Source organism: Pseudomonas sp. GW821-FHT03A09, from assembly GCF_059421065.1.
Genome location: NZ_JBWKUX010000005.1, coordinates 56,289 through 111,822, shown reverse-complemented (window position 1 = coordinate 111,822; position 55,534 = coordinate 56,289). Strand labels below are relative to the sequence as shown.

The following is a 55,534-nucleotide window of genomic DNA, read 5'->3' as shown; positions in this document are numbered from 1 at the left end:
GCGCGTGCACGGCCTGCGCCTGAGCCAGGAAGAGGAATATTACGGCGCCGACCTGTCGATCCATAAAATCGGCGCGGTCAGTCAGGATTGATCTGTGGCTTTGCCTGCGGACAGCTGGGCAAGAAGCGTGAGAATCGCTGAGTCAGTTATAGGCCATGGCGATCTGGGGCCGTTTTTTGTGGTGGTGGGCTTCAGGCAGTCAGCGGGCTTAGAATGATCGCCTGTTTTCTGATCAGGTCCTTTCGTCATGCTTCCTGAATGCCAGTTGTTCGGCACCCTGGGTTGTCATCTTTGTGAGATTGCCGAAGCCGAAATCATACCGCTCGTCGAGCACGGATTGCTGGTGGAGCTGGTGGATATCACCGACCCCGACGACCTGACCGAAGCCTACGGCCTGCGAATTCCGGTGCTTCGCCGGGTGGATACGGGGATGGAACTGGATTGGCCTTTTGACACACAACAGGTGGTGGCCTTCCTTCGTTGAGTGTTATCCGATGGCGGGTTTCTAAATATTACGTTACTGTATGTTTGTACAGCGATTGAATAGAGGGAACGCCCGTGGTGAATGTTGAACAACTGAAAAGCAGCGTCAATCGCATGTCCGCCGATGTCGTGCGCGACGCGGTGAACGAGCTGCGCCTCGACGGCCTGGTCACGGAAGGCAAGACGCCGTTTAACAAAGTGCATTTCAACACCTGCTTTGCGGAGATCGAGGCGTTGTTCCAGCGCGCCGGTTATCACAAGCAATTGGATGTGGTGGGATATCAGGGCTTGTTGTACGCGCTGTACGACCCCGGCCGCTGGGAAGCGGTGGATGTGCTGCGCTGGCTCAAGGAGTTTACCGAGGCGGCGAGTGCCTCGCCCATCCTGAGAGCGCAATTGGCCAAAGCCTGAGATCAACCCTAGGCTCAGTCCCGCTCCTTGCGGGATAATGCCGGCTTGTTCTTCCGGGTTTCGAGCATCTTCATGAGCACTTCGGGTTTTTCCGCCTCCCAGCACCAAGCCAGCACCTTGTATCTGCCTCCTGGCCCTTGGGCCACGGTGCTGGATTGCCTGTGCGACCACTTTGCGGCCATCAGCCGTGAACACTGGTTGGACCGCATCGCACGCGGTCGGGTGCTGGATGTGAATGGCAGCCCGATCAGCCAGAGCCTGGCTTACAAGGAAGGCCTGTGCATCTACTACTTCCGTGAAGTGCCCAATGAGAAGGTGATTCCCGTACAGGAAACCATCCTGTATGCCGATGAGCACCTGGTGGTAGCGGACAAACCCCATTTCCTGCCGGTGACCCCGGCCGGTGAGTACGTCGAACACACCCTGTTGCGCCGCCTGATTCGTCGTCTGGACAATCCCTCGCTGGTGCCCCTGCATCGTATTGACCGGCACACGGCGGGGCTGGTGCTGTTCTCGGCCAACCCGCAAAGCCGCTCCGCTTACCAGCAGCTGTTTCCCACGCGGCGCATCGATAAATTCTACGAAGCCATTGCCCCGGCGTTGCCGAACCTGACCTTCCCCCTGGTGCATAAAAGCCGCCTGGTGGACGGCGAACCGTTCTTCCGGATGCAGGAGGGACCTGGTGCCAGCAACACCGAAACGGCCGTGGAAGTGCGGGAAAAACATGGCGATCTATGGCGTTACGGTCTGTTCCCCGTGACCGGGAAAAAGCACCAGCTGCGCGTGCACATGACTGCGCTCGGCGCGAGTATCTGCAATGACCCGTTCTATCCCGACGTGATCAAGGATGCCGAGGACGACTACGCCAAGCCCCTGAAGCTGCTGGCCCAGGGCGTGCGTTTTATTGACCCGGTTACTGCTGAACCACGGGATTTTCGCAGCCGGATCACCCTCGACTGGTAACCCGCAGAAACGACAAGGCCCGCACGAGGCGGGCCTTGGCAGACAAGCGTTAAGACTTACAGCTCTTTAACGGTGCGAACCTGATCCTTGTTGATCCGGGTTTCCTTACCATCGAGCTGTTTGAATTCGTAGAAGCCCGACGCTTTGTCGAAAGTCGGGGTGTCGACGGCCTGGATTTCGCGACCGTCATTCAGGGTGATCACTGTTGGCGACGCGCAACCGGCAAGGGTAGCGAGGCCCAGTGCAAGCATGAGAGCGGCGATGGTCCGTTGAGTCATGAGATTGTCTCCGAGAGAATACTTTTGAATAGCTGACCTTGTGACGCGCAGGGCGTCGCCAAAGTTCCTGGTGCGCTGATCATTCTGACACGCCAGTTCTCGTGTGCAACAGCTCGGGTGTATTAAGGTTGGCCAGGCGGGGGTCATTGGCCGGGCATTCCAGGGCGATGCCACCCAGTTGCAGCATAATGCTGCGCGGACTTCGCTCACCGGCATCCCAGGCGCATTCCACTTGGCTTTTGAGGGCGGTGGGAATGATGCAGAGCAAGGGCTCCCAGAACTCGCCTTGTCGGACCATGACTGGCACCAATGGATTGCGACTCGAAAGCTCACGCAGATCAGCCAGCAGTCGTGCATCGATGTTCGGGACATCGCACGGCAGTATCAGCAGGTGCTGATGACGTGCGGCGACCAAGCCCGCACGTATACCCGCGAGCGGGCCGGGGAAGTCCGGGCTGTCGTCGCTCACCAGTTGGTCGGCGTAGGGAGCGTACAGCTCATGATTGCGGTTGCACGAGATGATCAGGTCATCCGTCAGCGGCCGAGTCAGTCGCTGCAAGTGTGCAATCAACGGTTGGCCGCGCCATTGCAGCAAGCCTTTGTCCTGGCCGCCCATGCGCTGGCCGCGGCCACCGGCCAACAACAGGATCGAACAGGGCAGGGGCGAATAATCAAGGGGCATGGTGGTTCCGCTGCGACAGGTAAATAAGGCCCTGTGATATAACATCGGGCTGTTCCTTCGACAACCGGACCGAGCCATGAAAGCCAAGGCTGATGCGCCCTTCGTACCCCTGAACATCGCTGTATTGACCGTCAGCGACACTCGCACCCTGGACACCGACACCTCGGGCCAGGTCTTCGTCGACCGCCTGACCGCCGCCGGCCACTCTCTGGCCGAGCGCGTGTTGCTCAAGGACGACCTCTACAAAATCCGCGCCCAAGTCGCCCACTGGATCGCCGAAGACGTGGTGCAAGTGGTGTTGATCACTGGCGGCACCGGTTTCACTGGCCGCGACAGCACCCCGGAAGCGGTGAGCTGCCTGCTGGACAAGCAGGTCGACGGTTTCGGCGAGCTGTTCCGCCAGATCTCCGTGGCCGATATCGGCACGTCCACCGTGCAATCCCGCGCCTTGGCCGGCTTGGCCAATGGCACGCTGGTGTGCTGCCTGCCGGGCTCCACAAACGCCGTGCGCACGGGGTGGGACGGTATCCTCGCCGAGCAGTTGGACAACCGTCACCGCCCGTGCAACTTCGTGCCTCACCTGAAGCAGGCCGAACCTTGTGAATCCCGTGGATAAGCCCGGCAAGACCGGCGCGCTGATGCCGGTGGAAGAGGCGCTGCAACGACTGCTGGACATGGCAGAAGCCACGCCGATCCGCGAGCAGGAAGTGCTACCCCTGGCGGACATCGATGGCCGCGTGCTGGCGCAAGACCTGATTTCTACCCTCGACTTGCCGCCTTGGCCTAACAGCGCCATGGACGGCTATGCCCTGCGGCTGTCGGACTGGACCGGTGCGCCATTGCCGGTCAGCCAGCGCATCTTCGCCGGCCAGGCGCCGCAGCCCCTGGCCGCTGGCACTTGTGCGCGAATCTTTACCGGTGCACCGGTGCCCGAAGGCGCGGACTGCGTAGAAATGCAGGAAAACGCCGTGGTCCATGGCGACGAGCGCGTAAGCTTTACCGAGCCATTGCAGATTAACCAGAACATCCGCCCCCGAGGCCAGGAAACCACGGTCGGCGAGTGTGTGCTGGCTGCCGGCACCCGCCTGGGCCCAATCGAGCTGGGCCTGGCTGCCTCCCTGGGGCGTGACCGCTTGAGCGTGGTGCGCCGTGTACGGGTGGCCGTGTTGTCCACTGGCGACGAGCTGATCGAACCCGGCCTGCCGCTGGGCCCGGGCCAGATCTACAACAGCAATCGCCGTGTGTTGTGCAGTTGGCTTGTGCGCATGGGCTGCGAAGTGGTCGATGCCGGGATTCTGCCGGATGATCTGGAAAAAACCCGCACACGTTTGGCGGGGCTGGGCGATGTCGACTTGATCCTGTCCACTGGCGGTGTGTCGGTGGGCGAGGCGGACTTCCTCGGTATCGCCCTGCGCGAAGAGGGCGAACTGGCCCTGTGGAAGCTGGCGATCAAGCCGGGCAAGCCGCTGACCTTCGGGCATTTTCGCGGTGTGCCGGTGATCGGCTTGCCCGGTAACCCGGCTTCCACCTTAGTGACGTTTGCCTTGCTGGCCCGTCCTTACCTGCTGCGCCGTCAAGGCGTGCAAGACGTGGCGCCATTACGTTTCGAGGTGCCGGTGGGGTTCGTCTGGCCGCAAGCGGGCAACCGCCGCGAGTACTTGCGCGGGCGTATCGAGCAAGGCAAGGCGATCATCTACCGCAACCAGAGCTCCGGTGTGCTGCGCAGTGCGGCGTGGGCGGAAGGGTTTGTGGAGGTGTTGGAGGGCACGACGCTGGCTATCGGCGACCGGGTCAACTTCATTCCTTTGAGTGAGGTATTTAGCTGATACACAATTCACCGATGGCGTGGACTTAGTCAAGATAAGTCCTATGAGCCAACCCAGGCTGGCAGGCTAGTTTTCCGAGTTCTGGTTACTGGAGAGCTGAAGATGACTATCCAATCTGCTACATCCATTAATGGTGTGGCGGCACCCGCTCGCACCGAGCCCGGCTTGCCCACGGCAGCGTTAATCAATTCAAGCCCGGCACGTGGGGTTTTGAATCAACTGATCGTTAGGCCGCTTTCCGAGAACAACTACCGGGAGCGGCTTGCCTGCATGATCGCCGATCCGAGTATTACCTCCTGGCAGGCGCTGACGCGTAACCCCGGGCAGTTGCAACGGCTGCAGGACAATGAACGGCTGAGGTGGTCCGATCCGACTGCGGCTGATAAAAGCATGCCGACGTTGGCTCAGGCCCTGGGCAAGAAAAATGTCTGGCTGCCCGAGGTGGAAAACCTAAATGCCAACATCCTGAAAAACCTTACGGCACAGGTGGCAGAGAAATACCTGACGCAGTTTCAGTCCATTCTTCAGGACCCGGCACCTGCATTGTCGCAAGATGTCTCGATAGTGCGCGGTGCGCCATCAGCGGGTAAAACCACCTTTCTCACTGGCCAGTTCGCGCTCAATACCGATGCGGTGAAGAATATGATCCAGCACCGTATGCCCGGCACGAGCATGCTGCAGGTGCATGACCAAGGCGCGGCATTGGTTCAGCAGTTCATGGGGTCCATGGAAAAGCACTTGGGGCAGCCATTGACGCGGGATGCGTTGTACCTGTGGCCAAGCGATTTCAACCAGAAAATCGCGGATATCGCACGCTTGAGCCAGGAGCCCAAGCTGCATTTCCACGATATCCAGGTGGACCTCGCGACCTTGTGCTGTCGGATTCTCAAGCGCGGCACCGATGAGGCGGTGATGGACTTCAATGTCCTGAGCCAGTTTTTCAGTGCGGGTCTGGAGCATCGTGGCCTGAGTATCGAGTCGGTCAAGAACAACCAGGGCAAGCTCAAGGAGTATTCACTGTCAGCCTGGGACGGTCAGCAGAATGTGCTCGTCGCCCAGCGTGCGCCGGGCACGGAGGCATTTGTGATCAAGGATCAGGCCCTGTTCGATAAGGTCACTGCGCGGGATAGCCGTTCCATAAAGGCGGAGGTCGATCGTGTTCAACACTGTCATTGACGCGCCGTTCATCGAGGCCTTCACTGCTCCACTTCCGCCAGCGCAGGCCGGCGCATTCGGTGCGGCACTGCGGCGGTACGAGGGGCAGACATTCGAGCAGGCGTTGAAGCAGCACGCCCAACGCAAGCCGGTTGCCACGTCGGTGGCCGCCCGCGTGTTGGCCGGTGTGATGCCCGGCTGATTCAGTAGTCATCCCCACGTTCAGTCACGTCGCGCTCTACCGGCGCGGCGTGCGGGTTATACCCCACTGGGAACTTGCCCTTCAGCGTCCACGCAAACGCAATGATCTCGGCAATCGTGCGATACAGCTCCTCCGGGATACTGTCCCCCAGTTCCATGCGCGCCAGCAGCTTCACCAACTCGGCATTCTCGTAGATAGGCACCTCATTTTCCCGCGCCAGCTTGAGGATGGCTTCGGCCAAGGCATCGTCGCCCTTGGCCGTGAGTGTCGGTGCCTGCTGGCCGTCGTACTTGAGGGCAATCGCCTGGCGGGGTGGGTTGGCGTTTTTCATGCGGTTTCATCCACCCAGCGTTGTTCCAATCCGGTTCGCGGCCCACGCGGCGGGGTGCCGACATGGCAATCCAGATCGCCCACATTGAGGCCGGAAGTCACCAAGCGCTCGCGCAGACTGCCCAGATGGCTTCCGATCAAGCTGGCGGTGAATGGCCGGGTCGCCCATAACTGGCTGGACAGTTTGCACTGGCTCAGTTGCGCTTGAACCTGCAACGGCCCCAGCGGTTCCATGTCGAACGCCAGTTCGACGCGCCAGAGCATCTGCTTGGGGTCTTTTTTCTCTTTGCGTTCGGGTTGGTCTTTGTCTGGCGCAGGCTCTTCACGCTGGAACTTGACCTGCAACGGCACGATGTCCTGCAAGGTGCGCATGGGGATTTCCAACTGCCAGGTGGTTTGTACGCGGCCGTCGGCGGTGGTGCCGGTCTGTTCCAGGCTCGACAGCTGATGGCTCTGCAACCGCGAAACCGCGGCGGCGGCCAAGCGCAGCAGGTTTTCCAGGTCGCCTTCGCCTTCCAGGCGCTGCATCAGCCGATCCGGCAGCGGAAAGCCGGCGGGTGTTTGCCGGGCGCCGATCTGGCCAAGGGTATTCAGCGGGTTACGCACGAAGTTGGGCAGCACCTGGGCCAGGGTATTGGCGGCGAGGATGGCGTTCAGGTTGGTGGGCGTGGGCAGGGCCGGCAGTAGGTCGGCGACCAGGCGCAGTAGCGCACCCTTCATATCCAGCGGAGGTGTTTGCGGGTTTTGCCCGGCCAGCAACTTGGCTTCAAGAAAAGCACCACTGTTCTGCACCAGTTGCGCCAGCACCTTGGGGTTGCTGACCTGGGCCAGATCGGGCAGGGCGGCGAGCAAGCGGGCGGCAGCGGCGCGCAGGTCGGCGGAGGTGTTGTCGTCAGTCGGCAGGTTTTGCAGCGCAGTGAAGACTACATCCAGTGAGCCTTGGCGGCTTTGCTGGGTCGAGAGCTGCTGTGCGACCGCCAATTGATCCTTGAGCCCGCTCAAGGGTACGAAGTTCAGGGTTTGTGCATTTTGCACCACCGCGCTGAGCAAGCTACCGACCCGCAGCGGCTGCGGGCTTTCCACCGTAAGGGTCGTGCCTGCCATGGCATTATTCAGCACGCTCACCAGCGAGCGGTAGATCGCCGGTTGCGTGGTGCCCTGGGGCAGCATCTGGGTGGTCAGCACCTTGGCTTGCAGCAGGGTGCCCTCGGGCATTTGGGTGGTGTCGATACGGGTGAGGGCGGCGACGTTGGCGCTCATGGCTTGTTGCAGGGTGATGGTCAGGTTGCCCGTTGGCGTCTGGCTCACCGCCACGTTGCTCCCCAACGGCAAAGGCTGAGCACTGCTGGCTTGGACTAAGGTCTGGCGACCGCCATCCAGGGTCAGCTTGAGCAACAGTTGAAACGTATCGCCACCTTGTTTAAGCGCGAGCACTTCGGCGTTCACGGTTTTTCCAGGGTCGATCAGCCCCGTCTGCGGCTCCAGCAGTTTGAGCAACTCACCGGCCGGGGGCAGCGGGGCAGGCCCGGGCGGCGGGGTAGGAGGCAGCGGAGGAAGGTTGATCTCACCGGTCATCGTGCGCGTCGTCTCTGGGGAAATTGCCCTCTTTAGAGTAGGGCATCACATGTATAATGCCGCCCGTCTGTAGAGAGAGCGGTAAAAACCTCACAACTAATTGATCCAGCTCTCTAAACTCGGTCGCCAAAGCCGTTATTGTGCATCTCTCTATAACGGCCGCTGCACCGCCGACTTGAACCGTAAAGGCCCGCGATCTCTTGACCAGCCCTCTTCTTGAAGCCGTAGCGCTTGCCTGTGAACGCGACCTGCGCCTGTTGTTCGAACACCTCGAACTGCGGCTGACGGGTGGCGACATGGTGCAAATCAGCGGCCCCAATGGCAGCGGCAAGACCAGTTTGCTGCGTCTGCTGGCCGGGTTGATGCAGCCGACGGCAGGAGAGATTCGGCTCAACGGCAAGCCCCTCCACGAACAACGCAACGAACTCGCGCGCAACCTCGTGTGGATCGGCCACGCTGCCGGTATCAAGGATGTGCTGACCGCTGAAGAAAATCTCAGCTGGCTCAGCGCCCTGCATCACCCTGCATCCCGCGACGCTATCTGGCAGGCTTTGGCGGCAGTTGGCCTCAAGGGTTTTGAAGACGTTCCCTGCCACACCTTGTCCGCTGGCCAGCAGCGCCGCGTGGCCCTGGCGCGTTTGTATCTGCCCGGCCCGCCGCTGTGGATTCTCGACGAACCTTTCACCGCCCTCGACAAGCAAGGCGTCGCCCAGCTCGAAGAGCATCTGGCCCGGCATTGCGAGCAGGGTGGTTTGGTCGTGCTGACGACTCACCACACCCTGGCGCGCATGCCCGCGGGTTATCGCGAGCTGGACTTGGGACGGTGGTCGGCATGAGCGTATTCGCCCTGTTGGTCGCCCGCGAAGCGCGGCTGTTATGCCGTCGCCCGGCTGAGCTGGCCAACCCGCTGGTATTCTTCGCCATCGTGATCGCCCTGTTCCCGCTGGCGGTCGGCCCTGAGACTAAACTGTTGCAAACCTTGTCTCCGGGACTGGTGTGGGTGGCCGCGCTGTTGTCCGTCCTGCTCTCGCTGGACGGGCTGTTTCGCAGTGATTTCGAAGACGGTTCCCTGGAACAGTGGGTCCTTTCGTCGCACCCCCTGCCACTTCTGGTACTGGCCAAGGTGCTGGCACACTGGGTTTTTTCCGGCTTGGCGCTAGTCTTGCTCTCGCCGCTGCTGGCGATGATGCTGGGGCTGCCTGTGGCGTGCCTGCCGGTATTGCTTTTGTCCTTGTTGCTCGGTACGCCGGTGCTCAGCCTGTTGGGGGCGGTGGGCGCAGCGTTGACCGTCGGCTTGAAGCGGGGCGGCCTGTTGTTGGCCCTGCTGATTCTGCCTTTGTATATCCCGGTGTTGATCCTGGGCAGCGGTGCTTTGCAGGCCGCGCTCATGGGCATGCCGGCGACCGGTTACCTCTTGTGGCTTGGTAGCCTGACCGCCCTGGCGGTAACCCTGACACCCTTTGCTATAGCGGCCGGCCTGAAGATCAGCGTCGGCGAATAATGAGGTCTGGCTGGGCGTTATACGTCAGCCAGTAAAGACCCTAAGCTTCTTGCCATGACAAGAAGCGCCCGTGATGGAAACAGCAATGAACTGGACCTGGTTTCACAAGCTCGGCTCGCCCAAATGGTTTTATGGCATCAGCGGCAAGCTGCTGCCGTGGTTGAGCCTCTTCGCGGTATTGCTGATCGGTATCGGCCTGGTCTGGGGCCTGGCCTTCGCGCCACCGGACTACCAGCAAGGCAACAGCTTCCGCATCATTTATATCCACGTGCCCGCCGCCATGCTGGCCCAGTCCTGCTACGTGATGCTGGCCGTGTGCGGCATTGTCGGGCTGGTGTGGAAAATGAAACTGGCCGACGTAGCCCTGCAATGCGCCGCGCCCATCGGTGCGTGGATGACTGCCGTGGCGCTGGTCACTGGCGCCATCTGGGGTAAGCCGACCTGGGGTTCGTGGTGGGTGTGGGATGCGCGACTAACGTCCATGTTGATCCTGTTGTTCCTGTACTTCGGCCTGATCGCCCTGGGCAATGCAATCAGCAACCGTGACAGCGCCGCCAAGGCCTGCGCGGTGCTGGCCATCGTCGGCGTGATCAACATTCCCATCATCAAGTACTCGGTGGAGTGGTGGAACACCCTGCACCAGGGCGCCACGTTCACCCTCACCGAAAAACCGGCGATGCCCGTGGAAATGTGGGCGCCGCTGCTGCTGATGGTGCTGGGCTTCTACTGCTTCTTCGGCGCCGTGCTGCTGATGCGCATGCGCCTCGAAGTGCTCAAGCGTGAAGCCCGCGCCAGTTGGGTCAAGGCCGAAGTGCAAAGCTGCCTGGGAGTACGTGGATGAGTTTTGCTTCTTTCAGCGAGTTTCTCGCCATGGGCCATCACGGCCTGTATGTCTGGACGGCCTATGGCATTTGCCTGGCGGTGCTGGCCCTCAACGTTGCCGCGCCGATCCTGGCCCGCAAACGTTACCTGCAACAAGAGGCGCGTCGTCTGCGCCGGGAGACCGAAAAGTGAATCCGCTGCGTAGAAAGCGTCTGTTGATCATCCTTGCCATCCTGGCCGGCGTCGGCATTGCCGTGGCCCTGGCCTTGAGCGCCCTGCAGCAGAACATCAACCTGTTCTATACCCCGACTCAAATCGCCAACGGCGAAGCTCCGCTGGACACGCGTATCCGCGCTGGCGGCATGGTGGAGAAAGGCTCGCTCAAACGCTCTGCCGACTCCCTCGACGTGACCTTTGTGGTCACCGACTTCAACAAGGCCGTGACCATTACCTACCGCGGCATCCTCCCGGACCTGTTCCGCGAAGGCCAGGGCATCGTCGCCCTGGGCAAACTCAACGCCGATGGCGTCGTGGTGGCCGATGAAGTGCTGGCCAAGCACGATGAAAAATACATGCCGCCGGAAGTGACCAAGGCCCTCAAAGACAGCGGCCAATCCGCGCCTGATACAACTGCAGCTCCAGCCAAGGAGGGCTAAGCCATGACGTCCGCACTGTTTATTCCAGAACTGGGCCAGTTGGCGATGATCCTCGCCCTGTGCTTTGCCATTGTGCAAGCTGTGGTGCCGTTGCTCGGCGCCTGGCGCGGCGATCGCCTGTGGATGAGCCTGGCGCAGCCGGCCGCCTGGGGCCAGTTTGCGTTCCTGCTGTTTGCCTTCGGCTGCCTGACCTACGCTTTCATGACCGACGACTTTTCCGTTGCCTATGTTGCAAACAACTCCAACAGCGCATTGCCCTGGTACTACAAGTTCAGTGCCGTATGGGGCGCCCACGAGGGTTCTTTGCTGCTGTGGGCGTTGATCCTCGGCGGCTGGACCTTTGCCGTGTCGGTATTCTCGCGGCAATTGCCGCAAGTCATGCTGGCTCGAGTACTGGCGGTGATGGGCATGATCAGCATCGGCTTCCTGCTGTTCCTGATCATGACCTCCAACCCGTTCAGCCGTATCCTGCCGCAGATTCCAGTGGACGGTCACGATCTCAACCCGCTGTTGCAAGACATTGGTCTGATCGTGCATCCGCCGATGCTCTACATGGGCTACGTCGGTTTCTCGGTGGCCTTCGCTTTTGCCATCGCCGCTTTGCTCGGCGGTCGTCTCGATGCCGCTTGGGCGCGCTGGTCGCGGCCATGGACCATCGTCGCCTGGGCTTTCCTGGGTATTGGCATCACCCTCGGCTCGTGGTGGGCCTACTACGAACTCGGTTGGGGCGGCTGGTGGTTCTGGGACCCGGTGGAAAACGCGTCCTTCATGCCCTGGCTGGTGGGCACGGCGTTGATTCACTCCCTGGCCGTTACCGAAAAGCGCGGCGTGTTCAAGAGCTGGACCGTGTTGTTGGCCATCGCGGCGTTCTCCCTCAGCCTGCTCGGCACGTTCCTTGTGCGCTCGGGCGTGCTGACCTCGGTTCATGCGTTCGCCTCCGATCCGGAGCGCGGCGTGTTCATCCTGATCTTCCTGCTCTTTGTGGTCGGCGGCTCGCTCACCCTGTTCGCCCTGCGCGCGCCGGTGGTCAAGAGCCAGGTCGGTTTCAACCTGTGGTCGCGGGAAACCCTGCTACTGGGCAATAACCTGGTGCTGGTGGTGGCCGCGTCGATGATCCTGCTCGGTACGCTCTACCCACTGGTGCTGGATGCCTTGAGCGGTGCCAAGTTGTCCGTTGGCCCACCCTATTTCAACGCGTTGTTCATCCCGTTGATGGGCTTGTTGATGGTGGTGATGGCGGTCGGCGTGCTGGTGCGCTGGAAGGACACGCCGGTTAAGTGGCTGGCTGGCATGTTGATGCCGGTCCTGCTGGGCAGCGTGGCCTTGGCGGTCATCGCCGGTATCGCCTACGGCGACTTCAACTGGGCGGTGCTCGCTACCTTCTTGCTTGCTGCCTGGGTGCTGTTGGCCGGCGTGCGCGATATTTTCGACAAGACCCGCCACAAAGGCCTGATCAAAGGTTTGCCGACATTGACCCGCAGCTACTGGGGCATGCAGATCGCCCACATCGGCATCGCCGTGTGCGCCCTGGGTGTGGTGCTGTCCAGCCAGAACAGTGCCGAGCGCGACCTGCGCCTGGCACCGGGCGAGTCCATGGACCTGGCCGGTTACCACTTCATTTTCGAAGGTGCCAAGCACTTCGAAGGCCCTAATTTCACCTCAGACAAAGGCACCGTGCGCGTTGTGCGCAACGGCAAGGAAGTGGCCGTGCTGCACCCGGAAAAACGCCTGTACACCGTGCAGAGTTCGATGATGACCGAAGCCGGCATCGATGCCGGTTTCACCCGCGACCTCTATGTGGCACTGGGTGAACCGCTGGGCGAAGGCGCCTGGGCGGTGCGGGTGCATGTGAAACCGTTCGTGCGCTGGATCTGGTTCGGCGGCCTGCTCACCGGGTTGGGTGGTTTGCTGGCCGCGTTGGACCGGCGTTATCGGGTCAAGGTAAAAAGCCGGGTGCGTGAAGCCCTCGGTCTGCAAGGAGCGGCGGCATGAAGCGTTGGTTGATGGTGTTGCCGCTGGCGGCATTTCTGGTGGTAGCGGTGTTCCTGTATCGCGGCTTGTACCTGGACCCCGCTGAACTGCCCTCGGCGATGATCGGCAAACAGTTCCCGGCTTTCAGCCTGCAGACGGTGCAGGGCGACAAGACCCTGACCCAGGCCGACCTGTTGGGCAAACCGGCACTGGTCAATGTGTGGGCCACCTGGTGCATCTCTTGCCGCGTCGAACACCCGGTGCTGAACAAACTGGCCGAGAAAGGCGTGGTGATCTACGGCATCAACTACAAGGACGACAACGCCGCGGCCTTGAAATGGTTGGCGGAGTTTCACAACCCGTACCAGATTGATATCCGCGATGAAGACGGCAACCTCGGCCTGAATCTCGGCGTGTACGGTGCCCCGGAAACCTTCTTCATCGACGCCAAGGGCGTGATCCGCGACAAGTACGTCGGCGTGATCGACGAAGTGGTGTGGCGCGAGCAATTGGCGGCCAAGTACCAGGCCCTGGTCGATGAGGCCAAGCCATGAAGCGTTTGTTGGCCGCCGCTGTATTGGCGTTGGGTTTGGCCGGCATCGCCCACGCCGCCATCGACACCTACGAATTCGCCAACGACGCCGAGCGCGAGCGTTTCCGCGACCTGACCAAGGAACTGCGCTGCCCCAAGTGCCAGAACCAGGACATCGCCGACTCCAACGCTCCGATCGCTGCTGACCTGCGCAAGGAAATCTTCCGCATGCTGGAAGAGGGCAAGGACAACCAGCAGATCATCGACTTCATGGTCGACCGTTACGGTGATTTCGTGCGCTACAAACCGGCCCTCACCGGCAAGACCGCACTGCTCTGGTTCGGACCTGCCGGGCTGTTGCTCATTGGCGTGGTGGTCATGGCCGTGATTGTCCGCCGTCGCCGCGCCGCGCCAACCGATGGCTCCGACGCGCTGTCCCCTGAAGAGCGCAAACGTCTCGACCAATTGCTGGACACCAAGACTGATGATTGATTTCTGGCTCGCAGCCGGCTTGCTGCTTTTGATTGCCCTGAGTTTCCTGTTGATCCCTGTACTGCGCGACCGTCGCGCCCAGCGTGAAGAGGACCGCACTGCGCTGAACGTGGCGCTCTACCAAGAACGCGTGGCCGAGCTGCAAGTGCAGCAGGACGAAGGCGTGCTCAATGCCGCCCAACTCGACACCGGCCGCGCCGAAGCCGCCCGCGAATTGCTGGCCGACACCGAAGGCGTGGAAAAACCCCGCGAATCGCGCCTCGGTAAACCACTGCCGTTACTTGCCGCTGTCTTGGTCCCCGTGTTGGGGCTCGGCCTGTACCTGCATTTTGGCGCCAGCGACAAGGTCGAACTGACCCGCGAATTCTCCCAGCCACCGGTGTCCATGCAAGACATGACCCACCGCCTGGAACGCGCCGCCGCCGCTCAGCCGGATTCGCCGGAAGGCCTGTACTTCCTGGGGCGCGCCTATATGGCCCAGGACCGCTCCGCCGATGCAGCCAAGGTCTTCGAGCGCACCGTGGCCTTGGCCGGTCGCCAGCCGGAACTGCTCGGCCAGTGGGCCCAGGCCCAGTACTTTGCCGACAACAAACAGTGGTCGCCCAAGGTACAGGCGCTGACCGACGAGGCACTCAAGCTGGACCCGAAAGAGGTCACCAGCCTCGGTTTGTTGGGTATCGCAGCGTTTGAAGGCCAGCGCTATCAGGAAGCCATCGACTACTGGAACCGCCTGCTGGCCCAACTGCCAGCGGAAGACAACTCCCGCGCCGCCCTGCAAGGCGGCATCGACCGCGCGGCCGAGAAGCTGAAAGAAAGCGGTGGCACCGTGGCGCAAAAAACCGCGCTGAAAGTGCGCGTGGACCTGGCGCCCGACGTCAAGGCCAAAGCCCGGCCGACCGATAGCGTGTTCATCTTCGCCCGTGCCGTAAGCGGCCCACCGGCGCCGCTGGCAGCCAAGCGCGTCACCGTCGCCGAACTGCCCGTCACGGTGGAACTGGGTGATGCTGACGCAATGATGCCGCAGTTGAAACTGTCCAACTTTCCCGAAGTCCAACTGGTTGCGCGCATATCCCGGGCCGGTCAGCCGACCACTGGCGAGTGGATCGGCCGCAGCCAACCCTTGGCCAGCAGCACGACTGCGCTGCAGCAGCTGACCATCGACAGTCCGGACAAGTAATTCGAGGAAACGCCCATGACCGCATTTGCACGCATCACCTTGCTCAGCCTCGTTCTCGGCTTGAGCGCCTGTGCGGTCCACCGCCCACCTCCGGCGCCCACTGGCCCGACGATTCCACCCTCTGGCCCGTCGACCCAGCCCAGCACTAAACCCTCCGGCCCGGTGATCCCAGTACCGAAACCTGTCCCGAGCAAGTCCCCGACCTTCGCGCCACCACCGGGTGCCGCCAGCCATTGGGATGGCAAGATGCAGGTGTATGTGCTGGACGACCAGCCCGACACCTTCTACCGCCAGCGCACTTACTACCGCTGGAGCAACGGCTGGAGCCGCTCGATCAGCCCGAACGGGCCGTGGGAAGAAACCGACGTGCACGGCGTGCCGCCGGGGTTGAGCAAGCAATACGCGCAATGACAAAAAGGCGACCTTCGGGTCGCCTTTTTCATGCCTGTGAAACACGCTCTTCAATCCAATGAATATCAACTGTGGGAGCCGGGCTTGCCCGCGATGGCGGTGTGTCAGGCGCCGAATCGGTTGCAGGTATATCGCCATCGCAGGCAAGCCAGCTCCCACAGGAGACCTCATCGGCTGTTAGGCCACCGGACACTCCCGATTCAGCGCCTGGTCCATCAATAACTGCGCAATTTCAATCATCTGCACCACCGCCAGCACCTCGCCGTACTCGCAACTATCCCACCGTTCCAAACACACTGAGGCGTGTTCTGAGGAACGCCAACGCGTTCTGAAAGAGTGGGTGCCATTCTTGGGTAGGCTCGCTGCTCAACGAATGCCAGAAAAACCGAAACTCATGCCCTCCATCATCATGCGCAAAATGTACCCAACCATCCGCAAGGTCCATCCTCACTTCACATTGATGAAATGCCCAGTGATGCCCAGTGTCGGCTGCCTGCCAAGTCCCCAAGTCGCCTATCACCTTGCCGGTGATTCCGGCTTCTTCACGTAACTCACGAACAGCGGCGGCAGCGCTGGTTTCACCTGGCTCCACGCTGCCTTTGACCAACTGAAAACCGGCCAGTGGGTGTTCGAAGGCCAGGACTTCCAAGGATTGTCTTGTACGAAGCACGACGGGGCATGCTTTGGTGATGATCATCGAGTGTTGTCTTCCCTGTTTTAGTCCGGCTGAGTGTATAGCCATGATCAGTGTGATCAGTCCTACAGTCACCGCCAACCTTTCATAAAACCTTCACCAAACCACCCTTGTGCCGTCACATGCAAGTCATAGGGCTGACACCTGCCGCGCCTACTGTCGTTTGAACTCAACCGCAGCCATTCCCCGGCTGTTCAAACAAGACAGAGAAGCCCATGACTCACGCTATCCATGTCGATCATTTGAACAAGACTTTTGCGAAGAAATCCGCACTGGTCGACCTCGAACTCACCATTGCTTCAGGTGAAATGGTCGCGCTGATTGGCGCTTCCGGTTCCGGCAAGTCCACGTTGTTGCGCCATCTGGCGGGCCTGGCGTGTTGCGACAAGAGCAACGGCGGCAGCGTCAAGGTGCTGGGCCGGGAGGTGCAGGCCAGTGGGCGGTTGAGTGGCAAGGTGCGGTGCTTGCGCGCGGACATCGGCTACATCTTCCAGCAGTTCAACTTGGTCAACCGCCTGAGCGTGCTCGATAACGTGTTGCTCGGTTGCCTGGGCCGCATGCCGCGCTGGCGTGGCAACCTCGGCTTGTTCAATGCCGAAGAGAAAGCCTTCGCCATGGAATCCCTGGCACGCGTTGGCCTGGCCGATCTGGCCGCGCAGCGGGCTTCGACCTTGTCCGGTGGCCAGCAGCAGCGCGTGGCGATTGCCCGTGCATTGACCCAGCGCGCCGAGGTGATCCTGGCCGATGAGCCCATCGCCTCGCTAGATCCGGAGTCAGCGCGCAAGGTCATGGAGATCCTCGCCGACATCAACCGCCGCGACGGCAAGACCGTGGTGGTGACCCTGCATCAAGTCGATTACGCCATGCGTTATTGCCCACGGGCCGTGGCGCTCAAAGGTGGGCGCATTCATTTCGACGGGCAGGGCAGTGCCATGAGCAGCCAGTTCCTCAACGATTTGTACGGTGCCGACGTCGACACCAGCCTGATGTTTTCCGACCAGACCCGCCATACCGAAGCCACACCTCGGCTGGCCTTGGCGCGCGCTTGAAACCCTACTCACGACCTACAGGAATCCTTTCCATGTTGAACCGTATCGGTCACGTCTTTCTGTCTGCGGTGTTGCTGGCCAGTGTGGCGCTGGGCAATGCCCATGCCGCCGACAAGGCTATCAACTTCGGCATCATGTCCACCGAGTCTTCGCAGAACCTCAAGAGCATCTGGCAGCCGTTCCTGGATGACATGCACAAGAAGACCGGCCTGACCATCAACGCCACCTTCGCCTCCGACTATGCCGGCCTGATCCAGGGCATGCGTTTCAACAAGGTCGACGTGGCCTGGCTGGGCAACAAGGCGGCAATGGAAGCGGTGGACCGTTCGAACGGCGAGATCTTCGCCCAGACCGCCGCCGCCAATGGCGCTGCCGGCTACTGGAGCGTGCTGATCGTGCGCAAGGACAGCCCGATCAACAGCGTCGACGACATGCTCAAGAACGCCAAGAGCCTGACTTTCGGCAACGGTGATCCGAACTCCACCTCGGGCTATCTGGTGCCGGGCTATTACGTGTTCGCCAAGAACAATGTGGATGCCGCCACCGCCTTCAAACGCACCCTCAATTCCAGCCATGAAGTGAACGCGTTGAGCGTGGCCAAGGGGCAGTTGGATGTCGCCACATTCAACACCGAAAGCTGGGACCGTCTTGAAGTCACCCAGCCGGACAAAGCGGCCATGCTCAAGGTGATCTGGAAGTCGCCGCTGATCCCCGCCGACCCGATGGTGTGGAGCAAGGCCCTGAGCGATAGCGAGAAAGCCAAGATCCGCGATTTCTTTGCCCACTACGGCGATACCGATGAAGAGAAGGCGGTGTTGAAGAACATGCAGCTGGGCAAGTTCCTCACGTCCAACGATGACCAACTGTTGCCGATCCGTCAGCTGGAGTTGTTCAAGCAGCGCACCACCATCAGTGCCGACAACAAGCTGGAAGCGGCGGACAAGGCCAAGAAGCTGGCGGATATCGACGCTGACCTGGCCAAGCTGCAACAACGCATCACCGAGCTGGACAAGAAAACTGCAGCCAACGGCTAACCCCCTGTGGGAGCTGGCAAGCCAGCTCCCACATTTTGATCGAGGACAACCATGACAACGTTGCACGCTGAAGCCGTCGGCAAACGCACCTGGCCCCAATACCTCGGCTGGGGCCTGTTCCTGGTCCTGCTGGCCTGGGCCTGGCACGGCGCGGAAATGAACCCGCTGGCGCTGTACCGCGATTCCGGAAACATGGCGACCTTCGCCGCCGACTTCTTCCCGCCGGACTTCCACGAATGGCGCTCGTACCTCAAGGAGATGATCGTCACCGTGCAAATCGCCCTTTGGGGCACGGTGTTGGCGATTGTCTGCTCAGTGCCGCTGGGCATTCTCTGCGCCGACAACATCACCCCTTGGTGGATCCACCAACCGCTACGCCGCGTGATGGACGCCTTCCGTTCCATCAACGAAATGGTCTTCGCCATGCTGTTCGTGGTCGCCGTCGGCCTCGGCCCATTTGCCGGTGTCCTCGCCCTGTGGATCAGCACCACCGGCGTGCTCGCCAAGCTGTTTGCCGAAGCCGTCGAAGCCATCGACCCAGGCCCTGTTGAAGGTGTGCGCGCCACCGGTGCCAGTGCCTTGCAGGAAGTGATCTACGGCGTGATCCCCCAAGTGATGCCGCTGTGGGTGAGCTATGCGCTGTACCGCTTCGAAGCCAACGTGCGCTCGGCCACGGTGGTCGGGATGGTCGGTGCCGGCGGTATCGGCGTGATCCTCTGGGAAAACATTCGGGCCTTCCAGTTCGTACAAACCTGCGCGGTGCTGCTGGTGATCATCGTGGTGGTGAGCTTGATCGACGTGCTGTCCCAACGCCTGCGCAAGCAGTTCATCTGACATCGGAGGGGGGCCGCGAGGCGCTTTTTTTAAGCATGCAGTTGTCTAGACAAAAAGAGCCGGTGTACCGCGAACTCGCAGACATCCTGCGCCGTGAACTGAGCAGCTACAGCGCCGGCGACTTCCTGCCTGGCGAGGTACACATGGCCGAGCGTTTTGGCGTCAACCGCCACACCTTGCGCCGCGCCATCGATGAGCTGGTGTTCGAGGGCAGCCTGTTGCGCCGCCAGGGCAAGGGCACCCAGGTGCTCGACCGCCCGTTGATCTACCCGATGGGCGCCGAGACCTCCTACAGCCAATCACTGTCGGCCCAGGGTGTCGGCGTCGAGGCGGTGTTGCTCAAGCGCCGTTACTGCTACGCCAGCCGCGATGAAGCGCTGCAACTGGGTATCGCCGAGATGGCGCCGATGATCGAACTGCAAACCCTGCGCAAGCTCGACCACCAGCCTGTCAGCCTGATCCGCCATCGTTACTGCGCCAGCCGTGCGCTGTTGCTGGCGGACTACAACGGCGGTTCTTTGCGCCAGTACCTGCGCGAGCGTGACCTGCCGCTGACCCGCACCCAAAGCCTGATCGGTGCGCGGTTGCCTAACCGTGATGAAGCCGCGCTGTTGATGATGCCCCGGCATTTGCCGGCCCTCACTGTTTTCACCCTTTCCCGCGATCGCGACGGCCAGCCGGTGGAGCTGGCGCAGTCCACCAGCCGTTCGGATCGCTTCCAGTACCAAGTGGTGACTTGAATGGAGTCCTCAATGAGCTTGTCCCCGCGTCAGCATTGGATGGGTGTGCTCGCCCGCGCCCAACTCAGTGAACTGCAACCTCATGAAGCGGCCTTGAAGGACGCTGACTACCAACTGATCCGCGCCCCGGAAATCGGCATGACCCTGGTTCGCGGTCGTATGGGCGGCAATGGTGCACCGTTCAACGTCGGCGAAATGAGCGTGACCCGCTGTGTGGTGCGCCTGGCCGATGGCCGCACCGGCTACAGCTACCTGGCCGGGCGCGACAAGGCTCACGCCGAGTTGGCGGCCCTGGCCGATGCGCATCTGCAAGGCAGCCAGCCAAGTCTCTGGCTCAACGACCTGATCACTGCGCTGGCCAATGCCCAGGCCGCACGCCGTGCAAAAAAGGAAGCGGACACCGCCGCCACCAAGGTCGAATTCTTCACCCTCGTGCGAGGAGAAAACTGATGAATGCGCAACTGTTGCAACCGGCGTTTGTCGACCCGGTCCTTGATGCCCAGCGTGGCTTTCGTGCTGCCCTTAAAGCGCTGGCTGAGCCTGGCCTGATCCAGTCTTTACCCTGCGCTCCACACCTTGATGGCCTGGCACCTGTGACGTATGCCCTGTGCCTGGCCCTGCTGGATGTGGACACACCGCTATGGCTGGCGCCGAGTTTCGATACGGCGTTGATTCGCGCCAATTTGGCGTTCCATTGCGGCTGCCCGCTGACGTCAGACCGTGCAGAAGCCGCGTTCGCGCTGCTCGCTGAACAAGATCTGCTCGACCTGGGCAGCTTCGACCATGGCAACGACCGCTATCCCGACCAGTCCTGCACCTTGCTCGTTCAGCTCACCGATTTGGAATCCGGTCGTGGCCTGAACTGTCGTGGTCCGGGTATCCAGACTCAACGCTTGGTGCACCTGCCGGTGCCGCAAGCCTTCTGGCAGGAACGCCAACGCCGCGAAGCCTTTCCCCGTGGCCTGGACGTGTTGTTCTGCGCCGACCATCACCTGATCGGCCTGCCACGCAGCACCCGCATTGCACAGGAGCACGCCTGATGTACGTAGCCGTCAAAGGTGGCGAACAGGCCATCGACAATGCCCACCGTCTGCTGGCGAAAAAGCGCCGGGGCGATACTGCGACTCCAGAGCTCAGCGTGACGCAAATCCGTCAACAACTGCCGCTGGCCGTGTCTCGCGTGATGACCGAAGGCTCGCTGTTCGACGAGGAACTCGCCGCGCTGGCGATCAAGCAAGCGGCGGGGGACCTGGTGGAAGCGATCTTCCTGTTGCGCGCCTACCGCACCACGCTGCCGCGCTTCAGCCCGAGCCTGCCGATCGACACTGCGCAGATGTCGTTGACCCGGCGCTTGTCTGCCACGTTCAAGGACGTGCCCGGCGGCCAGTTGCTCGGCCCGACTTTCGATTACACCCACCGCCTGCTGGATTTTTCGCTGCTGGCCGAAGGTGAATACCCCGGCCCGCAAACCACGCCTGATGCACGCATCGAAGCCTGCCCACGGGTGCTCGGCCTGCTCGCCAAAGAAGGCCTGATCAAGACTGAAACCGACGACAACGCCAGCGTCGCCGACATCACCCGCGACCCGCTGGAATACCCGGCCAGCCGCGCCGAGCGCCTGCAAGCCCTGGCCCGTGGCGATGAAGGTTTCCTGTTGGCGCTGGGCTACTCGACCCAACGTGGCTACGGCCGCAATCACCCGTTTGCCGGTGAGATTCGTATCGGTGACGTCGAGGTGTGGATCGACCCGCAAGAGCTGGGCTTCCCCATATGCCTGGGCAGCATCGAAGTGACCGAGTGCGAGATGGTCAACCAGTTCGTCGGCTCCGCCACCGAGCTGGCGCAGTTCACCCGAGGCTACGGGTTGGCGTTCGGGCATGCCGAGCGCAAGGCCATGGGCATGGCGCTGGTCGACCGTTCGCTGCGCGCCGGGGAATACAACGAAGAGATCGTGTCGCCGGCCCAGCGCGAAGAGTTCGTGTTGGCCCACTGCGACAACGTCGAGGCGGCCGGTTTTGTCTCGCACCTCAAACTGCCGCACTACGTGGACTTCCAGTCCGAACTGGAACTGATCCGCAAACTGCGCCAACCGGCCGAGGGCCCGAGCCATGAATGATGCCGCCTACAACTTCGCCTACCTCGACGAACAGACCAAGCGCATGATTCGCCGTGCCTTGCTCAAGGCCGTGGCGATCCCTGGCTACCAAGTGCCGTTCGGTGGTCGCGAGATGCCCTTGCCTTACGGCTGGGGCACCGGCGGCATGCAATTGACCGCCGCGATCCTCGGCGCGGAGGACGTGCTCAAGGTCATCGACCAGGGCGCCGACGACACCACCAACGCCGTGTCGATCCGGCGCTTTTTTGCACGCACCGCTGGCGTCGCCACCACCGAAGCCACGCCGGACGCCACGGTGATCCAGACCCGTCACCGTATCCCGGAAACCCCGCTGCACGCCGATCAGATCATGGTCTACCAGGTGCCGATCCCTGAGCCGCTGCGCTTTATCGAACCCTCGGAAACCGAGACCCGCACCATGCATGCCCTCAACGATTACGGGGTGATGCACGTAAAACTCTACGAAGACATCGCCACCTTCGGCCATATCGCTACCAGCTACGCCTACCCGGTGATGGTCGACGAACGCTATGTGATGGACCCGTCGCCGATCCCCAAATTCGACAACCCCAAGCTCGACATGAGTCCGGCGCTGATGCTGTTCGGTGCCGGTCGTGAGAAGCGCTTGTACGCGGTGCCGCCCTACACCCAGGTCACCAGCCTCGACTTTGAAGACCATCCCTTCGAGGTGCAGAAATGGGAGCACAACTGCGCCATCTGCGGCAGCCATGAATCGTTCCTCGATGAGCTGATTTTGGACGATGCGGGAACCCAGAGTTTTGTCTGTTCCGACACCTGGTACTGCGCGCAACGCGTCAAGGAGAACAACCAGTGAGCCTGCCTTTGCTACAAGTACGTGACCTGTCTTTGCTCTATGGCCCGGAGAAGGGTTGCCAAGGCGTCAGCTTCGACCTGTACCCCGGCGAAGTACTGGGGATTGTCGGCGAGTCCGGCTCCGGCAAGTCCACCTTGCTTTCGCTATTGAGCGGGCGTCTGCCACCGCAAGCCGGCAGCATCGGCTACCGCAGCCAGGACGGCGAATGGCTGGACTTATACAGCGCCAGCGAAGCCGAACGCCGCACCTTGTTGCGTACCGAATGGGGCTTTGTCGAACAGAACCCCCGTGATGGTCTGCGCATGGGCGTGTCGGCCGGCGCGAATATCGGCGAGCGCCTGATGGCCCAGGGTGTACGCAACTATGAGGAACTGCGCGGCGCAGGTCTGGATTGGCTGGCGCAAGTAGAGATCGACCCGCAGCGCATCGACGACCTGCCGCGCACCTTCTCCGGCGGTATGCAGCAACGCCTGCAAATCGCTCGCAACCTGGTGTCGAGCCCGCGTCTTGTGTTCATGGACGAACCCACCGGCGGTCTCGACGTGTCAGTGCAAGCGCGCCTGCTCGATCTGTTGCGCGGCCTGGTGCGTGAACTGGACCTGGCGGTGGTGATCGTCACCCATGACTTGGCCGTGGCACGCCTGTTGGCTGACCGCCTGATGGTGATGCGCCGCTCACGGGTGGTGGAAGCCGGTCTCACCGACCAGATCCTCGATGATCCACAGCACCCTTACTCTCAACTGCTGGTGTCTTCGGTACTGCAGCCATGACCAACATCTTGATCGAGGTCCGTGACCTCTCGAAAACCTTCACCTTGCATCAGCAAAATGGCGTGGTGCTCAACGTGCTGCGTGGGGTCGGGTTCAGTGTGCGGGGCGGCGAGTGCCTGGTGCTGCACGGCCAGTCTGGCGCGGGTAAAAGCACGTTGCTGCGCACGCTGTACGGCAACTACCTACCGGCGGGTGGCAGCATTCGTGTACGTCATGCCGGTGAATGGTTGGAACTGGTCGGCGCCGAACCGCGTGACATCCTTCAGGTGCGCCAGCAGACCCTCGGCTACGTCAGCCAGTTTTTGCGGGTGATTCCCCGTGTGGCGTGCCTGGATGTGGTGATGGAGCCGGCCCTGGCCCGTGGTGAGTCCAAGGCCAATGCGCAGGCGCGTGCCGAACACCTGTTGACTCGCCTCAACATCCCCCAGCGCCTGTGGCAACTGGCGCCCGGCACCTTCTCGGGTGGCGAGCAGCAGCGCGTCAATATCGCCCGCGGCTTCATGGTGGATTGGCCGGTGATGCTGCTGGATGAACCCACCGCGTCTCTGGACGACCAGAACCGTCAGGTGGTGCTGGAACTGATGAACGAAGCCAAGGCCGCTGGTGCTGCGCTGATCGGCATCTTTCACGATCGCGCTGCCCGTGAAGCAGTGGCTGATCGCCATTTCGACATGACCCCGACGCCCATCGCCCAAGAGGAATACGCCCATGCCCGCTGAACAGATCCTCAGTAATGCCCAGGTCGTCACCGCCGAGCGTATGTTCCTGGGGAGCGTGGTGCTGCGCGATGGCCACATCGTCGACATCGCTGAAGGCCGCAGCCAGTTGCCCCAGGCCCAGGACCTGGGCGGTGATTTCCTGCTGCCGGGCCTGGTGGAGTTGCACACCGACAATCTGGAAAAACACATGACCCCGCGGCCCGGCGTGGATTGGCCGTCGACTTCGGCGGTGCTCAGCCACGATGCGCAGATCATCGCGGCGGGTATCACTACAGTGTTTGACGCGGTGTCCATTGGCGATGTGAACCCCAAGGGCAACCGCATGCAAAAGCTGCCGGCGATGCTCAATGCCATCGCCGCTGCCGAGGGCGCCGGGCTGACCCGCGCCGAACACCGCCTGCACCTACGCTGCGAGCTGTGCCACCCGGACACCCTCAGTGTGTTCCGCGACCTGGTGGAAAACCCGCTGGTGCAACTGGTGTCGGTTATGGACCACTCGCCGGGTCAGCGCCAGTTTGTGCTCGAAGCGAAGTACCGTGAGTACTACATGGGCAAGTACCACCTGAACGATGAAACCATGGACGCGTTTATCGTGCTGCAAAAGGCCAACTCCCTGGCCTACAGCGACCGCTATCGCGCGGCCATCGTCGAGGATTGCCTGGGGCGCGGGCTGTCGGTGGCCAGCCATGACGATGCCACGTTGGCCCATGTACAGGAGTCGGCGCGTTATGGCATGACCATCGCCGAATTCCCCACCACCCTGGAAGCGGCGAAGGGCTGCCAGGCGCTGAACATGAAAGTGCTGATGGGCGCGCCGAACGTGGTGCGTGGCGGCTCGCACTCCGGTAATGTGGCCGCCGCCGGTCTGGCGGCCGAGGGATTGCTGGATATACTTTCCAGCGACTATTACCCGGCGAGCCTGCTGCAGGCGGCGTTTGTGTTGGCTGACCAGCAGGACGGTGGCGATTTGGCACGGGCGGTCAAGATGATCAGCCTGGCGCCGGCGCAAGCGGCGGGGCTCACTGATCGTGGTGAAATTGCCACAGGCTTGCGCGCCGACCTGGTCCAGGCCAGGAGTCGCGACGGGCTGCCGGTGGTACAACAAGTCTGGCGACAAGCGAAGAGGGTGTTTTGATGGCGGGCAGGTTGATCTATCTCATCGGACCATCGGGTTCGGGCAAGGACAGCCTGCTGGATGCCGCACGTGCGCGGTTGCTCGAGCGTGGCTGCCGTATGGTGCGCCGCGTGATTACACGCTCGGCGGAAGCGGTAGGTGAAGCGGCGCAAGGTGTAAGCCCGGAGCAGTTTGCCGTGATGCAGGCCGAGGGCGCGTTTGCCCTCAGTTGGCAGGCCAATGGGCTGTCCTATGGCATCCCCAAGGAAATCGACGATTGGCTGGCGGCGGGAGAGGACGTACTGGTCAATGGCTCCCGTGCGCACCTGGCGCAGACGCGTGAGCGCTATCCGACCTCGTTGGTGTTGTTGCTGACGGTGGATCAAGCCGTGTTGCGCGAACGCTTGATTGCGCGTGGGCGTGAGTCGTTGGCGGATATCGAGGAGCGGTTGGCCCGCAATGCACGGTTCACCGCCGAACTGATTGCCGGTAACGGCGCGGGGTTATTCGTGTTGGATAATTCCGGCCCGCTGGAGCACACCGTCGAGCGCCTGCTGTGTTGCCTGGACCACGGGCATTCGGCATGCGCCTGACGTTGTTGGGCACCGGCGACGCGCGGCAAGTCCCGGTGTACGGCTGCGAATGTGCCGCTTGCAACCTGGCGCGCAGCGACGAAAGCCAGCGCCGTCGTCCCTGCAGTGCGCTGATCGAATGTGGCGACCAACGCTGGCTGATCGACAGCGGTTTGCCCGACCTCACCGAGCGTTTCCCGCCGCGTAGCTTCAACGGTATTTTCCAGACCCACTATCACGCCGATCATGCTCAGGGTTTATTGCACCTGCGTTGGGGCCAGGGACTGGTGATTCCTGTGCATGGTCCTGCTGACCCGGAGGGGTTATCCGACCTGTACAAACACCCGGGCATCCTCGATTTCAGCCAGCCATTCGCCGAGTTCGAGACGCGCCGATTCGGTGTACTGAGCGTCACCGCGTTACCGTTACAACATTCAAAGCTGACTTTCGGTTATTTACTGGAAGGGCAAGGGCGGCGCATCGCTTACCTCACCGATACCGTCGGCCTGCCGCCTGCCACATTGGCGTGGTTGCAACGCGAGCCACTGGACGTGCTGGTGCTCGATTGCTCGATGCCGCCGCAAGCGCCGCGCAATCACAACGACCTGACCCTGGCATTGCAGAGCATCGAGGGTAGCGGCGCGCAATTGGGTGTGCTGACTCATGTGGGGCATACGTTGGATGCGTGGTTGCTGGAGCATCGGCATGAGTTGCCGCGTCATGTGACCGTGGCATGGGATGGGCGGATTATCTGACAGGCGCTGCATATTCTTGTGGGAGCAGGCAAGCCAGCTCCCACCGTTGTTCTTCATTCTCTTGCTGTCTCGACCCGCCAGTTCCTTGCTGAGGAAGGTTTAATGGGTATGTCCTGGGCGATGGGGAAAAAGCGTACTTGAGCAAAAAATGCTTTTTTTAATTTTGTTTTTCTCTTGGGAAAACAACTCGATATCGCCCAGGGTTTTGTGTTGTCGAGTGTTTAAATTGCAAAGGCATTCCTGGTTGTATCGCCTCATGTTTCGAGGCGTGCAGGTGTTGCGGTTAGAACCAAATCTACGTTGGTATCGGCTTTTTCAGCGTGCGAGTTTACCTCTGGAACGGTTGGCTAACGATCGGTTAGCCGGCTCTCTTTATTAACCCCAAAGGCGCCGCACCATGAACAATTATGACCTGCGTAGTATCCGTCCTCTCAACAACCTGCCGGTATCGGACCCCGGCCCGTTTGGTGTGGGGAGTGGTAATAAACCTTCTTACACAACGGACCAGGCAGCCAAACAGCTGACTCGGGAAAACCTGCGTTTTCATGACCGTAATGGCGATTCGAAAGTCGATGTGAATTACACAGTGGATAGCAGTTTCACCCACCAGCAGCAGCGGCGTGTCCGCCAGGCAGTGCAGTCCTGGCAGGATGTGGCCAATATCAACTTTCGCGAGCAATCAAGCGGGACCGACGGCACGCTCAACATCCGCAACAACCCACGTGGTGATCGGGGTGTTGCCACCTCTCCCAATCGTTTTACTTCCGAGACGACGGCTACGATTGGCACGCGGGGAGAGGGACGCGCGCCGGAATTAGGCAGTCATTTCTCGAACACCGCTGTGCATGAGATCGGCCACGCCATTGGCCTGCATCACCCGGGTACCTACAACGGAGGGGCTCCCAATTACCACAACAGTGCGGTCTACGCCGAGGATACAAAGGCGCGCACTGTCATGAGTTACTTTTCCGAGAAAAACCAGAAGGGTCACGACTTCAAGGGGCTGAACCCCTCCGCACCGATGATGGACGATATCGCTGCGGCGCAACGCCTTTACGGGGCCAATCATCAAACCCGCAACACCGACACCACCTATGGCTTCAACTCCAATACTGAGCGGGAGGCGATGAGCCTCAAAAGCGCTGCCGACAAACCCGTCTTCTGTATCTGGGACGGGGGCGGCGTCGACACGATGGATTTCTCCGGGTTCTCCCAGGACCAGGCCATCAACCTGAACGCCGAATCGTTTTCTGATGTGGGCGGATTGAAGGGCAATGTGTCCATTGCCAAGGGCTGTACGATTGAAAACGCGATTGGCGGCTCTGGGCGAGACAACATTTCGGGGAATGACGCGGCAAACCGGATCAAGGGCGGTGGGAAGGGCGACTCCCTGAGAGGCGGTGGCGGCGCGGACACCTTTGTCTACGACAAGGCCAGCGATTCCACGCCGACCGACCCGGACATGATCGAGGATTTCAGTAGTGGTACGGATAAGGTCGACGTGTCGGGAGCCTTGAAGGAAGCGGGTGTGCGGTCACTCGTTTTCACTGACCGGTTCACTGGGCGAGCCGGGGAGGCGGTGCTCAAGCATGACCCCAGCACAGGCCTCTCAAGCCTGGCCATTGACCTGAAGGGAACCGGTAACGCGGACCTGTTGATCAAGAGCAAGGGTGAGATCAAGCCAGCTGATGTGCTGTGGGGCGGTCAATCGCCTGAGGTTCAGCCTGCGCCAGCTCCCGCACCTACTCCTGCGCCGCCTCCGGCCCCAACACCCGCTCCCGCCCCGTTGCTGGATAAGACACAGGAACAGTCCGCCGGCTTGATTCAGATGTTTGCTATCACCCTGCTAGCATTTTTCTCGCAGTTGCTGAGCCTGCTGACATCAACATCCGGCCAAGCATCGGCGGAAAAAAAACAGTCTTGAACCGCTCCCTCAAGCAGTGGCGGCCGTGGCCTGGCGTGAAGCGCTGAGGAACCGCAGCAACGCAACCAGAGGGAACGCACTGCCTACCAGCATCACACCCAACCAGCCGCCGTGTTCATACACGCTGCTGGCAATCGCCGAACCAAACGCGCCGCCGATGAAGATACTGGTCATGTACAGCGCGTTCAGGCGGCCGCGACTGTGGGCGTCGAGGGCGTAAATCGCGCGTTGGCCGAGCACCATGTTCATCTGCACACAGAAGTCCAGGACCACACCGGTCACCGCCAGGCCGATCACGCTGTACAGCGGATGCACGAAGGCCGGCAGGAAACTCAGCGCGGCAAACAGCATGGCCAGCAACGAAGCACGGTGAGTGTGGCCAGCATCGGCCAGGCGACCGGCGATGGGCGCAGCAATAGCGCCCAGTGCGCCGACCAGCGCAAACAACGCGATCTCGCTTTGGCTCAGGCCATGATTACGCGCCAGCTCCAGTGGGGCGGCGGTCCAGAACAGGCTGAAAGTCGCAAACATGCAACCCTGGTAGAACGCCCGTTGGCGCAGTACCGGTTGCTCACGCAGCAGGGTGCCCAGGGAACGCAGCAACTGGCCATAGCTGGCGCTGTGGTCGGGCTGACGCTTGGGGATGGTCAGCAGCAAGACCACGCTGATAAATGCCATCAATGCGGCGGCGGCCATGAACATCGCGCGCCAGCCGAAGTGGTCGGCCACCACACTGGAAACCGGCCGTGCCAGCAGGATACCGAGCAGCAGGCCACCCATGATGCTGCCGACCACACGGCCACGGGACTCGGCGGGTGCCAGGTGTGCCGCCAGCGGGATCAGGATCTGCACCGACACCGAACTGAAGCCGATCAGCAACGACACCAGCAGGAACAGGTTCGGCTGCTCGGTAAAAGCAGCGCCCAACAAGCTGGCGATGGCCACGACGGTCGTGATGATCATCAGCCTGCGGTTTTCCAGCAGGTCGCCCAGTGGCACGAGGAAGAACAGGCCGAGGGCGTAGCCGATTTGCGTCAGGGACACGATCAGGCTGGCCATCGTCGGGGTCAGGCCGATGTCGGGCGCAATCAGTTCGATGATCGGTTGTGCGTAGTAGATGTTGGCCACGATGGCGCCACAGCAAAACGCGAACAGCATCACCATGCTCCGGGTCATGGTGCTTGTAGCGTGGGACGTAGCGTTCATGGTGTTCTCATAAAAGCGTAGGAAAGTGGGGCGAGCCTAAAGACAACACCGTAGCCCGGGTAGGCCGCTGGCAGTGATATCACTCATGTCCGGTATTGATGAGTGAATCGTTAACTTTCTGCGCGAAGGGTAATGATACATTCAGACACAACAGCCGAAACAGGAAATCCACTGCGATGAAGATCACGTTGAACAAGATGCTCCTGGCTTCCACCCTCGCCGCGGCCATGGCCATGGGGCTCGCCAATGCCGCCGAAGTGCCGCGTGTCGGGGTACGCGGCGCGATTACAGCAGTCGACGGTGATGCGCTGCACGTCAAGGTCAACAGCGGCGAGGAAGTCACCGTCCACCTGACCAAGGACACCCAGGTGCGCGCTGTCACCCTGGCCAAGATCGATGAGATCAAGCCCGGCAGCTACATCGGCTCCGCCGCGATGCCGAATGCCGATGGCACGCTGACGGCGCTGGAAGTGCACGTGTTCCCACCGGCCATGGCCGGCACCGGCGACGGGCACCGCGCCTTCGACTTGAAAGAAGGCAGCAGCATGACCAACGGCACCGTCGGCGACCTGGTGGTCAGCAACGGGCGCACCTTGACCGTCAAATACAAGGGCGGTGAGCAGAAGATCGTAGTGCCGGATGATGTGCCCATCGTCAACCTGGAGCCGGGGGATCGCAGTTTGCTCAAGGCCGGGGTGAAGGTGGTGTTGTTTGCAGCGAAGGGCGCGGATGGAACAATTACGGCGCAGGCCATCTCAGCCGGTAAGGATGGCGTAACCCCGCCGATGTAACGGCCAGACACAAAACCAAATGTGGGAGCAGGCTCCCACACTGGACTGCATTTCTTCAGCTAGAGCGGGTTATTGACCAGAGTAGATCTGGTCAAACACCCCACCATCATTGAAGTGGGTCTTCTGCACCGTACGCCAGTCACCAAAGGTCTTTTCCACCGACAGGAAGTCGACTTTCGGGAAGCGGTCGGTGTACTTGGCCAGCACTTTCGGGTCACGCGGACGCAGGTAGTTGTTGGCGGCGATCTCCTGGCCTTCAGGCGACCACAGGTACTTCAGGTAATCCTCGGCCGCCGCACGGGTGCCTTTCTTCTCGACCACTTTGTCGACCACCGACACCGGCGGCTCGGCTTCGGCGGAGACGCTTGGGTAGATCACTTCGAACTGATCACGGCCGAATTCACGGGCGATCATTTCCGCCTCGTTCTCGAAGGTCACCAGCACGTCGCCGATCTGGTTGGTCATGAACGTGGTGGTGGCGGCGCGGCCACCGGTATCCAGCACCGGCGCTTGTTTGAACAGTTTGCCGACAAACGCCTTGGCCTTGTTTTCATCGCCGCCGTTTTTCAGTACATAGCCCCAGGCCGACAGGTAGGTGTAGCGGCCGTTACCCGAGGTTTTCGGGTTGGGCACGATCACCTGTACGCCGTCCTTGAGCAGGTCCGGCCAATCTTTCAGGGCCTTGGGGTTGCCCTTGCGCACGATGAAGACGGTGGCGGAAGTGAACGGTGCGCTGTTGTTCGGCAGGCGGGTGACCCAGTTGTCCGGCACCAGTTTGCCGTTGTCCACCAGGGCATTGATGTCGGTGGCCATGTTCATGGTGATCACGTCAGCGGGCAGGCCGTCGATGACCGAACGCGCTTGTTTGCTGGAACCGCCGAAAGACATCTGCAGGGTCAGCTTGTCGTTCGGGTGCTCGGTTTCCCAATGCTTCTGGAACGCGGCGTTGTAGTCCTTGTAGAAATCGCGCATCACGTCGTAGGAGACGTTGAGCAGGGTGACCGGTGCGGCTTGGACGGCGCCGGCCAGGGCCAGGCCGGCGGCCAGTAGAGAGGCGCTGAGGATTTTTTTCACTGCTCATTCCTTGTTGTTCGAGAAGAAGAGGGGAAGGCCTTTTGCCAGCGACTATAGCCGGGGGGGCATAGTCGCTTAAAGATTAAAAAGAACTTTGCTTATTCCATTTTCTTAAACAGCGTACTGCCGCAACGGGAGCAAAACGCAGCGTTGGACTCGTGGGTGTTTTTCTTGCACACCGGGCAGTCGTGTTGCAGTTGCTCGCCGCGCATCGCGTTAGCCAGTTCCGCCGTAAAAATCCCGGTCGGTACGGCGATGATCGAGTAACCGGTGATCATCACCAGCGACGAAATGACTTGGCCCAGCGGCGTCTTGGGCACGATATCGCCAAAGCCCACGGTGGTCAGGGTCACGATGGCCCAGTAAATGCCCTTGGGAATACTGGTAAACCCGTGCTCCGGCCCTTCGATCACGTACATCAGGGTGCCGAACACCGTCACCAGGGTGCACACGCTGAGCAGGAACACCACGATCTTCTGCTTGCTGCCCCGCAGCGCCGACATCAGGTAATTGGCCTGCTTGAGGTAGGGGCCCAACTTGAGTACCCGGAAGATCCGCAGCATACGGATGATACGGATAATCAACAGGTATTGGGCGTCGCTGTAGTACAGCGCCAGGATGCCCGGCACGATGGCCAGCAAGTCCACCAGCCCGTAGAAACTGAAGGCATAACGCAACGGCTTGGGCGAGCAATACAGCCGCAGCCCGTACTCGATGGCAAAGATGATGGTAAAGCCCCACTCGATGTAGGCCAGCACATCGGCGTAGTTGTCGTGCACCTCTTGGATACTGTCGAGGATCACGATCACCAGGCTGGCAAGGATGATCAAGAGCAGGGTGCTGTCGAAGCGTCGTCCGGCCACGGTGTCGCTCTGGAACACCATTACATACAGTCGTTGACGCCAGTTGTTGCTGTCCATGGAAGTCGCCTGAATCGAAGATCGAGCCAGCCTAGGGGGATTCGAAGGGGCTGTCCATGCGGGTTTTCTGCAACATCCGCTGGCTGGCGCGCACCAGCCAGCAGGCGAGGATAAATGGCGCGGTCAGTGCAGGTAGGTGCAAGGCGGTGAAGCCGGGTGAAAGCACAATTGCCAACACTATGCCGAGTAACGGCAGCCAGGCCCGACGATAGATCTGGCTCAGCGCCAAGGCGGCAAGTGCGGGGTTGTAGCTGTGCAGGCCGAGCAGGGCGCTGGTGGGCTCGCCCAGTAGCACGCCGACGAACACGCCGATGCCGGCGCCGACCAACGCCCATAACGCGGCGCGACGGTTGGCCAGCAGCAGGCCCAGGGCAATCAAGGCTCCGGCCAGGGGGTGGTCCAGTAACAGGATTTGCGCGAGGCCGGTAAAAGGCGCGCTGATAACGGCCAGGGTGTCAGGTTCGCTCAGGGCAAACGTGCTTTCAGGCACCGTGCCCATCAGCAACCAGCTCAGCCCGACAAAAGGTGCCGTGTAGGCAGGCAGATCATCCGGCTGGGTGGCGTGTTTGAGCCATTGCCTCATGAGCATTGCACTCAGGCCACCGCACGCCAGAATCAACGGCGGTACCAACGCCGACCAGACGAAATGCTGGCTGATCAACACACCCAGCAGCACACCGTTGTAGCTGTACAGACCGGCCTGGCGTTCGGCCTTGGGATAACCTCGACGCTGGGCCGTGAGCAAACCCGCCACGCCGCCCAGCAACGCCCCGCCGAATAAAGCCGGGGCGCCGATCAGGATGGCCAACAGGCACAGCAGGCCGCACAGCGGCTGGCGTTGCAGGAAGATCTGGCTGAAGCCGTTAAGCAGGGCTTCGGCCCAGTCGGGGCAGGTGGGGTTGTGCATTTGGGTAAGTCAGTTAGACCGAGTTGCCCTTATCGCAGGCAAGCCCGCTCCCACACTTGACCGCGTTCAATCGTGTGGGAGCGGGCTTGCCCGCGAAGAGGCCCTTACAGACGCTAAATCAACGTCTCGATACGCAAGGAATTGGTGGAGCCAGGCTGCCCAAACGGCACCCCCGCCGTGATCACCAACGTATCCCCACGCTGCGCCATGCCCTGGGCCTGGGCAATTTCCAGCGCGGTGGAACACACCTCATCCACCTGCCGCAGCCGATCATTGACCACCGAATGCACGCCCCACGCCACGCTCAAACGCCGTGCCGTGGACAGGTTCGGCGTGAGGTTGAGAATCGGCGCCACCGGCCGCTCCCGCGCCGCGCGCAGGCTGGAGCTGCCCGACTCGCTGTAGTTCACCAGCACCGCCACCGGCAGGATGCTGCTGATGCGCCGGATCGCACAGCTGATCGCGTCAGACACCGTGGCGTCCGCCTTGGGCCGGCTGACGTCCAGTTGCGTCTGGTAATCCGGGCCGTTTTCCACTTGGCGGATGATCTTGCTCATCATCTGCACGGCTTCCAGCGGGTATTCGCCCGAGGCGGTTTCCGCCGACAGCATCACCGCATCCGCACCTTCGGCCACTGCATTGGCCACGTCGGTGACTTCGGCACGAGTTGGCGCCGGCGAAAAGCGCATGGACTCGAGCATCTGCGTGGCCACCACCACCGGCTTACCCAACTGGCGACAGGTGCTGATGATGTCTTTCTGGATTTGCGGCACGCTTTCCGCCGGCACTTCCACGCCCAGGTCGCCTCTGGCCACCATGATTGCGTCACTCAGTTCGGCGATCTCCTGCAGGCGCTGCACGGCCGACGGCTTCTCGATCTTGGCCATCAGAAACGCCTTGTCGCCGATCAATTCGCGAGCTTCGCGGATGTCTTCCGGGCGTTGCACAAAGGACAGCGCCACCCAGTCCACACCCAGTTCCAGGCCGAAGCTCAGGTCGCGACGATCCTTGGCGGTCAGCGGGCTGAGTTCGAGCAAGGCTTGCGGCACATTCACACCTTTGCGGTCGGACAACTCACCGCCATTGAGCACGGTGGTGTCGATAGCGTCGGCGTGCTTGGTGATGACCCGCAGGCGCAGCTTGCCGTCATCCAGCAGCAGGTCCATGCCCGGCTCCAACGCCGCGATGATTTCCGGGTGGGGCAGGTTGACCCGGCGTTGGTCGCCTGGGGTCGGGTCCAGGTCCAGGCGCAACGCCTGGCCGCGCACCAGTTGTACCTTGCCCTCGGCAAAACGCCCGACCCGCAGTTTCGGCCCTTGCAAGTCCATGAGAATACCCAGCGGGTAATTCAGCTGGCGCTCCACCTGGCGAATCCACTGGTAGCGCTGTGCATGATCAGAGTGATCACCGTGGCTGAAGTTGAGGCGAAAGATATTCACCCCGGCTTCCACCAACTCGCGGATGTCGTCGATACCGTCGGTGGCCGGGCCCAGGGTGGCGAGAATTTTGACCTTCTTGTCAGGCGTCATGTTTGGCAGTCTCAAGAATCAGGATGGCGCGGAAGTCATTGACGTTGGTGCGAGTCGGCTCGGTGACGATCAGGTCGTCGAGCGCGGCGAAATAGCCGTAGCCATTGTTGTTGTCCAACTCGTCGCCGGCCGACAGGCCCAGGGCTTCGGCGCGGGCGTAGCTGGTGGGGGTCATGAGCGCGCCGGCATTGTCTTCCGAGCCGTCGATGCCGTCGGTGTCACCGGCCAGGGCGTACACGCCGGGCAGCCCTTTGAGGCTGTCGGTGAGGCTTAGCAGGAATTCGGCATTGCGCCCGCCACGGCCATCGCCGCGTACGGTGACGGTGGTTTCACCGCCGGACAGGATCACGCACGGCGCCGCCAAGGGCTGGCCGTGCTGCACGATTTGCCGGGCGATACCGGCGTGCACCTTGGCCACGTCCCGCGCTTCACCTTCCAGGTCGCCGAGTATCAACGGGCTGAACCCAGCCTGGCGCACTTTCACGGCCACCGCTTCCAGGGACTGCTGTGGTCGCGCGATCAACTGGAAGTGGCTGCGGGCGAGGACCGGGTCGCCAGGTTTGACGGTTTCTGAGGCTGGGTCCTGCAACCAGCTGCGCACCGAGGCGGGTGCATCGATGTGGTAGCGCTTGAGGATCGCCAGGGCCTGTTGCGAGGTGCTCGGGTCGCCGACGGTCGGGCCGGAGGCGATCACTGTGGCCTGGTCGCCCGGCACGTCGGAGATGGCGTAGGTGTACACCGTCGCCGGCCATGCGGCTTTCGCCAGCCGGCCACCCTTGATGGCCGAGAGGTGTTTGCGTACGCAATTCATCTCGCCAATGGTGGCGCCGGATCTGAGCAAGGCTTTGTTGATGGCTTGTTTGTCCGCCAGGCTGATACCTTCGGCGGGCAGGGCGAGCAACGCGGAGCCGCCACCGGAGAGCAGGAAGATCACGCGGTCGGCTTCGGTCAGGTTGCTGATCAGCTCCAGCACACGCTTGGCCACCGCCAGGCCCGCTGCATCGGGCACCGGGTGGGCAGCCTCGACCACTTCGATTTTCTTGCAGGGCGCGCCGTGGCCGTAGCGGGTGACGACCAGGCCGCTGACCTTGCCCTGCCAGCAATTTTCGACGACGAGGGCCATGGCAGCCGCAGCTTTGCCGGCGCCGATCACGATCACGCGGCCGCTGCGGTCGGTGGGTAGATAAGGTTCAAGGACTTGCCGGGGATGGGCGGCGTCGATGGCTGTGGCAAACAGCTCGCGAAGCAGGTGTTGCGGATCGACCGACATAAGCGGGCTCCCGGGGGATTCTTGTTATTAGATGTGAGACTTGGAATGGAGATTAAATGTGGGAGCTGGCTTGCCTGCGATAGCGATGTATCAGGCAATGAATGTCTAACTGGAAGACCGCTATCGCAGGCAAGCCAGCTCCCACACTGACCGGCATTTCAAATGTGGGTTACTTCTCGCGAATCGAGAAATTCGCCATATGCTCCAGGCCCTTGATCAGCGCCGAGTGGTCCCAATTGCCGCCACCAATCGCCGTGCAGGTGCTGAACACCTGTTGCGTGCCAGCAGTGTTCGGCAGGTTGATCCCCAGCTCCTTGGCACCGGCCAGGGCCAGGTTCAGGTCCTTTTGGTGCAGGTTGATACGGAAGCCTGGATCGAAGGTGCCCTTGATCATGCGTTCGCCGTGGACTTCCAGGATCTTCGACGAGGCAAAGCCGCCCATCAGTGCTTCACGCACCTTGGCCGGGTCGGCGCCGTTCTTGGCGGCGAACAGCAGCGCTTCGGCCACCGCCTGAATGTTCAGCGCGACGATGATCTGGTTCGCGACCTTGGCGGTCTGGCCATCGCCATTGCCGCCCACCAGCGTGATGTTCTTGCCCATGCTCTGGAACAGCGGCAGTGCGCGTTCAAACGTCTGCGGCTCGCCACCGACCATGATGCTCAAAGTACCGGCCTTGGCACCGACTTCACCACCGGACACCGGCGCATCCAGGTACTGCGCGCCGGTGGCATTGATCTTCGCCGCGAACGCCTTGGTGGCGGTGGGGGAGATCGAGCTCATGTCGATCACCACCTTGTTCGGCGACAGGCCCGCCGCAACGCCGTCGGCGCGGAACAGCACGTCATCGACCTGCGGGGTGTCGGGCACCATTACGATGATGAACTCGGCTTCCTGGGCGACCTGCTGCGGGTTGGCCAGAGCCACGGCGCCAGCGGCGACCAGCTCGGTGGGGGCCTTGCCGTGGTGCTCGGAGAGAAACAGTTGATGACCGGCTTTCTGCAGGTTCGCGGCCATGGGTTGACCCATGATGCCGGTGCCGATAAATCCGATTTTAGCCATGATGAAAATCCTCTTTTTATTGCACAACCGGCTCAATGTGGGAGGGGGCTTGCCCCCGATAGCGGTGTGTCAGGCGAACGTGTACTGACTGACCTGACGTCATCGGGGGCAAGCCCCCTCCCACATAGGTATTGTGTTGTGTCAGTTAGATCGCGTTGTGAGATTTGAGCCAGCCAAGGCCCGCTTCGGTGGTGGTCAACGGCTTGTACTCACAGCCGACCCAACCCGTGTAGCCGATGCGGTCCAAATGCTCGAACAGGAACCGATAGTTGATCTCCCCCGTCCCCGGCTCATTGCGCCCGGGGTTGTCGGCCAGCTGGATGTGGTTGATCTCACCCAAGTGCGCCGCCATGGTGCGGGCCAGGTCGCCCTCCATGATTTGCATGTGGTAGATGTCGTACTGCAGGAACAGGTTGTCACTGCCCACTTGTTCACGAATCGACAGGGCTTGGGCGGTGTTGTTGAGGTAGAAACCCGGGATGTCGCGGGTATTGATCATCTCCATCACCAGTTTGATGCCCGCCGCCTGTAGCTTGTCGGCGGCGTACTTGAGGTTGGCGACGAAGGTTTTTTCCACGGTTTCGTCATCCACACCGGCAGGGCGAATGCCCGCCAGGCAGTTGACCTGGGTATTGCCCAGCACCTGGGCGTAGGCGATGGCCAGCTTGACCCCGGCACGGAACTCCTCGACCCGGTCCGGGTGGCACGCCAAGCCGCGTTCGCCTTTGGCCCAGTCACCGGCCGGCAGGTTGAACAGCACTTGGGTCAGGCCGTTGGCGTCCAGTTGTGCCTTGATCTCGGCCGAGCTGAACTCGTACGGGAACAGGTACTCGACGCCTTGGAAGCCTGCGTCGGCAGCCGCTTTGAAGCGGGCGAGAAAGTCCTGCTCGGTAAACAGCATGGACAGGTTGGCGGCAAAACGCGGCATAGGGTTCTCCTTAATCGAGCAGGGAAATGGCGGTTGGTGCATCGTTGCCGACCAAGGCCAGATCTTCGAATTCGTTGACGGCGTTGATCTCGGTGCCCATGGAAATATTGGTCACGCGCTCCAGAATAATCTCAACGATCACCGGCACCTTGAATTCTTCGATCATTTCCTCAGCCTTGCGCAACGCCGGCGCGATCTGGCCCGGTTCGAACACGCGCAAGGCCTTGCAACCCAGGCCCTCGGCGACGGCCACGTGGTCTACGCCATAGCCGTTGAGTTCCGGGGCGTTGAGGTTGTCGAAAGACAACTGCACGCAGTAGTCCATTTCAAAGCCGCGCTGGGCCTGGCGGATCAAACCGAGGTAGGAGTTGTTCACCACCACGTGGATGTACGGCAGCTTGAACTGTGCGCCTACCGCCAACTCTTCGATCATGAACTGGAAGTCATAGTCGCCCGACAGCGCCACGACCTTGCGGCTTGGGTCGGCCTTGACCACGCCCAGGGCGGCAGGGATGGTCCAACCCAGCGGGCCGGCCTGGCCGCAGTTGATCCAGTGCCGTGGCTTGTACACATGCAGGAACTGCGCGCCGGCAATCTGCGACAGGCCGATGGTGCTGACGTAGCAGGTGTCTTTGCCGAACACCTGGTTCATCTCTTCGTACACCCGTTGCGGCTTGACCGGCACGTTGTCGAAGTGGGTCTTACGGTGCAGGGTGGCTTTGCGCTGTTGGCAGTCATGCAGCCAGGCGCTGCGGTCCTTGAGCTTGCCGGCGGCTTTCCACTCGCGGGCGACTTCAATGAACATCGTCAGTGCGGAACCGGCGTCGGAAACGATGCCCAGGTCCGGGGTGAACACGCGACCAATCTGCGTCGGCTCGATGTCGACGTGAATGAACTTGCGGCCTTCGGTGTACACCTCCACCGAACCGGTGTGGCGGTTGGCCCAGCGGTTACCGATGCCCAGTACCACGTCCGACTTGAGCATGGTCGCATTGCCATAGCGGTGTGAGGTTTGCAGGCCGACCATGCCCACCATCTGCGGGTGATCGTCCGGGATGGTGCCCCAGCCCATCAGGGTCGGGATCACCGGGATACCCGTGAGTTCTGCAAATTCAACCAGCAACTCGCTGGCGTCGGCGTTGATCACGCCGCCACCGCTCACCAGCAATGGGCGTTCAGCCTGGTCCAGCAGGGCCAGCGCTTTCTCTACCTGCACGCGGGTAGCCAATGGCTTGGCCAGGGGCAGGGGCTGGTAGGCGTCGATGTCGAATTCGATCTCGGCCATCTGCACGTCGAATGGCAGGTCGATCAGCACCGGACCTGGGCGGCCGGAGCGCATTTCATAGAAGGCCTTCTGGAACGCATACGGCACTTGGCCGGGTTCAAGAACGGTGGTCGCCCACTTGGTCACCGGCTTGACGATGCTGGTGATGTCGACGGCCTGGAAGTCTTCCTTGTGCATACGGGCACGCGGTGCCTGACCGGTGATGCACAGGATCGGGATCGAGTCGGCCGAGGCGCTGTACAGGCCGGTGACCATGTCGGTGCCCGCCGGGCCCGACGTGCCGATGCACACGCCGATATTACCGGCCTTGGTGCGGGTGTAGCCCTCGGCCATGTGCGAGGCGCCTTCAACGTGGCGAGCAAGGACGTGATCGATGCCACCGACCTTCTGCAAGGCCGAATACAGCGGGTTGATCGCGGCGCCCGGGATACCGAAGGCGGTATCTACGCCTTCACGACGCATCACCAGAACGGCGGCTTCGATTGCTCTCATTTTGCTCATGGTTTTGGTGCCTCTTGCGTTTTGTAATTGTATACAAGTGGTGAGTGATCAAAGTGTATTCACGGCGAGCTGCGCAGGTCAATGCATTTTATAAACCGGCCTTTGCGTTTGTCGGAACGGCTTTTTCCGACATGTGGGGACTTTGTTTGAAAATATTGTATACAAAAATAAATATCATTGTGTTCTATTTGTTTGATCGAGCATCTGATGTTTCAGACCTCCACCGCTTTCCCAATAACAAAAGAAGGACGGCACCATGAGCGCTTTAACCTTGAAACTCGCCACCCAACTGGCCAGCCAGGCCCTGACCGCAGGGCGCACCATTTCAGCGGCGCCGCTGACCATCGCGGTGCTCGACAGCGGCGGGCACTTGATCACCCTGCAACGGGAAGACGGCGCGAGCCTGCTGCGCCCGCAGATCGCCATCGGCAAGGCCTGGGGCGCAATTGCCATGGGCAAGGGCTCACGTTTGCTGGCGTTGGACGCCCAGCAGCGCCCGGCGTTTATCGCCGCGTTGAACAGCCTGGGGCAGGGCAGCGTGGTGCCGGCGCCGGGTGGTGTGTTGATTCGAAATCAGCAGGGCGTGGTGCTGGGGGCGATAGGGATCAGCGGGGATACGTCGGATATTGACGAACAGTGCGCGATTACGGCGATCGAGGGGGTGGGGTTGTTGGCGGATGCGGGGGTGTCGGCTTGATTCTTGGGTGACTGGTAGGGCCCTATCGCGGGCAAGCCCGACCCCACAGTTTCAAATGCGTTCCCCTGTGGGAGCGGGCTTGCCCGCGATGCAGACGACTCGGTCCCAAGTCAAAGCCAAATGGCATCCCACAGCGGATAGTCGCCATATTTTTTCACCAGCCCAGCTCTCAAAGGATTGGCTACGATGTAGCGCGCAATCCCTTCAAGGCTTTCCTCCCGACGCACTGCATGGTCGTGAAAGCCGGCTTGCCAGAGACGTCCTTGGCGCCCGGCGACTGCATTCACCACACGAGTGCTTTTGGACTTCACCTGGCGCATCAAGTCGCCCAGTGAGCCTTTTTCCAATGAGACAAGCCAATGGAAATGATCAGGCATGACGACCCAAGCCAAGGACGTCGCCAAGCCTTGGTTTTGCGCGTTTCTGAATTGTTGGACGACCAATCGGCCAAGCTTGAAGTCCTGAAAGATGGGTTCGCGATCAAGGGTATTACTGGTCAGAAGGTAAATGCGGTTGGGTTCGTCATGGCGACCTATGCGCAGGCGCTTTGAAGCGGGGAGATTTGGCATTCCATGGCCTCTCTTCAGTGGGGTTCTGAGAGGCTAGATTTCGGTGAGTGATACAGATGGAAAGGCTTTTAGCAGGATGTGTCTGGGCGGGCCCTATCGCGGGCAAGCCCGCTCCCACAGGGGATTTGCGGTGTTCATACAATTTGTGTGGGAGCTGGCTTGCCTGCGATAGCCGCACCTCGGTCTCTCAGTCCGGCTCACACCCCTTGAGCACCAACCGAATAATCGTCTGCGCCGCCGCTTCATAATCCGCCTCATCCAGCTTGGCCTTGCCGGTCACCGCCGAGATCTGCCAGTCGAAATCCGCATAGGTCTGTGTCGCCGCCCAGATGCTGAACATCAGGTGATTGGGGTCAATCGCCGCGATCAGGCCGCGGTCCACCCAGCTTTGGATGCAGTCGATATTGTGCTTGGCCTGGGCGTTCAGTTGCTCGACCTGATCGGCGCTCAGGTGCGGGGCGCCGTGCATGATTTCGCTGGCGAACACCTTGGAGGCAAAGGGCAGGTCGCGGGAGATGCGGATCTTTGAGCGGATGTAGTTGCTCAACACCACCGCTGGCTCGCCTTCGGGGTTGAAGGGTGTGGAAGCAGCCAGGATCGGCTCGATAATGCTTTCGAGCACCTCGCGGTAGAGGTTGTCCTTGGACTTGAAGTAGTAATAGACATTGGGCTTGGGCAGCCCGGCCTTGGCGGCGATGTCGCTGGTTTTGGTCGCGGCGAAGCCCTTGTCGGCAAACTCCTCGCTGGCCGCCCGCAGGATCTTTTCTTTGTTGCGCTCGCGAATGCTGCTCATAAACCTGGAGTTTCCTTGCCAAGACTGGCGGTTGCGCATGGTAGCACCGGCCTTGCGCGACGCTCAAGAATCCTCCCGCAGCCCATGTACCACGGGCGTTACACTGACATTGTCTGTCTTGATGCTGAACGCATTCACGGTCGTACAGGCATACGTCGGGCGCACTGCTAGAGTTCAAAGCATCTTTGGTAGTCGGCGTTCGAGTGAGAAACCGTGGAGAACAGCAGACGACGTACGTTCGCCTGGGCAGTTGGCGGGTTATTGGTGGTGGCGCTGGTGATCGGCCTGGGTATGCATTTCTTGGGTGGCGCCCACAAAGGCAAACCTCCCTCTGTCGGTGAGCCGGTGGCGGTCGTACCGGTGGCCTTGCAGGATGTGCCGGTGTACATCGACGCCCTTGGCACTGTGACGCCCACGCGCAGCGTCACGGTGGTAAGCCAGGTCGATGGCATTCTCAGCAGTGTGGAGTTCAAGGAAGGCCAGCACGTCAGTCGAGGCCAGGTCATCGCCCGTATCGATGACCGTGCACTCAAGGCGCAATTGGCCGTGGCCAAGGGCACCCTGGCTCACGATCAGGCCGTGTTGGCCAACGCCCAGCGCGACCTGGCCCGTTACCGTGACCTGGTCAAGGCCGGCTCCACCAGCCAGCAGACCCTCGATACCCAGGCTTCCCTGGTCCAGCAACAACAGGGCACCGTCGCCGCCGACCAAGGCAATGTGCAAAACCTCGAAGTGCAATTGAGCTACTGCACCATCACCTCGCCGGTGGATGGCGTGGTCGGCCTGCGGTTGGTCGACCCTGGCAACTACGTGACCACCGCCAGTACCACTGGCATCGTGGTGATCACCCAGATGAACCCGGCCACGGTGGTGTTCGCCGTTCCCGAGGATGACCTAGGCGCCATCAACCAGGCCCTGGCCCGTGGCCCCGTTACCGTGCTGGCGTACGACCGCAACAAAAAAACCTTGCTCGCCACCGGCACGTTGCTAGCCCTGGATAACCAGGTAGACACCAGCACCGGTACGATCAAGGTCAAGGCGCAGTTCGACGATTCGGGCAATGTGCTGTTTCCCAATCAGTTCGTCAACGCACGGTTGAAGGCAGACACCTTGAGCCAGATCGCTGTGGTGCCCACTCGTGCGATTCAGCATGGCAGCAAGGGCGACTTCGTATTTGTGGTCAACGGCAGCAAGGCCAGCTTGCGCAATATCAACGTCGGCTCCTCCACAGGGGATGTGTCGGCGGTGCTCGACAACGGGCTCAAGACCGGTGAGCAGGTGATCACCGAAGGTGCCGACAAACTGGACGATGGCTCGTCGGTGAAGGTCGTCGCCCAGTGAGGAGCTGCCGAGCATGAATATTTCGCGGCCCTTTATCGAACGTCCGGTTGCCACCACCTTGATGATGGTGGCGGTGCTGCTGCTCGGCCTGTTGGGCTATCACTTGCTGTCGGTGTCGGCGCTGCCCGAAGTCGACTACCCGACCATCCAGGTCTTCACCCAGTACCCCGGCGCGAGCCCGGATGTGGTCAGTTCGTCGATCACGGCGCCGCTGGAGCGCCAGTTGGGCGAGATGCCCGGGCTCAAGTCGATGAACTCCACCAGCTCTGATGGTGCGTCGGTGGTGACCCTGCAATTCGACCTGTCGCTGTCCCTGGACGTGGCCGAACAGGAAGTGCAGGCGGCGATCAACGCGGCGGGTACTTTCCTGCCGGCGAACCTGCCGTACCCACCGGTGTACAGCAAGGTCAACCCGGCCGATGCACCGGTACTGACCTTGTCGCTGACCTCCGACGTACTGCCGCTGACCAAGGTCGAGGACCTGGCCGACACCCGCCTGGCGCAGAAGATCTCACAGATTACCGGTGTCGGCCTGGTCACCATCAGCGGTGGCCAGCGCCCGGCGGTCAGGGTCGAAGCCAACACCTCGGCGCTCAACAGCCTCGGCTTATCCCTGGATGACCTGCGCACGTCCCTGGGCACGGCCAACGTCAATCAGGCCAAGGGCAATATCGACGGCAAATTCCAGGCGTATTCCATCGGCGCCAACGACCAGTTGCAATCGGCCGAGGAATACCGCGACCTGGTGATCGCCTACAAAAACGGCGCACCGATCCGCCTGTCGCAGATCGCCAGTTCCACCCAAGGCCCGGAGAACCCGCGCCAGGCTGCGTGGACCAACGACACGCCGTCCATTGTGTTGAATATCCAGCGCCAACCCGGCGCCAACGTGATCGAAGTGGTCGACCGCGTGCAGCAACTGCTGCCCAAATTGCGCGCGAGCCTGCCGGGCACCTTGAAGGTCGCCGTGCTGACCGACCGCACCCAGACCATCCGCGCTTCGGTCACCGACGTGCAGTACGAGTTGGGGCTGGCGATCTTGTTGGTCGTCATTGTGATCTTCCTGTTCCTGCGCAATATCCCGGCAACCATCATTCCCGCCGTCACCATTCCGCTGACGCTGATCGGCACCTTGGCAGTGGCCTATGCCCTGGGCTTTTCCCTGAACAACCTGACGCTGATGGCGCTGACTATCGCCATCGGGTTCGTGGTGGATGACGCCATCGTCATGATCGAAAACATCACCCGTTACCTGGAGGCGGGCGATATCCCGTTGCAGGCCGCGCTCAAGGGGGCGGAGCAGATCGGCTTCACCATCATCTCGCTGTCCATTGCGCTGATCGCGGTGATGATTCCGCTGCTGTTCATGGGCGATGTGGTCGGGCGGTTATTCCGTGAATTCGCCATGACCGTGGCGGTGACCATTGTGATTTCGGCGGTGATTTCCCTCACGCTCACGCCGATGATGTGCGCGCGCATGCTCAAGTCCAAGCACGAGGCGCGTCGCCCGGATTTTTTCGATCGCATCAACCACCACTATGTGCGCGGCCTGGATTGGGTCTTGGCGCACCGCACCTTGACGTTGATCTCGGTGGTGCTCACGGCTGCGCTGACCTTGCTGACGCTGGTCATCATGCCCAAGGGCTTTTTCCCCGACCAGGACACCGGCCTGATCCAGGGGATTTCCCAGGCGTCGCCGACCATCTCGTTCCAGCAGATGCAGGTTGAGCAGCAACGCCTGGCGGCGCGCATCCTCAAGGACCCGGCGGTGCAAAGCCTGTCGTCGTTCGTCGGCATCGACCAGACGAACCCGACCATCAACCAAGGCAATGTGCTGATCAACCTCAAGCCCCGTGGTGAGCGCGACAGCAGTGCCGAGGTGATCCGCCGCCTGGCCGATGCCAATGCGGATGACGCCGGTATCCGCCTGTACCTGCACTCGGTGCAGGACCTGACCTTGGACGCCACGGTGTCCACCACCAGCTATCGCCTGGGACTGCAAGCCACCGACCCGAACGAACTGGAACAGTGGACCATCAAGTTGCTGTCCGCCATCAAGCAAGACCCGATGTTCACCGACGTGCAAAGCCAGGCCATGCAGTTCGGCAACCAGATCAAGCTGACCTTCGACCGTGCTACTGCCTCGCGCCTGGGCATCACCCCGCAGGCCATCGACGATGTGCTGTACGACGCGTTCGGCCAGCGCCAGGTGTCGACCATTTACACCCAGCTCAACCAGTACCACGTGGTGATCGCCACCGACCATCCGCCGCATAACCTGCCGGATCTGCTCACCGGTTTGTACGTGGACATTCCCGGTGGCGGGGTGGCGCCGTTATCAAGCATGGCGACCATGCAGGTGGTACGCACGCCGGTCACCATCAACCGTCTGGGGCAGTTTCCCTATGCCGACGTGTCGTTCAACCTCGCCCCCGGGCAGACACTGGGGGCGGCGGTGACGCGCTTGCAACAGATTGAAGCCAAGGTTGGCCTACCGCTGTCGGTGCAGGCCAACCTGGAAGGCGCGGCGGCGACGTTCCAGGCTTCGCTCTCCAACCAGGTGTTCCTGGTGCTGGCGGCGATTGTGGTGGTGTACCTGATGCTGGGCATTCTGTACGAAAGCTTCGTGCACCCGGTGACGATCCTTTCGACCTTGCTGTCGGCGGCCCTCGGCGCATTGCTGGCGCTGCTGCTCACCGGCACGCAGTTCGACATCATTGGCTTGATCGGCATCGTGTTGCTGATCGGTATCGTCATGAAAAACGGCATCATGATGGTCGACTTCGCCCTGGAACTGTTACGCGAAGGTGGCTTGAGCCCGGTGGCGGCGATTCGTCAGGCGGCGGAGCTGCGCTTTCGGCCGATCTTGATGACCAGCATGGCGTCGCTGTTCGGTGCTGTGCCCTTGGCATTGGGAACGGGCATCGGTTCGGAGCTGCGTCACCCGTTGGGTATCGCGATCATCGGCGGCTTGTTGTTGAGCCAGCTGCTCACGCTATTTTCCACGCCGGTGATCTTCCTCGCGATGCACGGCCTGGGCGAGCGTTTCAGTCGCCGCTCTGTGGTTGCGGGCTGATGCGATGAACCTCAGTGCGCCCTTTATCCATCGGCCCATTGCTACCACCTTGCTGGCGGCCGGGCTCGCGCTGTTTGGCGTGTTGGCCTTCAACCTGTTGCCGGTGGCGCCGCTGCCGGAAGTGGACTTCCCGACCATCAGCGTCAGCGCCTCGTTGCCCGGCGCCGACCCGAGCACCGTCGCCAGCTCCGTGGCCACGCCGCTGGAGCGTCAGTTCGGGCAGATCGCCGGGGTCACGCAGATGACCTCCGCCAGCAGCCTGGGCTCGACGCGCATCACCATGCAATTTGACCTCAGCCGGGATATCGACGGTGCGGCGCGGGACGTGCAGGCAGCCATCAACGCCGCACGCAGCAACCTGCCCAGCGACCTGTCGGGCAATCCGACCTACCGCAAGGTCAACCCGGCCGACTCGCCGATCCTGATCATCAGCCTGACCTCCGACAGTGCCACGCCGGGACAGATGTACGACGCGGCCTCAACGGTGCTGGAACAGCGCCTGTTGCAAACCACCGGTGTCGGCGATGTGACGGTCGGCGGCGGTGCATTGCCTGCGGTGCGCGTGGAGTTGAACCCGGATCGACTCAACCAATACGGCGTCAGCCTGGAGCAGGTGCGCCAGGTCATCAGTGCCTCCAACGCCAACCTGCCCAAGGGCAATGTGGCGGTGGGCGACCGCTCCTACGGCATCGGCGCCAATGATCAACTGCTCGACACCAACGATTATGGGCCGCTGGTGGTCAAGGAGCATAACGGCGACCTGATCCACATCGCCGACCTGGGTTACGTGCGTGAAGACGTGCAAGACCTGCGCAACTTCGGTCTGTCCAATGGCAAGCCGGCGGTATTGCTGGTGGTGTTCAAGCAGCCGGGCGCCAATGTGATCGACACGGTGGATGCGGTGAAAGCCTCACTGCCGTTTTTACAAAGCTCGATCCCGGCCTCGATCAAGCTCAACCTGCTGATGGACCGCACCACCACCATTCGTGCGTCGCTGCACGACGTGGAGATGACTTTGCTGGCGTCGATCCTGCTGGTGACGCTGGTGACCTTCGGTTTCTTTCGCGACTGGCGCAGTACCCTGGTGCCTGCCGTGGTGGTGCCGCTGTCGTTGCTCGGCACCTTTGGCGCCATGTATTTCCTCGGCTACAGCCTGAACAACCTGTCGCTGATGGCGCTGACCATTTCCACCGGCTTTGTGGTGGACGACGCCATCGTGGTGGTGGAAAACATCATGCGTCACTTGGAGCGCGGCAAGACGCGGGTGGAAGCGGCGCTGGCCGGCGCGCGTGAGGTCGGATTCACGGTGCTGACTATCAGCGTGTCGCTGGTGGCGGTGTTTATTCCGCTGCTACTGATGGGCGGCATTGTCGGGCGGCTGTTCCGCGAGTTCTCGGTGTCGCTGTCGGTGGCTATCGTGATCTCGATGCTGATCTCGCTGACCGTCACGCCAATGCTCGCCAGTGTGTTGCTGCGCGCACCCAAGGAGGTACGCGAGGGCAACGAACACCCGGATTCACGTTTTCACAGGTTTTACGACCGCACCTTGGGTTGGGTGATCGAGCATTCGATCCTGATGGGCCTGGTGACGATGTTGGTGATCGTGCTCGCTGGTGTGTTGTACGTACTGGTGCCCAAGGGCTTCTTCCCCCAGGAAGACACTGGGCGCCTGCAGGGCAGCATCATTGCGGCGCAGAGTATTTCCTACGGGGCGATGCAAAAGGACTTCACCGAGATCAACCACAAGGTGATGCAAAACCCCAATGTGGAAACCGCGGCTGGGTTTGTGGGGGGCGGAGGCGGTGGCGGCGGGGCGGTCAACAGCGCGCAGTTGTTCGTGTTGCTCAAGCCCATCGACCAGCGCAAGGACAGCGCCACCGACGTGATCGGCCAGATCCGCCGCACCCTCGGCGATATGCCAGGCACCAAGTTGTTTTTACAGGCGGCCCAGGACATCACCGTGGGCGGGCGGCAAAGTGGCGCACAGTACCAATACACGTTGACCGCCGACGATCAGGCATCCCTGGATGAATGGGTGCCCAAGGTGGTGGAAGTGCTGCGCAAGCTGCCGCAGTTGACTGACCTCAACACCGATCAGCAGGACAACAGTCTGCTGGCTAATGTGAACATCAACCGCGATACGGCGGCGCGCCTCGGCGTCGGCATGTCGGCGGTGGACCAGACACTGTATGACGCGTTCGGCCAACGCCAGGTCTCGACCCTTTATCGTGCCGCCAACCAGTACCATGTGGTGATGGAAATCGCCCCGGAGTACTGGAGCGATCCTTCGGCGCTCAAGAGCATTTATGTTCCCACCGGCAGTGCGGCGGTGTCGACCAAGGGCAGCACGGCCGCGCCGAATCTGGCCAGCCCGGCGAGCCTGGTGCCGCTGTCGGCCTTGGCGGACAACTCAATCGCCCGCACGGCCATTTCCATCAGCCACCAAGGCACCTTCCCGGCGGTGACCGTCTCGTTCAACCTGGCACCTGGCACATCGATCGGCCAAGCCACTGCGCTGGTGGAGGACGCCGTCAAACAGTTGCGCATGCCGGCCAGCGTCACCGGCCAGTTTGCCGGCACGGCCCAGGTGTTCCAGTCTTCGGTGGCCAGTGAGCCCCTGCTGATCGTGGCTGCATTGCTCTCGGTGTATATCGTGCTGGGTATTCTCTACGAGAACCTGATGCACCCGTTGACCATCCTCTCCACCTTGCCCTCGGCGGGCGTCGGCGCGTTGATTGCGTTGCTGCTGACCGGTACCGAGCTGTCGATCATTGCGCTGGTGGGGGTGATTCTGTTGATCGGTATCGTGAAGAAGAACGCGATCATGATGATCGACTTCGCCATTACCGAGCGCCGCGAGTTCGGGCTGGAGGCCAAGGAGGCGATTCGCCGGGCATGCCTGATCCGCTTTCGGCCGATCATGATGACCACCCTGGCGGCGATCCTCGGCGCGCTGCCGTTGGTGCTGGGCAGTGGCTACGGCACGGAACTGCGCCGGCCCTTGGGGATTTCTATTATTGGTGGGTTGCTGCTCAGCCAGGTGCTGACGCTTTACACCACTCCGGTGATTTACCTCTGGCTCGATCGGGCGTCACAACGTCTGGGGCGGCACAAGGAAGCAAGGTCATGACATTCAGATACAGCGTGCTGTTGATCAGCCTGATGCTCGGCGGCTGCATGGTCGGTCCCGATTATCAGAAACCCGCCATGGCGCTGCCGCAGTCATTCAAGGAAGGTGCGCAGTGGCAGCGTGCAGCGTCCAACCCGCAGGGCGCGATGGACAGCCAATGGTGGCAGGCCTACCAAGACCCGGTACTGAACGATTTGGTCGCGCGTTCGGCCAAGGCCAACCAATCGATCATCGCCGCCGAGGCCGCTTATCGTTTGGCCCAGGCACAGGTGGCATCAAGCCGTGCCGGGTTGTGGCCGACGGTGGGGCTAGGGCTGTCGGGGTCACGAGGTGCGAGTGGTGGCGGTTCCAGTAGCACCACCACCGGCGCGAGTACCGGCGGTGTGCAAAACACGGTCAGCGCGACGCTGACTGCCAGCTGGGAACCGGACTTGTGGGGCCAGGTGCGTCGTGGGATCGAGTCGAGCCAGGCCACGGCGCAACAATCCGATGCCTTGCTGGCGGGTGTGCGCTTGTCCATCAGTTCCAGTGTCGCCAGTAATTACCTGGCGCTGCGCCAGATGGACATCGACGTGCGCTTGCTGCAACAGCAGCAGTCCATCAACCAGCAACTGCTGGAGATGATCCAGGCGCAGTTCACCCAAGGCGTCGCCACCAATGATCAGTTGTTGGTGGCCCAGGACCAACTGACCACGTCTATCGCCGATTTGCAGACTTCGCTGCGGGATCGTGAGCAATACGAGCACGCGCTGGCGGTGCTGGTGGGCTTGGCGCCCAGCGAGTTCAGCGTGGCGGCGCGGGATGACTTCACGTTTGTCGTCCCTCGGCCACCGCTGACATTGCCGTCGACCCTGCTGCAACGGCGTCCGGATGTGGTGGCGGCGGAGCGCTCGACGGCGGCGGCCAATGCCAAAATCGGCGTGGCTGAAGCGGCGTTCTTTCCGACCTTGGATCTCACCGCCGAGGTCGGCTATCGCGGTAGCGCTTTGGGCGGGTTGTTCTCGTTGCCCAATCGCATCTGGACCCTCGGCCCGGCACTGGCGCAGACGCTGTTCGATGGCGGTGCGCGAGAGGCGGCGGTCAAGCAGGCCGAGGCCAGTTATGACCAGATCGCCGCCACCTATCGCGGTACGGTGCTTAGCGCGTTGCAGAACGTCGAGGACAACCTGTCGGCGATCAACCATCTGCAAACCCAGGCTGACGCTTTTCAGCAGGTTTACCAGCGAAACCAGCAACTGTTCGGCAGCCAGGAGGCGCAACTGCGTGCGGGGACGGTCAGTCGTGAGGCGGTGCTGACGCAGCAGCTTGTGCTGCTGCAGGCGGAGCAGAATTTGCGCGATACCCAGGGGCAGTTGAGCCAGGGGAGTGTGGCGTTGATCCAGAGCCTGGGAGGCGGCTGGCAAGAGACCCGGCAATGAATAAAGCGGCCAACGAAGGCAATGTCCTTCATTGGCCGCTGTGTCATCACTAACCTGCTTTGCTAACTTGGGGGGCGGTTGGTTTTTTCACGGGGAAGTCATCATCGAAGAACGTTGTTGCGTCTTCGATTTGTGACTTGCGTTGTTTGCGCAGGAACTCATCAAAGTCTTTTTTGACGATGGGGTCTTCTAAGGCCTCATAGTCAAATACATTGGCGCCATATTTATAAGCGAAGTTGATGTCGACGAATTCAGCACTGGCACAGGCAGATGAAAACTTCGAATTACTCCTGTCGAAATTTACCCGGTACTGTTTGATTTTTGGAACATAGACGATCGTGTTGCCGAGCTTGAAGACTTCGACAGAGACCCCCACGGTAATGGTTTTGTAGAAGTCCTTGTTTTTCTCGACGCCAAAACGCAAGGCCTCCCCCTGCTTGGCCATGAATTTTTGGAAACTGTCCAGAGCGCTGCTACCTTGCGAGGCGACGATGTCCAGTATGAAGTTGACAAAGTCAGTGGCAATACTGACCCCGCGAATATGCCGGGAATACGTTTGCTCATCGATTTTGCTTGGCCCCATCAGAGGGAGTTTTGACAGCGCGAGGCTCCACAGCGCTACATCGGTCTTGTATTGCTCCCCCTCGGCTTCGGCTTTGCGTTGTACGTAATTGGTGACCACGGAGGTCATGCCGATCAAGTATTTTTTCAGTTCGGTGATCTTTTTCATGACCTCGGGATCATTGATCAATTCGTTGCCGATGATGAACTCAATAAGCCCATCCTTATCCGCATAGGGGTCATCCTGGTCTTTAAGTTTGACGTCCTTGAGGCGTGTGTCACCAAAAAATTCATTGGCTTCTTTTAGTTGCTCAGAGAATAAGCGGATATCTTTGACGTGGGCAGGCATTGCAGTAATCGTCTTCATTTCATCATTTCCTTATGAGAGTCGTCATTAATGGTTGGGCGCGGAAGTTCGCCACGGATGAAGCGTGTCCAAGTTGATTAAGTCAGCGTTTATTGGCCTCGGTTATTCGAGGTGCTGCCCCTTGAAAGAGGTAGGGAAGTTATAGAGTTAGCAGGGAGTAATGGCAATGAATGAGGTCAACCAATTCGCTTGCCTGGACAAAGTAGTTATAGCGATTGGAAGTGAGCACCCAGAGGCTGTTTTTTGACGGCGGCTCCCCTTAAATACGAGATATGGCTAAGTGATGGCTTTTGCACGGATTTTAGTGGCGGGTACTGAACGACCGAAGGAGCATCACTATGGAAAAAGATTGTCTGCCGAAGGCTGCAAGATTCGACGAGTGGTTGCTTGCGCTTTACGAAGCGCTGGATTGGCAATCCGTTGAAATATAGATACGATACTAATCATTAGCTTGCTATCTATGTGTGCATTGAATGAAGCCGTCCACGTTTCAGCTCCCAGACTTCTGGCAAGCCACCCTGGCGCCCTCGCGGGTCGATCTGTTGTTTGCTTTGCGCAACATGATCGCTGGCGGGATCGCCTTGTATCTGGCCTTCTGCTTCGACTTGCAGCAGCCGCAATGGGCACTGACCACGGTGTTTATTGTCGGTCAGTCCACCAGCGGTATGGTCTTGGCCAAAGGTGCTTATCGTTTGTTGGGTACGTTTGTGGGCGCTGTGGCTTCGGTGTTGATGATCGGTGTGTTCGGCCAGGCACCGCTGTTGTTCCTGCTGTGTATGGCGTTGTGGTTGGCATTTTGCACCACGGGGGCGTCGCTGCTGCGTAATCACGCGTCTTATGGCTTTGTGCTGGCGGGCTACACAACGGCGATTATTGCGTTGCCCGCCACAGCCGCGCCGCTGGGCGTGTTCGATGAGGCGGTGGCGCGCTGTCAGGAAATCAGCCTGGGGATTCTCTGCGCGTCGATCGCCAGCACGATTTTATGGCCCCGCCGAATTGAGCAAACGCTGGCAATTCAAGGTCGTGCTGCCTGGCAGGCGGGAATGCGCGCAGCGGCGTCGGAGCTGCTGGGGACGGATCAGCGCAAGGGCTTGCTGGAGGCGTTGGGACGTTTGGTTGCGGTGGACGCCCAGCGCGATCACGCCTGGTTTGAAGGCCCCAAGGGGCGGCGTCGCTCCCAGGCATTGCGGGTACTCAGCCGTGATTTGCTCGGGTTGTTACGCGCGGCACGCGGCGTGGCGCGGCAACGGATGATGCTGGATGAGACGACGCTTGTAGCGCCCTGGGTGGACGAGGTGGCCGCTGTGTTGCAGCAGGAGCACTATGCGCAGTTGCCCGAGCTGACGCGCCGCCTCGCGCTGGCGCTGCAAGACGCTCGTTTGAACCCGGAGGCGCATTTTTGTCTGGCGCAGCTGGCTCAAGTCTTACGGTTGATTGAGGTGGGAGGCTTGAGCCTGGCGGCTGTCGAAGCGGGCAGGGTGCCGCCGGGCGCGCCTGGGGCCATGTCCTGGCATCGTGATATCGAGCAGGGCGTGCTCGGGGGCTTGCGCAGTGCCTTGGCGTTTCTGGCTGTCGCGGCATTCTGGATGTTTACTGCCTGGCCATCAGGGTTGGGCGCGGTGTCGATCAGTGGTGTGGTGTTGAGCCTGTTTGCGGCGCGGGAAAATCCCTCGGCGTCGAGTCTGAATTTTCTACAGGGTATTGCGTTGTCGATCCCGGTGGCGGGGTTTGTGCGCTTTGGCTTGTTGCCCGATTTTGATGCCTTCCCGCTGTTATGCGTGGCGTTGGGTGTGCCGCTGTTTTTCGCTTCACTGTGTATGAGCCGGGTAAAACTGGCGGCCACCGCTTCGGCGTTTTGCATTTTCTTCGTCAACAACGTCGGCCCCAGCAACCTGATGAACTATGACATCGCGGCCTTTCTGAACAAGGCGATCGCCACTCTGGTGGGCGTCGGTATTGCGGTGGTGGTGTTTCGCCTGATCCAGCTCAACCCCGGCGAGCGCCACTATCGGCGGATGTTCAAGGCTTCGTTGTTCGACTTGGCACAACTGACGTCTCGCCCTTTGGAACAGGCCGAAAGCTGGTTTGGCGGGCGTATGGCGGACCGTTTGATTCGCCTGTCCCGCTACAGCCAAACCCTGCCGGATGAACGTCGTATCCACTGGGAGAACGGATTGTTGGGGTTGGACCTGGGGGACGAGTTGTTGGAACTGCGCGCAAGCCTTTCGGGCATTCAAGGTGTATTGGCCAGCGTGCGCGATGATTATTTACGACAGTTGGCAGCGTTGCTCAGGCAGGGCGGACCAAGTGCGGTACTGGCGCTGAGCTTGGATGAGCCCAGTGCTGTGTTGCTGGAGGCACTTGAGGGGGCGTCGACGTTGACGGAGCAGGAGCGGGAGATGGCCAGGGCGGCGGTGTTGCAACTGCGGTTTACCTGGCGCAAGTGGTGTCAAAGGGGGGCGGGGTTGTAGGAGCTGGAGAGCCAGCTCCTACAAGGTTGTTACTCGGCAATCTGCAACTTGCGCGATTCCGTATAGATGTAGCGCACCTTTTCATACTCAAACGGCGAGTTCATTTGCCCATACCGGAAGCTGGTCTGGTAACGCTTGTCCACTGCGCGCAGGGCCCAGATTTCCGGGTGGTTTTCGCTGACCTTGGACACGTTGAGGAAGTTGATCTCGGTTTCGGCGCCGTAGTCGACGATCAGGCCGGTGGTGTCGCGCAGGTTCGACGGGCCGAAGATCGGCAGCACCAGGTACGCACCGCCGGGCACGCCATAGAAGCCAAGGGTTTGACCAAAGTCTTCGCTCTGGCGCGGCAGGCCCATGGCCGTGGCCGGGTCCCACAAACCAGCGATGCCGATGGTGGTGTTGAGCAGCAGGCGCCCGGTGGTTTCCAGGGAGCGGTGGCCCTTGAGCTGCAGCAGACTGTTCAACAGGTTGGGTACGTCGCCCAGGTTGTTGAAGAAGTTGCTCACGCCGGTGCGCAGGAAGCTTGGGGTGATGTAGGTGTAGCCGTCGACCACGGGCAGGAATACCCATTGGTCGAAACGGTAGTTGAAGTGGTACACGCGACGGTTCCACGACTCCAGCGGGTCGTAGACATTGAGGGCGGTCAGGGATGAACGCTCGAACTCACGCTGGTCCAGACCTGGGTTGAACTTAAGCTTGGTCAGCGGCTCCTTGAAACCGTCGGCATCGACCTTGACGGGTTCATGGGCCTTGCTGTTGTCGGCATTGGCCGCGCCTGCGCACATCAAGGCGGCGAGCAGCAGAAGATATTTAGCCACGGAAGAACTCCAGCATGGCGTCGGCGTTGACGCGGTAATTGAGGTTGCCGCAGTGGCCGCCCAGCGGGTAGACGGTCAAGCGATCGCCGAAGGTTTTACGCAGGAAGCCCAGGTCGCCAGGGCCGAGGATCACGTCGTCGGCGTTGTGCATCACCGCGATTTTCGGGCTGTCGTGCAAGTAGTCCTTGAGCGCATACAA

58 protein-coding genes (2 of these 58 only partly in view) are annotated in these 55,534 nt (G+C 61.1%); 39 read left to right on the top strand and 19 right to left on the bottom strand.

All coding sequences use genetic code 11. The features are described from left to right. From AC07V4_RS10865 to AC07V4_RS10850, 4 genes are all read left to right on the top strand, one after another. Nucleotides 1-91: the 3' portion of an ammonium transporter gene (locus AC07V4_RS10865; RefSeq protein WP_492636322.1), read on the top strand. The gene continues 1,118 nt to the left of window position 1, outside the view; only the last 91 of its 1,209 coding nucleotides appear in the window; its start codon lies beyond the left edge, outside the window; it ends in the stop codon at nt 89-91. Between the two features lie 156 nt (nt 92-247). Beyond that, complete coding sequence (locus tag AC07V4_RS10860; protein WP_431751420.1) at nt 248-484, top strand: glutaredoxin family protein; 237 nt, start codon at nt 248-250, stop codon at nt 482-484. Between the two features lie 74 nt (nt 485-558). Then, the gene (locus AC07V4_RS10855) at nt 559-894 is read left to right on the top strand and encodes a hypothetical protein (RefSeq protein ID WP_017529348.1); all 336 of its coding nucleotides are present in this window, start codon (nt 559-561) and stop codon (nt 892-894) included. 72 nt (nt 895-966) lie between these two features. Beyond that, nucleotides 967-1,857: a pseudouridine synthase gene (locus AC07V4_RS10850; RefSeq protein ID WP_492636323.1), complete on the top strand. Its 891-nt coding sequence runs from the start codon at nt 967-969 to the stop codon at nt 1,855-1,857. A gap of 56 nt (nt 1,858-1,913) precedes the next feature. On the opposite strand, the gene AC07V4_RS10845 is transcribed toward AC07V4_RS10850, so the two are convergent. Both AC07V4_RS10845 and mobA read right to left on the bottom strand, forming a co-directional pair. After that, nucleotides 1,914-2,135 carry a YgdI/YgdR family lipoprotein gene (locus AC07V4_RS10845; protein WP_492636324.1) on the bottom strand — a complete coding sequence of 74 codons (222 nt, stop codon included), beginning with the start codon at nt 2,133-2,135 and terminating at the stop codon, nt 1,914-1,916. Between the two features lie 79 nt (nt 2,136-2,214). Next, nucleotides 2,215-2,817: a molybdenum cofactor guanylyltransferase MobA gene (mobA, locus tag AC07V4_RS10840; protein WP_492636325.1), complete on the bottom strand. Its 603-nt coding sequence runs from the start codon at nt 2,815-2,817 to the stop codon at nt 2,215-2,217. Nucleotides 2,818-2,893: 76 nt separating this feature from the next. Between mobA and moaB the strand changes: the two genes are divergently transcribed. The 4 genes from moaB (at nt 2,894) to AC07V4_RS10820 (ending at nt 6,000) form a co-directional block, all read left to right on the top strand. After that, the gene (gene moaB / locus AC07V4_RS10835; RefSeq protein ID WP_071496276.1) at nt 2,894-3,433 is read left to right on the top strand and encodes a molybdenum cofactor biosynthesis protein B; all 540 of its coding nucleotides are present in this window, start codon (nt 2,894-2,896) and stop codon (nt 3,431-3,433) included. Then, the gene (locus AC07V4_RS10830; protein WP_492636326.1) at nt 3,417-4,643 is read left to right on the top strand and encodes a molybdopterin molybdotransferase MoeA; all 1,227 of its coding nucleotides are present in this window, start codon (nt 3,417-3,419) and stop codon (nt 4,641-4,643) included. Before moaB ends, AC07V4_RS10830 begins: the two co-directional genes overlap by 17 nt. A gap of 270 nt (nt 4,644-4,913) precedes the next feature. Further along, nucleotides 4,914-5,819, top strand: coding sequence for a hypothetical protein (locus AC07V4_RS10825; RefSeq protein ID WP_495029363.1), 906 nt, complete (start codon nt 4,914-4,916; stop codon nt 5,817-5,819). Next, nucleotides 5,800-6,000 (top strand): hypothetical protein, encoded by a 201-nt coding sequence (locus AC07V4_RS10820; RefSeq protein WP_492636328.1) that lies wholly within the window; start codon nt 5,800-5,802, stop codon nt 5,998-6,000. The genes AC07V4_RS10825 and AC07V4_RS10820 overlap by 20 nt, the downstream gene beginning before the upstream one ends. 1 nt (nt 6,001) lies before the next feature. On the opposite strand, the gene AC07V4_RS10815 is transcribed toward AC07V4_RS10820, so the two are convergent. Together AC07V4_RS10815 and fliK are read right to left on the bottom strand one after the other, a co-directional pair. After that, a complete protein-coding gene (locus tag AC07V4_RS10815; RefSeq protein ID WP_492636329.1) occupies nt 6,002-6,331 on the bottom strand; it encodes an EscU/YscU/HrcU family type III secretion system export apparatus switch protein in 330 nt (109 codons plus the stop codon). After that, nucleotides 6,328-7,905: a flagellar hook-length control protein FliK gene (fliK, locus tag AC07V4_RS10810; RefSeq protein ID WP_492636330.1), complete on the bottom strand. Its 1,578-nt coding sequence runs from the start codon at nt 7,903-7,905 to the stop codon at nt 6,328-6,330. Before fliK ends, AC07V4_RS10815 begins: the two co-directional genes overlap by 4 nt. A gap of 200 nt (nt 7,906-8,105) precedes the next feature. On the opposite strand from fliK, the gene ccmA reads away from it, so the two are divergent. The 10 genes from ccmA (at nt 8,106) to AC07V4_RS10760 (ending at nt 15,467) form a co-directional block, all read left to right on the top strand. Then, a complete protein-coding gene (gene ccmA, locus AC07V4_RS10805) occupies nt 8,106-8,741 on the top strand; it encodes a cytochrome c biogenesis heme-transporting ATPase CcmA (protein ID WP_431753576.1) in 636 nt (211 codons plus the stop codon). Continuing rightward, the gene (gene ccmB, locus AC07V4_RS10800; RefSeq protein ID WP_492636331.1) at nt 8,738-9,406 is read left to right on the top strand and encodes a heme exporter protein CcmB; all 669 of its coding nucleotides are present in this window, start codon (nt 8,738-8,740) and stop codon (nt 9,404-9,406) included. The genes ccmA and ccmB overlap by 4 nt, the downstream gene beginning before the upstream one ends. An 85-nt stretch (nt 9,407-9,491) precedes the next feature. After that, nucleotides 9,492-10,247, top strand: a complete 756-nt coding sequence (locus AC07V4_RS10795; protein WP_431753578.1) for a heme ABC transporter permease — start codon at nt 9,492-9,494, stop codon at nt 10,245-10,247. After that, nucleotides 10,244-10,420, top strand: a complete 177-nt coding sequence (ccmD, locus tag AC07V4_RS10790; RefSeq protein WP_061435869.1) for a heme exporter protein CcmD — start codon at nt 10,244-10,246, stop codon at nt 10,418-10,420. The genes AC07V4_RS10795 and ccmD overlap by 4 nt, the downstream gene beginning before the upstream one ends. Then, nucleotides 10,417-10,884 carry a cytochrome c maturation protein CcmE gene (ccmE, locus tag AC07V4_RS10785; RefSeq protein WP_492636332.1) on the top strand — a complete coding sequence of 156 codons (468 nt, stop codon included), beginning with the start codon at nt 10,417-10,419 and terminating at the stop codon, nt 10,882-10,884. The genes ccmD and ccmE overlap by 4 nt, the downstream gene beginning before the upstream one ends. Before the next feature lie 3 nt (nt 10,885-10,887). Further along, nucleotides 10,888-12,876, top strand: a complete 1,989-nt coding sequence (locus AC07V4_RS10780) for a heme lyase CcmF/NrfE family subunit (protein WP_492636333.1) — start codon at nt 10,888-10,890, stop codon at nt 12,874-12,876. Next, nucleotides 12,873-13,409 (top strand): DsbE family thiol:disulfide interchange protein, encoded by a 537-nt coding sequence (locus tag AC07V4_RS10775; RefSeq protein WP_492636334.1) that lies wholly within the window; start codon nt 12,873-12,875, stop codon nt 13,407-13,409. The genes AC07V4_RS10780 and AC07V4_RS10775 overlap by 4 nt, the downstream gene beginning before the upstream one ends. Beyond that, nucleotides 13,406-13,879, top strand: coding sequence for a cytochrome c-type biogenesis protein (locus AC07V4_RS10770; protein ID WP_492636335.1), 474 nt, complete (start codon nt 13,406-13,408; stop codon nt 13,877-13,879). Before AC07V4_RS10775 ends, AC07V4_RS10770 begins: the two co-directional genes overlap by 4 nt. Then, complete coding sequence (gene ccmI, locus AC07V4_RS10765; RefSeq protein WP_492636336.1) at nt 13,872-15,056, top strand: c-type cytochrome biogenesis protein CcmI; 1,185 nt, start codon at nt 13,872-13,874, stop codon at nt 15,054-15,056. The genes AC07V4_RS10770 and ccmI overlap by 8 nt, the downstream gene beginning before the upstream one ends. A gap of 15 nt (nt 15,057-15,071) precedes the next feature. After that, complete coding sequence (locus AC07V4_RS10760; protein WP_492636337.1) at nt 15,072-15,467, top strand: hypothetical protein; 396 nt, start codon at nt 15,072-15,074, stop codon at nt 15,465-15,467. A gap of 274 nt (nt 15,468-15,741) precedes the next feature. On the opposite strand, the gene AC07V4_RS10755 is transcribed toward AC07V4_RS10760, so the two are convergent. After that, nucleotides 15,742-16,164 carry an NUDIX hydrolase gene (locus tag AC07V4_RS10755; protein WP_492636338.1) on the bottom strand — a complete coding sequence of 141 codons (423 nt, stop codon included), beginning with the start codon at nt 16,162-16,164 and terminating at the stop codon, nt 15,742-15,744. A gap of 212 nt (nt 16,165-16,376) precedes the next feature. Between AC07V4_RS10755 and phnC the strand changes: the two genes are divergently transcribed. The 14 genes from phnC (at nt 16,377) to AC07V4_RS10685 (ending at nt 28,623) form a co-directional block, all read left to right on the top strand. Continuing rightward, nucleotides 16,377-17,210: a phosphonate ABC transporter ATP-binding protein gene (gene phnC / locus AC07V4_RS10750; RefSeq protein WP_492636339.1), complete on the top strand. Its 834-nt coding sequence runs from the start codon at nt 16,377-16,379 to the stop codon at nt 17,208-17,210. Nucleotides 17,211-17,242: 32 nt separating this feature from the next. Beyond that, nucleotides 17,243-18,244, top strand: a complete 1,002-nt coding sequence (gene phnD, locus AC07V4_RS10745; protein ID WP_492636340.1) for a phosphonate ABC transporter substrate-binding protein — start codon at nt 17,243-17,245, stop codon at nt 18,242-18,244. A gap of 51 nt (nt 18,245-18,295) precedes the next feature. After that, nucleotides 18,296-19,078 carry a phosphonate ABC transporter, permease protein PhnE gene (phnE, locus tag AC07V4_RS10740; protein WP_016978496.1) on the top strand — a complete coding sequence of 261 codons (783 nt, stop codon included), beginning with the start codon at nt 18,296-18,298 and terminating at the stop codon, nt 19,076-19,078. Nucleotides 19,079-19,113: 35 nt separating this feature from the next. Next, a complete protein-coding gene (gene phnF / locus AC07V4_RS10735) occupies nt 19,114-19,818 on the top strand; it encodes a phosphonate metabolism transcriptional regulator PhnF (RefSeq protein ID WP_492636341.1) in 705 nt (234 codons plus the stop codon). 12 nt (nt 19,819-19,830) lie between these two features. Next, on the top strand, nt 19,831-20,268 hold the full coding sequence (phnG, locus tag AC07V4_RS10730; RefSeq protein WP_492636342.1) for a phosphonate C-P lyase system protein PhnG: 438 nt from the start codon (nt 19,831-19,833) through the stop codon (nt 20,266-20,268). Continuing rightward, nucleotides 20,268-20,858, top strand: coding sequence for a phosphonate C-P lyase system protein PhnH (gene phnH, locus AC07V4_RS10725; protein WP_492636343.1), 591 nt, complete (start codon nt 20,268-20,270; stop codon nt 20,856-20,858). The genes phnG and phnH overlap by 1 nt, the downstream gene beginning before the upstream one ends. Then, nucleotides 20,858-21,934, top strand: coding sequence for a carbon-phosphorus lyase complex subunit (locus AC07V4_RS10720; protein WP_492636344.1), 1,077 nt, complete (start codon nt 20,858-20,860; stop codon nt 21,932-21,934). Before phnH ends, AC07V4_RS10720 begins: the two co-directional genes overlap by 1 nt. Continuing rightward, complete coding sequence (locus tag AC07V4_RS10715; RefSeq protein WP_492636345.1) at nt 21,927-22,769, top strand: alpha-D-ribose 1-methylphosphonate 5-phosphate C-P-lyase PhnJ; 843 nt, start codon at nt 21,927-21,929, stop codon at nt 22,767-22,769. The genes AC07V4_RS10720 and AC07V4_RS10715 overlap by 8 nt, the downstream gene beginning before the upstream one ends. Beyond that, the gene (gene phnK, locus AC07V4_RS10710) at nt 22,730-23,539 is read left to right on the top strand and encodes a phosphonate C-P lyase system protein PhnK (RefSeq protein WP_492636406.1); all 810 of its coding nucleotides are present in this window, start codon (nt 22,730-22,732) and stop codon (nt 23,537-23,539) included. Before AC07V4_RS10715 ends, phnK begins: the two co-directional genes overlap by 40 nt. Further along, nucleotides 23,536-24,258 carry a phosphonate C-P lyase system protein PhnL gene (gene phnL, locus AC07V4_RS10705; protein ID WP_492636346.1) on the top strand — a complete coding sequence of 241 codons (723 nt, stop codon included), beginning with the start codon at nt 23,536-23,538 and terminating at the stop codon, nt 24,256-24,258. The genes phnK and phnL overlap by 4 nt, the downstream gene beginning before the upstream one ends. Then, complete coding sequence (locus AC07V4_RS10700; RefSeq protein WP_492636347.1) at nt 24,248-25,393, top strand: alpha-D-ribose 1-methylphosphonate 5-triphosphate diphosphatase; 1,146 nt, start codon at nt 24,248-24,250, stop codon at nt 25,391-25,393. Before phnL ends, AC07V4_RS10700 begins: the two co-directional genes overlap by 11 nt. Further along, nucleotides 25,393-25,965: a phosphonate metabolism protein/1,5-bisphosphokinase (PRPP-forming) PhnN gene (gene phnN / locus AC07V4_RS10695; RefSeq protein WP_492636348.1), complete on the top strand. Its 573-nt coding sequence runs from the start codon at nt 25,393-25,395 to the stop codon at nt 25,963-25,965. Before AC07V4_RS10700 ends, phnN begins: the two co-directional genes overlap by 1 nt. Further along, entirely contained in the window at nt 25,956-26,699 is a 744-nt protein-coding gene (gene phnP / locus AC07V4_RS10690) for a phosphonate metabolism protein PhnP (RefSeq protein ID WP_492636349.1), read from the top strand. Before phnN ends, phnP begins: the two co-directional genes overlap by 10 nt. A 397-nt stretch (nt 26,700-27,096) precedes the next feature. Beyond that, nucleotides 27,097-28,623, top strand: coding sequence for a M10 family metallopeptidase C-terminal domain-containing protein (locus AC07V4_RS10685; RefSeq protein ID WP_492636350.1), 1,527 nt, complete (start codon nt 27,097-27,099; stop codon nt 28,621-28,623). A gap of 9 nt (nt 28,624-28,632) precedes the next feature. Here the strand turns inward: AC07V4_RS10685 and AC07V4_RS10680 are convergent, their stop codons facing one another. Continuing rightward, a complete protein-coding gene (locus AC07V4_RS10680) occupies nt 28,633-29,829 on the bottom strand; it encodes an MFS transporter (RefSeq protein ID WP_492636351.1) in 1,197 nt (398 codons plus the stop codon). A 176-nt stretch (nt 29,830-30,005) separates the two neighbouring features. On the opposite strand from AC07V4_RS10680, the gene AC07V4_RS10675 reads away from it, so the two are divergent. Further along, complete coding sequence (locus AC07V4_RS10675; RefSeq protein ID WP_492636352.1) at nt 30,006-30,620, top strand: DUF5666 domain-containing protein; 615 nt, start codon at nt 30,006-30,008, stop codon at nt 30,618-30,620. A 69-nt stretch (nt 30,621-30,689) separates the two neighbouring features. On the opposite strand, the gene AC07V4_RS10670 is transcribed toward AC07V4_RS10675, so the two are convergent. From AC07V4_RS10670 to gcl, 8 genes are all read right to left on the bottom strand, one after another. Continuing rightward, a complete protein-coding gene (locus tag AC07V4_RS10670) occupies nt 30,690-31,694 on the bottom strand; it encodes a sulfate ABC transporter substrate-binding protein (protein ID WP_492636353.1) in 1,005 nt (334 codons plus the stop codon). Between the two features lie 98 nt (nt 31,695-31,792). Continuing rightward, nucleotides 31,793-32,614 carry an ion transporter gene (locus tag AC07V4_RS10665; protein ID WP_492636354.1) on the bottom strand — a complete coding sequence of 274 codons (822 nt, stop codon included), beginning with the start codon at nt 32,612-32,614 and terminating at the stop codon, nt 31,793-31,795. Between the two features lie 31 nt (nt 32,615-32,645). After that, the gene (locus tag AC07V4_RS10660; protein WP_492636355.1) at nt 32,646-33,521 is read right to left on the bottom strand and encodes an urea transporter; all 876 of its coding nucleotides are present in this window, start codon (nt 33,519-33,521) and stop codon (nt 32,646-32,648) included. A 113-nt stretch (nt 33,522-33,634) separates the two neighbouring features. Then, nucleotides 33,635-35,050, bottom strand: a complete 1,416-nt coding sequence (gene pyk, locus AC07V4_RS10655) for a pyruvate kinase (protein ID WP_492636356.1) — start codon at nt 35,048-35,050, stop codon at nt 33,635-33,637. After that, a complete protein-coding gene (locus tag AC07V4_RS10650) occupies nt 35,040-36,320 on the bottom strand; it encodes a glycerate kinase type-2 family protein (protein WP_492636357.1) in 1,281 nt (426 codons plus the stop codon). The genes pyk and AC07V4_RS10650 overlap by 11 nt, the downstream gene beginning before the upstream one ends. Nucleotides 36,321-36,489: 169 nt before the next feature. Then, nucleotides 36,490-37,380, bottom strand: a complete 891-nt coding sequence (locus AC07V4_RS10645; protein WP_492636358.1) for a 2-hydroxy-3-oxopropionate reductase — start codon at nt 37,378-37,380, stop codon at nt 36,490-36,492. Between the two features lie 145 nt (nt 37,381-37,525). Then, entirely contained in the window at nt 37,526-38,308 is a 783-nt protein-coding gene (hyi, locus tag AC07V4_RS10640) for a hydroxypyruvate isomerase (RefSeq protein WP_492636359.1), read from the bottom strand. Between the two features lie 10 nt (nt 38,309-38,318). Continuing rightward, nucleotides 38,319-40,094, bottom strand: a complete 1,776-nt coding sequence (gene gcl / locus AC07V4_RS10635; protein WP_492636360.1) for a glyoxylate carboligase — start codon at nt 40,092-40,094, stop codon at nt 38,319-38,321. A gap of 256 nt (nt 40,095-40,350) precedes the next feature. On the opposite strand from gcl, the gene AC07V4_RS10630 reads away from it, so the two are divergent. Next, nucleotides 40,351-40,791, top strand: coding sequence for a GlcG/HbpS family heme-binding protein (locus AC07V4_RS10630; RefSeq protein WP_431753514.1), 441 nt, complete (start codon nt 40,351-40,353; stop codon nt 40,789-40,791). Nucleotides 40,792-40,901: 110 nt separating this feature from the next. On the opposite strand, the gene AC07V4_RS10625 is transcribed toward AC07V4_RS10630, so the two are convergent. Together AC07V4_RS10625 and AC07V4_RS10620 are read right to left on the bottom strand one after the other, a co-directional pair. Continuing rightward, entirely contained in the window at nt 40,902-41,360 is a 459-nt protein-coding gene (locus AC07V4_RS10625) for an REP-associated tyrosine transposase (protein WP_492636361.1), read from the bottom strand. Nucleotides 41,361-41,547: 187 nt separating this feature from the next. Then, a complete protein-coding gene (locus AC07V4_RS10620) occupies nt 41,548-42,153 on the bottom strand; it encodes a TetR/AcrR family transcriptional regulator (RefSeq protein ID WP_492636362.1) in 606 nt (201 codons plus the stop codon). Nucleotides 42,154-42,366: 213 nt separating this feature from the next. On the opposite strand from AC07V4_RS10620, the gene AC07V4_RS10615 reads away from it, so the two are divergent. The 4 genes from AC07V4_RS10615 to AC07V4_RS10600 are packed head-to-tail and all read left to right on the top strand — an operon-like array spanning nt 42,367 to nt 51,118. Further along, on the top strand, nt 42,367-43,494 hold the full coding sequence (locus AC07V4_RS10615; RefSeq protein WP_492636363.1) for an efflux RND transporter periplasmic adaptor subunit: 1,128 nt from the start codon (nt 42,367-42,369) through the stop codon (nt 43,492-43,494). Between the two features lie 13 nt (nt 43,495-43,507). After that, on the top strand, nt 43,508-46,570 hold the full coding sequence (locus tag AC07V4_RS10610) for an efflux RND transporter permease subunit (protein WP_492636364.1): 3,063 nt from the start codon (nt 43,508-43,510) through the stop codon (nt 46,568-46,570). Between the two features lie 4 nt (nt 46,571-46,574). Beyond that, a complete protein-coding gene (locus AC07V4_RS10605; protein WP_492636365.1) occupies nt 46,575-49,700 on the top strand; it encodes an efflux RND transporter permease subunit in 3,126 nt (1,041 codons plus the stop codon). Then, nucleotides 49,697-51,118 (top strand): efflux transporter outer membrane subunit, encoded by a 1,422-nt coding sequence (locus AC07V4_RS10600; protein ID WP_492636366.1) that lies wholly within the window; start codon nt 49,697-49,699, stop codon nt 51,116-51,118. The genes AC07V4_RS10605 and AC07V4_RS10600 overlap by 4 nt, the downstream gene beginning before the upstream one ends. A gap of 49 nt (nt 51,119-51,167) precedes the next feature. Here the strand turns inward: AC07V4_RS10600 and AC07V4_RS10595 are convergent, their stop codons facing one another. Then, the gene (locus AC07V4_RS10595; protein WP_492636367.1) at nt 51,168-52,046 is read right to left on the bottom strand and encodes an Evf family palmitoylated virulence factor; all 879 of its coding nucleotides are present in this window, start codon (nt 52,044-52,046) and stop codon (nt 51,168-51,170) included. Between the two features lie 473 nt (nt 52,047-52,519). Here AC07V4_RS10595 and AC07V4_RS10590 point away from each other — a divergent pair, with 473 nt between their 5' ends. Further along, entirely contained in the window at nt 52,520-54,517 is a 1,998-nt protein-coding gene (locus AC07V4_RS10590) for an FUSC family protein (protein ID WP_492636368.1), read from the top strand. Between the two features lie 29 nt (nt 54,518-54,546). Here AC07V4_RS10590 and AC07V4_RS10585 read toward each other — a convergent pair whose 3' ends face one another. Beyond that, nucleotides 54,547-55,335: an MlaA family lipoprotein gene (locus tag AC07V4_RS10585; protein ID WP_492636369.1), complete on the bottom strand. Its 789-nt coding sequence runs from the start codon at nt 55,333-55,335 to the stop codon at nt 54,547-54,549. Further along, nucleotides 55,328-55,534: the end of a serine/threonine protein kinase gene (locus AC07V4_RS10580; protein WP_492636370.1), read on the bottom strand. Its footprint extends 1,092 nt past the window's final position; only the last 207 of its 1,299 coding nucleotides appear in the window; its start codon lies off the right edge, out of view; the stop codon is at nt 55,328-55,330. The genes AC07V4_RS10585 and AC07V4_RS10580 overlap by 8 nt, the downstream gene beginning before the upstream one ends.

Bases quoted from the DNA above. Each gene is read 5' to 3' on its own strand.
- AC07V4_RS10860 (WP_431751420.1), top strand. From the start codon at position 248: ATGCTTCCTGAATGCCAGTTGTTCGGCACCCTGGGTTGTCATCTTTGT.
- AC07V4_RS10850 (WP_492636323.1), top strand. From the start codon at position 967: ATGAGCACTTCGGGTTTTTCCGCCTCCCAGCACCAAGCCAGCACCTTG.
- AC07V4_RS10845 (WP_492636324.1), bottom strand. From the start codon at position 2,135: ATGACTCAACGGACCATCGCCGCTCTCATGCTTGCACTGGGCCTCGCT.
- mobA (WP_492636325.1), bottom strand. From the start codon at position 2,817: ATGCCCCTTGATTATTCGCCCCTGCCCTGTTCGATCCTGTTGTTGGCC.
- moaB (WP_071496276.1), top strand. From the start codon at position 2,894: ATGAAAGCCAAGGCTGATGCGCCCTTCGTACCCCTGAACATCGCTGTA.
- AC07V4_RS10825 (WP_495029363.1), top strand. From the start codon at position 4,914: ATGATCGCCGATCCGAGTATTACCTCCTGGCAGGCGCTGACGCGTAAC.
- AC07V4_RS10815 (WP_492636329.1), bottom strand. From the start codon at position 6,331: ATGAAAAACGCCAACCCACCCCGCCAGGCGATTGCCCTCAAGTACGAC.
- fliK (WP_492636330.1), bottom strand. From the start codon at position 7,905: ATGACCGGTGAGATCAACCTTCCTCCGCTGCCTCCTACCCCGCCGCCC.
- ccmB (WP_492636331.1), top strand. From the start codon at position 8,738: ATGAGCGTATTCGCCCTGTTGGTCGCCCGCGAAGCGCGGCTGTTATGC.
- AC07V4_RS10795 (WP_431753578.1), top strand. From the start codon at position 9,492: ATGAACTGGACCTGGTTTCACAAGCTCGGCTCGCCCAAATGGTTTTAT.
- ccmD (WP_061435869.1), top strand. From the start codon at position 10,244: ATGAGTTTTGCTTCTTTCAGCGAGTTTCTCGCCATGGGCCATCACGGC.
- AC07V4_RS10780 (WP_492636333.1), top strand. From the start codon at position 10,888: ATGACGTCCGCACTGTTTATTCCAGAACTGGGCCAGTTGGCGATGATC.
- AC07V4_RS10775 (WP_492636334.1), top strand. From the start codon at position 12,873: ATGAAGCGTTGGTTGATGGTGTTGCCGCTGGCGGCATTTCTGGTGGTA.
- AC07V4_RS10770 (WP_492636335.1), top strand. From the start codon at position 13,406: ATGAAGCGTTTGTTGGCCGCCGCTGTATTGGCGTTGGGTTTGGCCGGC.
- ccmI (WP_492636336.1), top strand. From the start codon at position 13,872: ATGATTGATTTCTGGCTCGCAGCCGGCTTGCTGCTTTTGATTGCCCTG.
- AC07V4_RS10760 (WP_492636337.1), top strand. From the start codon at position 15,072: ATGACCGCATTTGCACGCATCACCTTGCTCAGCCTCGTTCTCGGCTTG.
- AC07V4_RS10755 (WP_492636338.1), bottom strand. From the start codon at position 16,164: ATGATCATCACCAAAGCATGCCCCGTCGTGCTTCGTACAAGACAATCC.
- phnC (WP_492636339.1), top strand. From the start codon at position 16,377: ATGACTCACGCTATCCATGTCGATCATTTGAACAAGACTTTTGCGAAG.
- phnD (WP_492636340.1), top strand. From the start codon at position 17,243: ATGTTGAACCGTATCGGTCACGTCTTTCTGTCTGCGGTGTTGCTGGCC.
- phnE (WP_016978496.1), top strand. From the start codon at position 18,296: ATGACAACGTTGCACGCTGAAGCCGTCGGCAAACGCACCTGGCCCCAA.
- phnF (WP_492636341.1), top strand. From the start codon at position 19,114: ATGCAGTTGTCTAGACAAAAAGAGCCGGTGTACCGCGAACTCGCAGAC.
- phnG (WP_492636342.1), top strand. From the start codon at position 19,831: ATGAGCTTGTCCCCGCGTCAGCATTGGATGGGTGTGCTCGCCCGCGCC.
- phnH (WP_492636343.1), top strand. From the start codon at position 20,268: ATGAATGCGCAACTGTTGCAACCGGCGTTTGTCGACCCGGTCCTTGAT.
- AC07V4_RS10720 (WP_492636344.1), top strand. From the start codon at position 20,858: ATGTACGTAGCCGTCAAAGGTGGCGAACAGGCCATCGACAATGCCCAC.
- AC07V4_RS10715 (WP_492636345.1), top strand. From the start codon at position 21,927: ATGAATGATGCCGCCTACAACTTCGCCTACCTCGACGAACAGACCAAG.
- phnL (WP_492636346.1), top strand. From the start codon at position 23,536: ATGACCAACATCTTGATCGAGGTCCGTGACCTCTCGAAAACCTTCACC.
- AC07V4_RS10700 (WP_492636347.1), top strand. From the start codon at position 24,248: ATGCCCGCTGAACAGATCCTCAGTAATGCCCAGGTCGTCACCGCCGAG.
- phnN (WP_492636348.1), top strand. From the start codon at position 25,393: ATGGCGGGCAGGTTGATCTATCTCATCGGACCATCGGGTTCGGGCAAG.
- phnP (WP_492636349.1), top strand. From the start codon at position 25,956: ATGCGCCTGACGTTGTTGGGCACCGGCGACGCGCGGCAAGTCCCGGTG.
- AC07V4_RS10685 (WP_492636350.1), top strand. From the start codon at position 27,097: ATGAACAATTATGACCTGCGTAGTATCCGTCCTCTCAACAACCTGCCG.
- AC07V4_RS10680 (WP_492636351.1), bottom strand. From the start codon at position 29,829: ATGAACGCTACGTCCCACGCTACAAGCACCATGACCCGGAGCATGGTG.
- AC07V4_RS10675 (WP_492636352.1), top strand. From the start codon at position 30,006: ATGAAGATCACGTTGAACAAGATGCTCCTGGCTTCCACCCTCGCCGCG.
- AC07V4_RS10665 (WP_492636354.1), bottom strand. From the start codon at position 32,614: ATGGACAGCAACAACTGGCGTCAACGACTGTATGTAATGGTGTTCCAG.
- AC07V4_RS10660 (WP_492636355.1), bottom strand. From the start codon at position 33,521: ATGCACAACCCCACCTGCCCCGACTGGGCCGAAGCCCTGCTTAACGGC.
- pyk (WP_492636356.1), bottom strand. From the start codon at position 35,050: ATGACGCCTGACAAGAAGGTCAAAATTCTCGCCACCCTGGGCCCGGCC.
- AC07V4_RS10650 (WP_492636357.1), bottom strand. From the start codon at position 36,320: ATGTCGGTCGATCCGCAACACCTGCTTCGCGAGCTGTTTGCCACAGCC.
- AC07V4_RS10645 (WP_492636358.1), bottom strand. From the start codon at position 37,380: ATGGCTAAAATCGGATTTATCGGCACCGGCATCATGGGTCAACCCATG.
- hyi (WP_492636359.1), bottom strand. From the start codon at position 38,308: ATGCCGCGTTTTGCCGCCAACCTGTCCATGCTGTTTACCGAGCAGGAC.
- gcl (WP_492636360.1), bottom strand. From the start codon at position 40,094: ATGAGCAAAATGAGAGCAATCGAAGCCGCCGTTCTGGTGATGCGTCGT.
- AC07V4_RS10630 (WP_431753514.1), top strand. From the start codon at position 40,351: ATGAGCGCTTTAACCTTGAAACTCGCCACCCAACTGGCCAGCCAGGCC.
- AC07V4_RS10625 (WP_492636361.1), bottom strand. From the start codon at position 41,360: ATGCCAAATCTCCCCGCTTCAAAGCGCCTGCGCATAGGTCGCCATGAC.
- AC07V4_RS10620 (WP_492636362.1), bottom strand. From the start codon at position 42,153: ATGAGCAGCATTCGCGAGCGCAACAAAGAAAAGATCCTGCGGGCGGCC.
- AC07V4_RS10610 (WP_492636364.1), top strand. From the start codon at position 43,508: ATGAATATTTCGCGGCCCTTTATCGAACGTCCGGTTGCCACCACCTTG.
- AC07V4_RS10605 (WP_492636365.1), top strand. From the start codon at position 46,575: ATGAACCTCAGTGCGCCCTTTATCCATCGGCCCATTGCTACCACCTTG.
- AC07V4_RS10600 (WP_492636366.1), top strand. From the start codon at position 49,697: ATGACATTCAGATACAGCGTGCTGTTGATCAGCCTGATGCTCGGCGGC.
- AC07V4_RS10595 (WP_492636367.1), bottom strand. From the start codon at position 52,046: ATGAAGACGATTACTGCAATGCCTGCCCACGTCAAAGATATCCGCTTA.
- AC07V4_RS10590 (WP_492636368.1), top strand. From the start codon at position 52,520: ATGAAGCCGTCCACGTTTCAGCTCCCAGACTTCTGGCAAGCCACCCTG.